General features: G+C 57.4%; 40 protein-coding genes (1 of these 40 running past the window's edge). 21 read left to right on the forward strand and 19 right to left on the reverse strand.

The genetic code is table 11. The features are described 5' to 3' along the window. Nucleotides 1-40 precede the first annotated feature (40 nt). Nucleotides 41-1,009, reverse strand: a complete 969-nt coding sequence (locus tag ACYVGU_RS19370; protein ID WP_460623411.1) for a site-specific integrase — start codon at nt 1,007-1,009, stop codon at nt 41-43. A gap of 1,468 nt (nt 1,010-2,477) precedes the next feature. On the opposite strand from ACYVGU_RS19370, the gene ACYVGU_RS19375 reads away from it, so the two are divergent. The 12 genes from ACYVGU_RS19375 to ACYVGU_RS19430 all read left to right on the forward strand — a co-directional run bounded on the left by ACYVGU_RS19375 (nt 2,478) and on the right by ACYVGU_RS19430 (nt 29,074). Continuing rightward, nucleotides 2,478-3,470 carry a DNA/RNA non-specific endonuclease gene (locus ACYVGU_RS19375; RefSeq protein WP_460623412.1) on the forward strand — a complete coding sequence of 331 codons (993 nt, stop codon included), beginning with the start codon at nt 2,478-2,480 and terminating at the stop codon, nt 3,468-3,470. Nucleotides 3,471-4,177: 707 nt separating this feature from the next. After that, nucleotides 4,178-5,572: a glycoside hydrolase family 25 protein gene (locus ACYVGU_RS19380; RefSeq protein ID WP_460623414.1), complete on the forward strand. Its 1,395-nt coding sequence runs from the start codon at nt 4,178-4,180 to the stop codon at nt 5,570-5,572. A gap of 101 nt (nt 5,573-5,673) precedes the next feature. After that, on the forward strand, nt 5,674-6,426 hold the full coding sequence (locus ACYVGU_RS19385; protein WP_460623415.1) for a hypothetical protein: 753 nt from the start codon (nt 5,674-5,676) through the stop codon (nt 6,424-6,426). 78 nt (nt 6,427-6,504) lie between these two features. Continuing rightward, entirely contained in the window at nt 6,505-7,926 is a 1,422-nt protein-coding gene (locus ACYVGU_RS19390; RefSeq protein WP_460623416.1) for a hypothetical protein, read from the forward strand. Further along, nucleotides 7,913-18,133, forward strand: a complete 10,221-nt coding sequence (locus ACYVGU_RS19395; RefSeq protein ID WP_460623418.1) for a D-Ala-D-Ala carboxypeptidase family metallohydrolase — start codon at nt 7,913-7,915, stop codon at nt 18,131-18,133. The genes ACYVGU_RS19390 and ACYVGU_RS19395 overlap by 14 nt, the downstream gene beginning before the upstream one ends. 75 nt (nt 18,134-18,208) lie before the next feature. Next, nucleotides 18,209-20,053, forward strand: a complete 1,845-nt coding sequence (locus tag ACYVGU_RS19400; protein ID WP_460623419.1) for a S8/S53 family peptidase — start codon at nt 18,209-18,211, stop codon at nt 20,051-20,053. A gap of 148 nt (nt 20,054-20,201) precedes the next feature. Further along, nucleotides 20,202-20,963 (forward strand): hypothetical protein, encoded by a 762-nt coding sequence (locus ACYVGU_RS19405; RefSeq protein WP_460623420.1) that lies wholly within the window; start codon nt 20,202-20,204, stop codon nt 20,961-20,963. Between the two features lie 277 nt (nt 20,964-21,240). Then, nucleotides 21,241-22,338 carry a hypothetical protein gene (locus ACYVGU_RS19410; RefSeq protein ID WP_460623421.1) on the forward strand — a complete coding sequence of 366 codons (1,098 nt, stop codon included), beginning with the start codon at nt 21,241-21,243 and terminating at the stop codon, nt 22,336-22,338. Beyond that, nucleotides 22,335-25,988, forward strand: a complete 3,654-nt coding sequence (locus tag ACYVGU_RS19415; RefSeq protein ID WP_460623423.1) for a trypsin-like peptidase domain-containing protein — start codon at nt 22,335-22,337, stop codon at nt 25,986-25,988. The genes ACYVGU_RS19410 and ACYVGU_RS19415 overlap by 4 nt, the downstream gene beginning before the upstream one ends. A gap of 5 nt (nt 25,989-25,993) precedes the next feature. Beyond that, the gene (locus ACYVGU_RS19420) at nt 25,994-27,070 is read left to right on the forward strand and encodes a trypsin-like serine peptidase (protein WP_460623425.1); all 1,077 of its coding nucleotides are present in this window, start codon (nt 25,994-25,996) and stop codon (nt 27,068-27,070) included. A 462-nt stretch (nt 27,071-27,532) separates the two neighbouring features. After that, nucleotides 27,533-28,699, forward strand: a complete 1,167-nt coding sequence (locus ACYVGU_RS19425) for a hypothetical protein (RefSeq protein WP_460623427.1) — start codon at nt 27,533-27,535, stop codon at nt 28,697-28,699. A 261-nt stretch (nt 28,700-28,960) separates the two neighbouring features. After that, entirely contained in the window at nt 28,961-29,074 is a 114-nt protein-coding gene (locus ACYVGU_RS19430; protein WP_460623428.1) for a transposase, read from the forward strand. A gap of 83 nt (nt 29,075-29,157) precedes the next feature. On the opposite strand, the gene ACYVGU_RS19435 is transcribed toward ACYVGU_RS19430, so the two are convergent. Next, a complete protein-coding gene (locus tag ACYVGU_RS19435; RefSeq protein WP_460623429.1) occupies nt 29,158-29,643 on the reverse strand; it encodes a hypothetical protein in 486 nt (161 codons plus the stop codon). 343 nt (nt 29,644-29,986) lie between these two features. Between ACYVGU_RS19435 and ACYVGU_RS19440 the strand changes: the two genes are divergently transcribed. Beyond that, nucleotides 29,987-30,157: a hypothetical protein gene (locus ACYVGU_RS19440; RefSeq protein WP_460623430.1), complete on the forward strand. Its 171-nt coding sequence runs from the start codon at nt 29,987-29,989 to the stop codon at nt 30,155-30,157. 583 nt (nt 30,158-30,740) lie between these two features. Here the strand turns inward: ACYVGU_RS19440 and traN are convergent. The 13 genes from traN to ACYVGU_RS19505 all read right to left on the reverse strand — a co-directional run bounded on the left by traN (nt 30,741) and on the right by ACYVGU_RS19505 (nt 41,764). After that, nucleotides 30,741-31,628, reverse strand: coding sequence for a conjugative transposon protein TraN (traN, locus tag ACYVGU_RS19445; protein WP_460623431.1), 888 nt, complete (start codon nt 31,626-31,628; stop codon nt 30,741-30,743). Beyond that, a complete protein-coding gene (traM, locus tag ACYVGU_RS19450) occupies nt 31,625-32,866 on the reverse strand; it encodes a conjugative transposon protein TraM (protein WP_460623432.1) in 1,242 nt (413 codons plus the stop codon). Before traM ends, traN begins: the two co-directional genes overlap by 4 nt. Before the next feature lie 34 nt (nt 32,867-32,900). Next, the gene (gene traK, locus ACYVGU_RS19455; protein ID WP_460623433.1) at nt 32,901-33,518 is read right to left on the reverse strand and encodes a conjugative transposon protein TraK; all 618 of its coding nucleotides are present in this window, start codon (nt 33,516-33,518) and stop codon (nt 32,901-32,903) included. Nucleotides 33,519-33,540: 22 nt separating this feature from the next. Next, nucleotides 33,541-34,590 (reverse strand): conjugative transposon protein TraJ, encoded by a 1,050-nt coding sequence (traJ, locus tag ACYVGU_RS19460; protein ID WP_460623434.1) that lies wholly within the window; start codon nt 34,588-34,590, stop codon nt 33,541-33,543. A 43-nt stretch (nt 34,591-34,633) separates the two neighbouring features. Then, complete coding sequence (locus tag ACYVGU_RS19465; RefSeq protein ID WP_460623435.1) at nt 34,634-35,281, reverse strand: hypothetical protein; 648 nt, start codon at nt 35,279-35,281, stop codon at nt 34,634-34,636. Then, on the reverse strand, nt 35,282-35,932 hold the full coding sequence (locus ACYVGU_RS19470; protein WP_460623436.1) for a hypothetical protein: 651 nt from the start codon (nt 35,930-35,932) through the stop codon (nt 35,282-35,284). It abuts the gene before it with no gap. A gap of 29 nt (nt 35,933-35,961) precedes the next feature. Next, a complete protein-coding gene (locus tag ACYVGU_RS19475) occupies nt 35,962-36,543 on the reverse strand; it encodes a hypothetical protein (protein WP_460623438.1) in 582 nt (193 codons plus the stop codon). Nucleotides 36,544-36,574: 31 nt separating this feature from the next. Beyond that, nucleotides 36,575-39,049 (reverse strand): TraG family conjugative transposon ATPase, encoded by a 2,475-nt coding sequence (locus tag ACYVGU_RS19480; RefSeq protein ID WP_460623439.1) that lies wholly within the window; start codon nt 39,047-39,049, stop codon nt 36,575-36,577. After that, the gene (locus ACYVGU_RS19485; RefSeq protein WP_460623440.1) at nt 39,046-39,363 is read right to left on the reverse strand and encodes a DUF4133 domain-containing protein; all 318 of its coding nucleotides are present in this window, start codon (nt 39,361-39,363) and stop codon (nt 39,046-39,048) included. Before ACYVGU_RS19485 ends, ACYVGU_RS19480 begins: the two co-directional genes overlap by 4 nt. 4 nt (nt 39,364-39,367) lie before the next feature. Next, nucleotides 39,368-39,643: a DUF4134 domain-containing protein gene (locus ACYVGU_RS19490; protein WP_460623503.1), complete on the reverse strand. Its 276-nt coding sequence runs from the start codon at nt 39,641-39,643 to the stop codon at nt 39,368-39,370. A 105-nt stretch (nt 39,644-39,748) separates the two neighbouring features. Continuing rightward, nucleotides 39,749-40,423, reverse strand: a complete 675-nt coding sequence (locus ACYVGU_RS19495) for a hypothetical protein (protein ID WP_460623442.1) — start codon at nt 40,421-40,423, stop codon at nt 39,749-39,751. Nucleotides 40,424-40,522: 99 nt separating this feature from the next. Continuing rightward, nucleotides 40,523-40,984 (reverse strand): DUF3408 domain-containing protein, encoded by a 462-nt coding sequence (locus tag ACYVGU_RS19500; RefSeq protein ID WP_460623443.1) that lies wholly within the window; start codon nt 40,982-40,984, stop codon nt 40,523-40,525. A 15-nt stretch (nt 40,985-40,999) separates the two neighbouring features. Beyond that, complete coding sequence (locus tag ACYVGU_RS19505; RefSeq protein WP_460623444.1) at nt 41,000-41,764, reverse strand: ParA family protein; 765 nt, start codon at nt 41,762-41,764, stop codon at nt 41,000-41,002. 622 nt (nt 41,765-42,386) lie between these two features. On the opposite strand from ACYVGU_RS19505, the gene ACYVGU_RS19510 reads away from it, so the two are divergent. From ACYVGU_RS19510 to ACYVGU_RS19545, 8 genes are all read left to right on the forward strand, one after another. Further along, nucleotides 42,387-42,719, forward strand: a complete 333-nt coding sequence (locus ACYVGU_RS19510; RefSeq protein WP_460623446.1) for a plasmid mobilization protein — start codon at nt 42,387-42,389, stop codon at nt 42,717-42,719. Then, nucleotides 42,716-43,657 (forward strand): relaxase family protein, encoded by a 942-nt coding sequence (locus ACYVGU_RS19515; protein ID WP_460623447.1) that lies wholly within the window; start codon nt 42,716-42,718, stop codon nt 43,655-43,657. The genes ACYVGU_RS19510 and ACYVGU_RS19515 overlap by 4 nt, the downstream gene beginning before the upstream one ends. A 35-nt stretch (nt 43,658-43,692) precedes the next feature. Beyond that, on the forward strand, nt 43,693-45,723 hold the full coding sequence (gene mobC, locus ACYVGU_RS19520; protein WP_460623448.1) for a conjugal transfer protein MobC: 2,031 nt from the start codon (nt 43,693-43,695) through the stop codon (nt 45,721-45,723). Continuing rightward, a complete protein-coding gene (locus ACYVGU_RS19525; RefSeq protein WP_460623449.1) occupies nt 45,720-46,085 on the forward strand; it encodes a hypothetical protein in 366 nt (121 codons plus the stop codon). The genes mobC and ACYVGU_RS19525 overlap by 4 nt, the downstream gene beginning before the upstream one ends. A 131-nt stretch (nt 46,086-46,216) precedes the next feature. Then, nucleotides 46,217-47,575, forward strand: a complete 1,359-nt coding sequence (locus ACYVGU_RS19530) for a topoisomerase C-terminal repeat-containing protein (RefSeq protein WP_460623450.1) — start codon at nt 46,217-46,219, stop codon at nt 47,573-47,575. 93 nt (nt 47,576-47,668) lie between these two features. Then, nucleotides 47,669-49,066 carry a hypothetical protein gene (locus ACYVGU_RS19535; protein ID WP_460623451.1) on the forward strand — a complete coding sequence of 466 codons (1,398 nt, stop codon included), beginning with the start codon at nt 47,669-47,671 and terminating at the stop codon, nt 49,064-49,066. Between the two features lie 447 nt (nt 49,067-49,513). Next, nucleotides 49,514-50,302, forward strand: a complete 789-nt coding sequence (locus tag ACYVGU_RS19540; protein ID WP_460623452.1) for a ParA family protein — start codon at nt 49,514-49,516, stop codon at nt 50,300-50,302. Next, nucleotides 50,299-50,661, forward strand: a complete 363-nt coding sequence (locus tag ACYVGU_RS19545; RefSeq protein WP_460623453.1) for a hypothetical protein — start codon at nt 50,299-50,301, stop codon at nt 50,659-50,661. Before ACYVGU_RS19540 ends, ACYVGU_RS19545 begins: the two co-directional genes overlap by 4 nt. Before the next feature lie 110 nt (nt 50,662-50,771). Here ACYVGU_RS19545 and ACYVGU_RS19550 read toward each other — a convergent pair whose 3' ends face one another. The 4 genes from ACYVGU_RS19550 to ACYVGU_RS19565 all read right to left on the reverse strand — a co-directional run. After that, the gene (locus ACYVGU_RS19550) at nt 50,772-52,040 is read right to left on the reverse strand and encodes a sugar MFS transporter (protein WP_460623454.1); all 1,269 of its coding nucleotides are present in this window, start codon (nt 52,038-52,040) and stop codon (nt 50,772-50,774) included. Nucleotides 52,041-52,369: 329 nt separating this feature from the next. Next, nucleotides 52,370-54,517: a glycoside hydrolase family 97 protein gene (locus ACYVGU_RS19555; protein WP_460623455.1), complete on the reverse strand. Its 2,148-nt coding sequence runs from the start codon at nt 54,515-54,517 to the stop codon at nt 52,370-52,372. 228 nt (nt 54,518-54,745) lie between these two features. Next, nucleotides 54,746-56,458, reverse strand: a complete 1,713-nt coding sequence (locus ACYVGU_RS19560) for a RagB/SusD family nutrient uptake outer membrane protein (protein ID WP_460623457.1) — start codon at nt 56,456-56,458, stop codon at nt 54,746-54,748. Nucleotides 56,459-56,476: 18 nt separating this feature from the next. Beyond that, nucleotides 56,477-57,671: the 3' portion of a SusC/RagA family TonB-linked outer membrane protein gene (locus ACYVGU_RS19565; protein ID WP_460623458.1), read on the reverse strand. Its footprint extends 2,108 nt past the window's final position; the window shows 1,195 of its 3,303 coding nt (coding positions 2,109-3,303); the start codon falls outside the window, past its right edge; the stop codon is at nt 56,477-56,479.

A 57,671-nucleotide genomic window follows, 5' to 3' on the forward strand; every position in this document is an offset into this window, starting at 1 on the left:
GGATTTCCAAGGTCGTATTTTGCCGTTCTAATTTGCCCGGCTAGAGCCCGAGCTCTTTGGCCGAGTTGTGCTGGCGCACGTTATCGATGCGGGTGTAGCGCCGGATCATGGCGCTCGTCTTGTGCTTGGTTTGGTTCATGACCTTGGAGTCGTCGGCCCCGTTGAGTTTGGACACCGTCACGAACGACGCCCGCAGCGAGTGCGCCGTGTACTGCGGACCCAGGTACTGCTGCACAATCAGGTTGGTGTACTTGGTGGTCATGCGCCGGGTGGTCACTTGGTTGTTCCGGCGCAGCGACACAAACACGGGGCCCTCGGTGCGACCCAGCATCCGTAGCCAGGCCTGCAGCGAGCGGATCGGACACAGCGCCGAATCGGGCGAATAGAAAATGGCTTTCTCTTCGGCCTGACCCAGCTGGTTGGTTTTGCTGTGGGGCAGCGTCACCACCAGGCCGTCGTCATCAAAGGCCAGGTCTTCGATGTTGAGCGCTTCGAGCTCCGAGCGGCGGAACGCGCCGGTGAACCCGAGCAGCAGCAAGGCCCGGTTGCGTAAGCCCGCGGGCACGGTGACATCGATGCTTCGGATGGTGCGCTTGAACGAGTCCAGCGAAAACGCGGGCGCCTGCTTTTGGCGCGTCTTTATTTCGCGGGCAATGCCTTTGAGCAGCACCTTGAGTTTCTTGTCCGTCGTGGGCGACTCCACGCCCGCCAGCTCGTGGGCTTTGGCGATGGCCGCCCCATGCCGCTCGATGGTCGCGTACTTCTTGCCCGCGTCGGCCAGCTCGGTCAGAAAGCCGACCAACGCTTCGACCGACGCGGGCAGCGCAGCGAGTTGGTGCAACGCACACCAGGTGGTGAAGCGCTTCCAGTCGCCGGCGTAGGCGCGCACGGTGTTGACCGCTCCGCGCAGGCCGGACTCGATGTAGCGCGAGGTGGATTCCACCAGGTGCGCGGGCACCTGAGCGGCCGGTGACGAGGTGACGACGGGCAGTTGACTTTCGGTAGCCATATATATAAGGAGTAGCGCGCCGAAAAACGAGGGTGAAAAGCGAAGTTACGCTAAGGACCGATAAGAGAACCTTATCAACCTCTGCCCTTAATTGAAAAAGATTGACGAGTTGTCAGAGGAGAAGCCAGACGCCCATATGCCGGCTGCCTAGGACCTTTTTATAAGGAAATATAAATTAATTATCACACCTAATGTAAGAAAAGTTAATCTACCCTGATTACAATTGCTCCGTTAACATAGTAAAGCCTTGTCATACCTAAAATATGCTTTTTTGAAAAGCCACCAAGAACCGTTGCTTACTCCTTATAATATGCTGCTCGTCGTGATACGTCAAGTCGTGCTTACAATCAGTCTCCGGTTGCACGATGGAGCAAATCCAAGCGATTAAACTTCGCTGTGACAATTGACTAATCCGGCGGCTCATCCAAATACTATCTTATGAGACATCGGTCTTGGATGCAAAGTATTTGAGAGCATTGCTACACATAGCTAGAATAAGTCACCGTTACTTCCCCCCACTCCCAAACGCCATGAGCTTAAACTTACTTGGCTACGACTAGTAGTAGGACGATTCTTTGAATTTCACCCCGTTTCACTTGGGTAGCTTGGCTCAAGAGGAATTGGCTTTGTTGACCGCGGTGGCGGAGGTAGCCAACGGGGTGGAATACGACGAGCGGAACAAGTGGGCTTGGCAAGTCGTGGCCCACCATGGGTTAATCACAACGGTATCGTTTCGCCAGCCCTTTTTGAGATATTGGCGCCAAGCCTCTGGAACCGGCAAGTGCAGGAGGTTGTAGCAGAAGGTGACCGGTGCTTGCCCCGCTGCCCCGCCGCTGCAGGGGGCGACCACTTGCACGTCGTATTTCGGAACGGCTTTGTGGCCATCGCCTTCGTATTCCAGAAGTAACGAGGGTACCCACCCTTGAACTGAACGCGATTTACCTGCCATTCTAGTTAGTAAATCGTGCGCTGCTTGGTCAAGTCGAATTGCTTTCCTCGCAGCACTGCTTAGGGCCTATCGTCCGTGGTTTCTTGGTGCCGCAACTCACCCTTAATGGCCGCCAATTGGGCCTTGTCCCGCTGGCAACGCGGCCTGTTTCCGTGGGACTGCGGGTGGGGGCCGGCCGCCACAAGACGGCGTAGCGCCGCTTGCCACCGGTGCTGGGAGTACTGCTCACAGGCTGGCGGATGGGTGGTTGCTGCTGGCCCCACCGCTGGACGCACGCACGATACGAGCGGTAGATGGAATGCCTCCCTGAGGCCGGAATGCGGGAGCCGCACCCGTTAGCGTAATAAATGACAAAACCAGTGCAGGCTGGTAGCCGCGATGATCTAAGCCCTTTAAGCGCTTGCATTTAATTATATTCTGATATTTTTTGTATCTATCAAATAATTTTTTATACTTTATAGGATAACAGTCGGATGTTAGTCCGCCAGTACTCTCCTTGACTCTTCTAATCCCACGTGTATGAATCCGAGCGATTTTACTATTCAGGTTACCGTCACCATTAATGGCCAGCAGGCCACTACGGCACACATTTCGGCCCCGGCAACAACAGCCCAACAACAGCCTCAAGCGTTGACTACCACCTTTGAAAATAGTCAACCTCTTACCTACTACGAAGGCTACAAGGGCTATAACGAGAACTTTTTAGGTGTCCCGGTGCGCCTACCGGTGCTAACCCCGGAACAACTCCACGACGCAGCTAAAAACAACTCCGCGCCGACAGGCACTGACCCGTCGGTGTTACCCTATACACATTTCAGCGTGGTCATGGCTCGGAGCCGGCAACTGGCCCTGTATACCGTGGTCAACATCGACGGCAGCCAGAGTCAGGAGTTGACCAGGGGTGGCTCGGACAAATGGTATTACGACTCGCGCATTGCCGAATCCGAGCAAATCGGCGAATTCCTCTATAAAAAGAACGAGTTAGACCGCGGCCATTTGGTCCGGCGCCTCGACCCGGTCTGGGGCCCGAATGCTGCCCAAGCCAATGACGACACCTTCCACTTTACCAACTGCTCCCCCCAGCACGAAGACTTCAATCAGGGCAAAGACCTCTGGCAAGGCTTGGAGAATTTTATTTTGGATAACGCGGAAGCTCGCGATCGCAAGATCACGGTCTTCACGGGCCCGGTGCTCGGAGAAAAGGATCCGATCTACAAAGGGGTGCGGTTGCCCTTGGCCTTTTGGAAGATTATAATCTATCAAAAGGCCGACGGGACCTTGGTCACGGCTGGTTATTTGCTCGAGCAGGGGGGGATGATTAAAAGCATGCCGGGCCTAGAAGTGCTCTTTGAGCCCGGCGCTTTTCGTGTTAAAATCAACTATCTCATCGAGCGCACCGGCATCGACTTCTCCTACCTAACCGATAAAGAATTGCCGCTCTCATCCAACGGTATGGAGGCCAGCCAAGAACGGATGGCCGTACAAGAGAATTACGCCAATGTGGTCCTGTAAACCGTTACGTATATGTCGACTCTTAGCTCCAAGGTAGAAGCCGCATTAAGCACGCATTCAAGCGGCCCACGATGAATGGGCGACTATGAATCGGCACCTGCAAGCAGGTTCCCTGTTGCCGGCTAATAGGCTGGGTCGACTGGAAAACCGGAACCTGCGGTTACTCTGCAATACCAACTTAAAGAACATCATTAGGCCAGAGCTCGAACAATAGCTAGCCAATCGGCCCCTTGTGGAATCCTCGACAGCTGCTCATCATGCATTAAAGGTTTTTGTCAACGGCAATGACTGCAAAACTGTGTGCTTGCCAAAGCGCGCAGGCAGCGCCCGCCAAACGCAGACGTGGCGCACCACTCAGAACAAGACGTTGAGAAAGAGCCGGTTATCAGCGCCGGTTCGGCCCACAGCACCCGCTTTTCCCGATGGATGCGGGGCCAAAGCCGACTACGCATCGTCACTGATTTCATCCAGATTGCTCACGAACACGAAGATAATTGTTCGTGCAACCTAGCGCGGTATAACCCGGACTGCCTTTTTCTCACTCCCGATAACCACCATCACTGAGTGAGAAGAGACAGGAGTCTGTTTAACAAATTTCCTGTTGAAAAAAGCCTAATTATTCAGTGCTGGCACTGTTGTGCAATGATGGTTTAAACGGTTTTTTCACCCAACAAACATTTCACACTTAACGCTTTGCATCTCGCATTATGCCCGCAGAAAACGTCGATACCAACGGACAAGATAATGTCCGTGTGGCCACCATGTGGGGACTGCTCACAAGCGCTATCAATTTTTTCCTGCCCAGCGAGAACGAAGTCACTAAAGACAACATTCGACGGTTTCTGCTCCACGTGGCCTGGCACGAGGGAGGTTTTCTGAAGCATCGGAAACAGAACCCGACCGGCCCGGGGCGGAGCTTTTTTCAGTTCGAGCCCCTGCGGGCAAAAGAGGCCGTGGCCTACGCTAAACAGCGGCAGAGGACCGATAATCTGCTAGCTGAACTGGCGCGGGTTGGCAACTGCTCGCTGGCCGCCCTAGAACAGGCGGGAGTCGAGATCGGACCCACCTGGCCGGCCGACAACTTGGTGCACGAACTGCTAGGGGGAGCGAAGGCCAACGATCTGTTTGCCATTTATTTGGCCCGCATTGCTTTTATGGCAATCCCGGCGCCCATCGGCAACAGCCCGGCCTTGCACGCTATCTACTGGGCCGACCACTGGAAAAGAAAATTCGACACGACGGGGGAAAATACGAGGGTCAAACTCCTCGTCCGGTTCGAACAAGAAGCTAAAGCGGCTGACCGCCTGTTGCCCGCGTTGCAGTTGTCGCTAGTAGAAAGCCCACACGCGACGGCGGCTTCCTTGCACGAGCAAGCGGTCTACTTGCGGTACTTGAGTCAGCAGTTCGAGGCCGCGGCCAAACTACGGACACCGGCGTCGGCAGTGGCTATCGTGGCAACCAATGACCTACCCCCGGGCTTTACCGGCATCATCGACACGTCGCACCACCACGCCATTGACATGGCCGCGGTGCAAAAGGCCGGGATTACGGCCGTTATCCACAAAGCAACGGAAGGGCTGACGTTCCAGGATAAACGCTACGAGCAGCGGCGACAGGAGGCCAAAGTGCAAGGCTTGCTTTGGGGGTGCTATCACTATTGCTCGGGCGCAGACCCGGTGCAACAGGCCGAATTTTTCCTCAGGTTCGCCAAGCCCGGGAAGCAAGATCTCATCGCGCTGGATTGGGAAGAAAGCACCTCGGGCCCGAACATGACCCAGGAGCAAGTCCGGCAATTCGTGACAACGATAAAAAAACGGACGGGTCGCTGGCCGCTGTTGTACGGGGGGCGGCTACTACGCGAAAGCGTGGGCAAAAAGCCTGATCCCATTCTGGCCAACTGCCCCCTCTGGTACAGCCGCTATACCAGCGAGCCCCTAGGCATTCCGCAACAAATCTGGCCGACCTATACCCTATGGCAATACACTGACGGGATCGTGGGGCCGGAACCCCGCAGGACCCCGGGCACGAGCGGGGCTGACCGGAATGTGTTTCAAGGCACCACTGCCGATCTTAAGCGGGTGTGGCCCTGGGCAAAGAGTTAGTAAACAGACATCTAGGCCTAAAGCCCAGTGCGCACCGCCTGAGGGCCCCTCGCACTGGCTCGAGTTGTACTCCTCCACTCCATTCAAGTACCCCAATGCTAATGGCTTTGTTCCCATTTAACCGTCAGGTTCGCACCTATGTCGTGTTCCTCGCCCTGCTGGCCCCTCTCGCTGCGTCAGCTGCCCCCGTCGTCCCGGTTACGGCCCCCCGAAGTTTAATGGGGCTGCAGTGGGTTATTGTCTTGGCCCCGCTATTGTTACACTTGCTAATGCTGTTTTGGGTGTGGCGCAGCAACATAACCTTGGAAGGGGCTTTAGCCGATAAAGAGACCATCAACAAAGAAGGTGAACGAGCCAAACAACTCCGTGCAACGGTGGTGCAGCAGACCTTTAACCGGCCGCTCGTTAACGCCCCGGTACAGCCGGGCCCCGATCCCGAGATGGTTACACTGGCGCAAAAAAACATAGACAACGAGTACGCGCTCCGGCACCAAGTGGCCGCGCAGGCGCTCATGCAGCCCTTGGCCAATACGACTACGCATGCTACACTTAATACCGGGGACCAAGTGACCGGGACCGATGGTGGCGACGGCGTTACCCCTACTCCTGCCGCGGGTGAGCCCGCAAAGCCCATCACCAGCGCCAGCCGCTTGATCGTGTTTATGTCCGGCTACGCCGGGGTCTCCATTGGCATCTCGTTGGTATCCTACGCTATATACCACGCCTTTGCTTACCCCAATAAGGCCATACCCTCCTTCGATGGCCTAGTGACAGTACTCCTGTCGCTCGGGATCGGGGTGCTACCCTACGGGTTTACCAAGCTAGCCGCGGCTACGGGAAGCAAAACTTCCTGATAGTCAGTCGGCTGGCCCCGGAAAGGGGCGGCAAAGACACAGTTGACTCCTTTTACCGCCCTCAACCACTTAGGACGCATGAGTATTTCGCGTTTCGTTGCCAGCCTGTACTTGTTGCTGGCCCTGCTCGGAGGCTGTAAGACGGCCCGTTACAGCATGGGTGACATCAGTGGGGCCGCAGCTAAAACACAGTCTTATCTGCTTCCCAAAGCGTACCTGCGGCGCATTCCCAGCCATGTTTTCTGGAACCAATTTAATAGCCGTGATCTGACCGGGATTTATGTCGTGCCGGTAACGGACTTCTATACTCCGTTACGGCGGTCCGTTGGTGGGAAAGGCGGCGTGGACCCTACCACCGCCTATCGCGGGTGGCTGGCGGAGAACGGGGCGAAGGCCCGGCTTTTCAAACGCTACAGCCTGAAGCAGCCCGAGGGAGGCATGTTTGGGGATTACGTCGCGGTACGGCGCCACCGCAACGATCTGCACGTAATACTTAACCTAGGTAAGCTCTACGGCCCGGACACCACCGACAAGCGCTTTTACGCCATGTTACATCAACTGCGGGAGGCGCTGGACGCGGCTCGTCAGCAGTCCGACTGGCCCAAGGGGCGTCACCCGCAGGAAGTGGTCAGAATAGTTTTCGAGCAAGCCCCACAGCCGGCGCACCTAAGCCTGACGGAATACGCCGGACCGTCCCTGGCGGGCCGAAATAGTACGCTCATCGTGCCGGATCTGCGTATGAAAGTTGGTTTTCACCTGCTCAGCCCCGCCGAAGTCGAAATCAGCGAGGAACCGGGTAAACAGATCCCGCCCGGCCAGGACAACTCACAGACCGTGTGGTTCTACTCCCCCCTGGGCATTATCGATACCACCGTTGTTCAGCTCAACCCGCGCAATGGCAGCCTGTATTTCGCGGACTGCGCTTACGATTTCAACTACCATAAATCGTTCCCCGAAGCGCGCAACAGCCACTTTATTTCGGAGCGCACGGGTATTAACTTCTTCAACAGCCTCTGCGAGCTGAACGTGGACACGGCGCAATACCTGAGTTTTCGCGCCGATACAGTGCCGGCGCTCATTAAGATGACCTACGACGACAGGGTCAAAGACGTGGAGTCGTGGTATTCCCTTTCCCCGAAAACAAGTTTCACTCGGGCTCAGAATTGGCAGGAGCTAACGGCCAATATGACGGATCCAAGCAGCCGCGTGAAGGCGCGGGCATTCTATATCTGGCCGGCCGTGGTCACGGCCGAGATTCGCTATTACCTGAACGGAAAAAAAGGCTATACCCGCCTCGGCAGCACCCTGTTGGACGTGTTAAGAAACGAGGGGGGTCTGGCGGATCTCCAGAGTGCCCGCCTGAAGCGGGTGCGGGTCGAACGCTCCTCGCCCGGTGGCTACACCCGCGTGCATTTTGGCAAGAACCAGGACTTGCACGCCGCCTTCAGACAGTTCTACCTAAAAGCTGGCGACAAAATCTACACGGATGAAAGCTTATAGAATCCCCGGTGCCCAGCACCTGTATGCGCCGCACGCAGTAGAAGAACAAACCGCCGTGCCGTATTTGTTTTGGCATTACAACGGGGGTGACGTGTTAGACGAGCTGCCGACGCTGTGGGCTCAAAACAAATTAGGTATTGTCTTGCTGCCGGCGCTTCACCCCGCGCAGGCAGTGCCGGCGTCCCTTAGCGCCGTCATCACCGCATTTGTCTTGGCTCCTCCCGTCACGGGGCAGCTGTCTTTTATCGTAGCGGTAGACGAGCAAGGCCGGCCCGGTGGCTACGTGTACGTGGACGCTGCCGGGGCGGGGAACCTGAATAAGCTACGAGGGGCAGCGCCCTTCCAGAGCTTTGGGTTTGCGCTCTCCCTTACGTCCTCGCAGAAGGTTGCTTTTTCCCCCGACCGCATTCTATTCGAGGATAACGAGACACGAATCCAGGGGCTGGGGTCCGGGTTTAACCTTGATTTAGCCGTTCGAGGCCCCGTTGCAATTGCCCTTACCGGGCCGCAGGCGGGTCGGATTGAGCTCCCGGTGACCGAAATACTGGCGTCCCCAACGCCCACGGACTTCATCGGCATTTTATTCCACTACCAACCGAAGCAGGGGAAAAAGCAGGCCGAGTACCTGCCGTTTGCGTTCTTTTCTCCTGGTGTTGCTGTGCCGGCAGGGTTTGTGCTCACGCTGCACGCGCACCCGTTTGGCAGTTCGCCCTACAGCGCGGCTACCCGCATCGTAATCGACTCGCCCGGAGAGTTTGCCACGGCCTTCACCCAAAGCAATGGCGCGCCCGTGCGCGTGCGCGTCCCGGCGCCGGGTCCGGGTATGCAGCCCCCAGAGTTTATCATTCAACAACTGCCGTCCAATTCGGACAACAGCGTTAAAAGCTATTTTGCGCCCCAAGGGGACTTTGCCCTGCTCGACAACAGCGGGCGAGACTGGCAGATTCTCCTCAGCCAGACGGGGAGCCAGTACCTGCGCATTCCGGGGAACGCGCAGGCCCGCTTGCGCTTTATCGTTGGCAACGCATCCTTCGTACCGGCTACCTACGCGGCGAGTAAAATAGCCACCGACTTCGACACCTCGCTGGCCCCGGCCGAGCGGTTAGGCGCGGCCCGACCGGGGTTGAAACCCGGGTCCACGAGTTGGGCGCAGGTTATCACGAGCGAGCCGCTGCTTTACATGAACGAGGCCGAGAAGCACCTGTTCTATGAGCCGGCGCCCGGCGGAGGGGACGCTGCCGCAAGCCTTAGTGACGAGCCCGCCGCAGCGCTAGTCGCTGTGGAAACCGGCGCGCTGCAGTTGGCCCAGCCCGCGGTCTTTCCCCTGCTGCCCCTAGCGGGCATGGCAGCGGGAGTGGCTACCGGGTGGGGCCCGAAGCTAGAAGAACTAATGGTCTCGCCGGCCCGCCACGCGCATATCGCCCGGCAGGCGAGCCCCCAGCCGGCGGCCATCGTGGCCTACGAGCCCGATCCGGTTTGCTCGTTCCGCGTCACGCCCCAAGGGTTCGTGATTGTTTACGCCCTGGAGCAGGGGCAGGAGCATTATTACTACCTGTTGTTTTCTGTCAGCGCCGACGACTATACGCTGGGGGCCGGGCAGCGGCTCTCGCAGCTGCGGGCACACATCGAGCAGTTCGTCTACATCCGCGAGCCCGATGCGGACTACCTCAGTTCCCTGTTGCGTGATCAGCTCATGCTCGTGACGAGCAGCAAGTTGCACTCCCTAGGCCAGCAGCTGCAAACGAAGCTGAGTATTCGCATCCTTGGTGAAGCGTATACCTTCGACTGGTTTGACCATGTGGCTCAAGCGGGCTACATGGTGCAGAAATACCACGACCAGCCCCTGAGCACATTGCTGGAACAAACCGGGCTCTGGAGCAACTACAACTCCTACCGCAACAAGGTAGACGAGTTGCAAAAGGGAGTGAAGGATTACCTGTTGAAAGAGCAGCTTAAGCCAGCGGTGAAGGAGCTCTTGCACGATATTCTTACGGCTCCCCACTGGCGGGGCGTGCTGGTAATGAACACGCAAGTAAAGCTACCTGAACCTATTAAGGTGCTGATGAAGAAAGAGACCGTCCCGCTAGCTTGCTTGGCGTTTGAAGGTAGCCAGGTACTGAATACCGTGAATAGCCTACAGGTGCGCAAGCCTTCCTTCACGGCGATGATTGCATATGAAGATCTGACCGGCTTTGCCCCGGCCGGACCCAAGCAAATCGCTGATTATAAGGTTAGCGAGCTTTATATTCTGTTCCGTAACACGGAAATCGCTGACTTTCGCTGCACGATCAAGCTTAAAATTCAAAGCTTGTTTCTTGAAAGATTAGCCGACGCCGACAAGGTCATTGAGTTGCGCGGCTCCTACAGCCGCGGTCCGGAGGGGGAACGCTACGTGTTTGCTGCCGACACTAGCTATGAGTTGAAATTTCCCGCCACATCGCTACTGCAAAAGATTCAGCTAAACCGGATCGAATACGGCGGCAGCAAGGGCCCGGACGGGCAGCAGCACTACCAGTTCACTATCGATGGCAAACTCTACTTTAACAGTAGCGCACTCGTGCCAGTCGACCTGCTCTCGATCGAAGAAATTGACTTTCGGAACCTGGCCCTGCGGTGGCCACTGGACCGTTTACCTGAGATCACCCTTGACCTGCCGCAGCTGGCGTTCAACTTCGACAGCGCCAAGCTGCGGCAGGCCGCCAATAGCCTACTCAGCGCTTTTCCCTTAAAATTCAAGCAGTTCCACTTTAGCCTCGCGCCCCTTTCTATCGCTAAGCTTGGCTTCGAGTCTTTTGCCCTGGGCGGCAAAGCCGGCGCCGACTTCACGTTCGGCTTCTCCTTTGAATTCAACCTGGGCGGGCTCGGCGGACTGGCCGACGGGCTAAAAGACCTCAAAGCCGATATTTTCCTTGGCTGGCAGCCCATAGCCGGAGCCTACCAGCTGGCCTACGGCATTCGGTTCCCCGACTTCGAGGGCCAGGATTTGCAGATTGGCATTCAAAGCTTTATCCGCATTATTCTGCGCGAGCTGACGCTTAAATTCGATGTCGGCCAGGTATTCTTCCATTCCCCCGACGTGCGGGTCGAGTTGCTTGGGCAGTCCTACCCGAAGTCGCAGGACAGCCGGATTGGGGCCCTGATTTTTCGGCCGAAGAAGACTGGCACGCAGGCCGCGAAGACGGCGTGGCTGCTAGGCTACACGAGTGCGAATGCCGAAGAAAAGCAGGATATTTTTATTGGGGCTGGTCAGCGGTTTCTGGAGAGCAGCCGCTTGGACCAGTTGGCTACCACGGATGCGGCCGTCGACGCGATGCAACAGCTGGTGAGCTCCATGCCCCCGGCGAAAGTCACGCCCGCCATCCTGCAACAATACAACGAAGAGCTAGACTGGCTGTTTGCCCTGCGGCTGCGCGGGGTTTTTTCGGTACTTGACGTGTCAGTGGCCTTGTACGATCCCCGCCTGTACGGGCTGTTTTTACGGCTGCCCACGATGGGTAATCTGAGCGTCGACATCATGTATAAAAAGCTGGGCTCCGGCATCGGGGAATGGTCCACGGACCTGACCCTGCCCGACAGCCTGCGCCATTGGGACTTCGGTGCGGTCGCGGTCACGATTCCTAGCTTGTTCGTGGCCCTGTATACCAACGGCGGATTCCGGGTCGATGCGGGCTTCCCCCGGGGGATGGACTACTCCCGCTCCTTCGTGGTGCAGGCATTCCCCTTTATCGGGTGGGGCGGCTTTTATTTTGCCATGACCCGGGGCAGGGTTCCCAATACGTTTTGCGAGCAGCAGTACCCGGCGGTGGCCGTGGGCTTTGCCTTGCGCGTTGGGCTGGGTCGGCAATTCAACCGGGGCATGCTCAAAGCCGGGCTGTCGGTCAGCGTGTTCGGCGTGCTGCAAGGGGCGGCCAATTTTGCCCCCGGCCAGTCGGTGCTCGAGCCGCACGAGTTGTACCTGTCCGGCCGGGTGGGCATTATCGCCGAGGTGTACGGCTACGTCGATTTCGGCCTGATCAAGGCCGCAATCCACATTGTGGCGCAGGTGTCGATGGGCTTCCACCTGCAAACCAACCAAGCCACGTTGCTTTTCATCGAGGCCGGCGTGCACGTGCGCATCAAGCTGGTAATCGGCAGCTTTAAAGTGTTTGGTAAACGCTACAAAATCACGGTTAGCCTGAGCTTCTCCACCACGCTGCGCTTCGACTGGCAACTGGGCCAGACCACCGGGTGCGGCCCGTCCGCTCAAGTCCTGGCTGCCGAGCCCCCGCGCTTTCAGGCGCTCAAGGCCACGGAGCTTCGGCCGGTGCTCGAGTTGATTTTCTATTTTGAATACACCCAAGCGGAGGGCGGCTTGCAGGCCCTGCCCATGCTGTGCCTGGCCGAGAAAAGCGCCGAAAACGCTGACGGCCGCCAGTACCCGCGCAGCTTCGCCGCGCTGGTCAGCTACCTCGAAGACCGCATCTGGCAGAGTGCCGATACCGCGCCGGATGGAGTAATCACCTACGCGGAATTACGCGGCTACGAGCAAAGGATTGCCCAGCAAGCGTACGCCGACATGCTGCCCGGGGAGCCGGTCGAAACGCTTTTCCAGTACCAGTTCGGCAAACTCGCCGAGCTGAAGGACGAAGAGCTGCAAGCTGGCGTGGGCTATCTCACCTCGTTTTTCCCGATGCTGCCCGGCGTGGTTCTCAAATCGGGGTTGTTCGCGGAGGATGGCGGTGAAATCGACTACGCCCGCGTCCAAGTCAGCGGGGACTACAAGCAGGTGTTGCAGCAGTACTTCGAGCAGCTGTTCGTGCACCGGGACACGATGGCCGTGGCCGCCAGCCTCACGGTGCCGCCGCCCGTGGCCCTGGCACAACTCATGCTGGAGGATTACGTGGAAATGCTGCTCAAAAGCCTGGTGGATTTGCACCTGGGCCGGGTGGAAGCGGCCTACCAGCGAGCGCACTCCCCCGATGGTCCCCCGGCGGTGCAACGGCTGAGCAGCCTCGCCGCGGCCGAGCAGGTGAAGGCCTACAACGACTTGAGTGCCCGCATTAACCGCTTCGTCCGACACGGCCTGAAACTGCCGGTCGATACCCATCTCCAGCGGCAAGAGCCGATTTTCCGCTACCTCAAGCAGCAATTCCCTGTGGTGGCCGGCTCCCCGGAGGTGGCCCTCTACTACGGCGGCACCCTACAAGTAAAGGTGCAGCCCGACTACTCGCCGGAACTCGGCCAGGCGCAGCTCACCGGGCCCTTGCACCGGCATGCGGGGCCGCGCCCCCGGTGGGCGCACCAGAACTACACGAGCGGCTTGCGCCTGACGGTGCTGCTACCGGCCGCGTTGGGCCATCAGCACGGATTCCTGCCGGTGGGCACGGCCGTGCGCAGCCGCCTCAGGCAGAGCCCGCAACCCGGCCAAGCTCCTATCCCCACGCCGGTGTTCCGACTTTGCCGGCACAACGACCAACAGGTCGGGTCCAGCCAGCCAGTCGGCTACCAGCTCGGTACGTTGCTCGAGTTTACGATTGCCCCGGCCACTACGGGCCCCGGAGCCGCTGGCGATTTTTACGCCCTGCGCGGGCTCACGGCCGAACAGCTGGTACCCCTGCTGGACGTGTTGCAGGCCCCGGCTACACTGCAGGAAGTGAGCCTCTACTACTCCCCGGCGGAGGAGCCCACGGCGGCGTATAAGCGCTACATGGGCAGCGGCGCTGGCATCCGCCTCTTTAAAATCAACCTAAGCACCGAAAGTGCCCCGCCGGTGGAAGAGAACGCCGCGCGGCTCCTGGACGAGCCGGGACGGGTCGCGGAAACGTTCGTGGCCGCGGCCAGCGAACCCCGGGCTTTTCTGGAAATCCTGTCCGCCGCCGGCATCATTAACCAAGAAGGCATTTTCCTGCAACTTCCCAGCCTGCCGGCCAGCGCCGGAGGCAGTTTGCGCATTGCGCTTTTCGTGCAAAGTCAGCCCGTGGCCATCAGCGGAGCCACCGCGACCGGGGCCCTGCACCCCTATCACACCCACCTATTGCCGGCTCAGGAGCTGCCAGACGGGATGGAATACTATTGGGAGACGTCGGACTGGCAAGAGTACGTTCCGCTACGGCCGCCCGCGGTGGTGGCCTTCGAGGTGCACCGTCCCGCCGTCGAGGAAGTGCCCGACCAAGAGGAGGACAAAGCAAAGATAGCCCGGCAGACGCTGGAAAATCTTTACAGCCTGCTCGACTTTAAACTGCTGAGCAAAGCGTCGGGTCAGCCCGGGTTTACGACGGTCGCCGAGCATAATACACTGCCGGTTTCCCCGGTTACAAAGGAAGGCCGGGAAGACACCTGGTGCTACGAGCAAGGCATTCGCGTGCCCACGCCGGGGGGGAACCGCTACGAGCGCATCGGTGATGCGTTCCAAGTGTCCTTTGGCTGGCGTGACGTGTACGGCAACTCGCTCGCCGGTTTGAGCTTCCAAGGCCCGGTGGAGACCCTGCAGTACGTGGATCTGCTGCTGGGGGCCGATGCCTGGCCCGGCACGGTGCCGGCCTACGCGATCGTGGCCGACAACCGCCTGGCCCTGACGCTGGCCCAAGGCCTGCATCCCGACATGTGGGCCACTGCTGGCGCGGGTCCCGCGGACAGCATCTTGGCCGTGTACCAGCTGGCCTTGGAGCAGTTGCAGGGCCCCGGCGTGACTGCCTCGGCCCGCGTGGAGCTGCGCACGAGCGAGGGCCAGCCCTTGGCCAACACCCGCATGGAGCTGCCGGCTGCGGCGCTGCTGCGCACGTATCTGCAGGGAGCTATCCAAGCTCTGGTGAGCGTCCGCGACCAACAATTCAGCAAACTTACTCTGACCGCGATGGAGGTGCGCCTCACCCAGCAGGGCTCGGGCTCGATTTCCGTGGTCTTCCGGGCCGCCGACGAGCGGCTGGCGTACTTGTCAGCGGCCCTCAAGCTGCAGGTGAATGGCAAGGATGCCGCCACCGACGCGTATAGCTTGGCCCACGGTACCGTGGTGGTGGACGCCAACAAAATGTTCGCGACGTACGGCAAGCCTGATCAGAAGTTCGTGGACGTGAAGCTTACCTTGGTAAGTCCGCAGGGCGTGCTACTGGCGCGGCAAGCCCTAGAGCTGAGCCTGAACGGGGCAGCGCTGGCCGGGCTGCAAAACCCGGCCTACCTGGCCGTGGGTCTGCAAATCGCACGCGCCCAAGAACTAATACCCCAGGAGCTGCGGGCCGAAACACTGGCCGCCACGCCGCGCGTAGTTGGGGCCGACGCCGTGCAGCAAGTGCGCACGGACGTGCTGCCGGCCTACGTGGTGGCTCCGGCCCAAGCCAACGAGCCGCATCAACCCGAACGCGTCTTCGCCAAGGCGGTGGAGCAGTACCTGGGAGGCAAATCGCTCCGCTTGGGCACTGGGCTCGACCTGGCCGGTCAGGCGCGCTACTGGCTGGTACCGCGGATCTGGACCGATCTGCGGCTTACCGGAAAGCCGGCGGCCTCGGACTACACGGTGTACGCGCCGCGGCCGGTGTTGAACCGGTTGTTTTCGATGAGCAAAGCGGTAGAGGTGCTGGGCACGAGCGCCGGGGCCCAGCCGGCCACGCGGCCGAACCTGGACCTGGACGTGTTGTTCCGGTGCGTTCTTGCGGGGCTCGATCAGCTGCTGCAGCACGAGCGACTGCCGGGCCTGGCCGCACCGCCGCTGGCGGGTAGCGGACCCACGGCCCTGGACGAATTGCTGATTGCCAAGCAAGCTGTGGCCCGGTGGTACCCCGCCAAGCGACTTACGACTTTGTACGAGGGCGCCCCCGTCACGAAACTGGCGGAGGCGCAGGCGGGATTGCGGCAGGAAATGCTGCGCAAAAGCACGCACGCTTACTTGCAGGACTTGCTACTCAGTTACCGTCTCAGGCAGCCGGCGCGGCTACCCGGCCAGCTTTGCCGCTTGCACCTGGAGGTGGAGCCGCAGCCAGCGACCTCCGCTGGGGCCACGGAAATCAGCATCGCCCCGCTGAAGGTGGAACTCACCGGCGACGCCCCGCTGCCGGAACTGCTGCTCAAAGTGAACTACACCCGCAACGATTTCGCGCCGGACGCGGACGCGCTGATCAGCTTCCGCGAGAGCCTGCTCCCGACCTACCTGGAACACAGCATCCGGAAAACGGACGCGCTCGGCGCCTACGAGTCTTCGCGGTGGATTAAGCTCCACTTGGCGGACCCAGAGAGTGCCCGGCTCGAGTTACGAGCCGACCAGGTGCAAATCGTGCAGCGCCAGTACCCGAGTTTGCCCGCCGTGAGCAGCCACGGGTGCCTGCCGGCTGCCCTTGAGAGCGGTGGAACCTGGGCCCAACAGCTGCGTAGCAGCCGGCGCTGGCGCTACCAGCTCGAACTTTTGGGCCCCTCGATTGGGCAAGACAAAGGGCGCGTAGCCCTGTACCTGGGCGCCCAGCCCGGGACGGGGCACCTGCTGGCTGAGGACTGGAACGAGGCCGAGCGCATTGTCGCGGCCGCCGAGCTCTGGGGCGCCCTAGAGCCGCGCTTGCAAGGCCCCCCCGATGCGACCACCCTGGCGCTCGTCGTGCAGTTCGCCCGCCACCTGCAAGCTCTGGCCGACGCGCCCCCGATTCCGGAGGCCGCTCTCCCCCCGGCGCAGGCGCTGGCAGGCTACCAACAAACCGTGCACTGGGACTACCGACTCGTCCCGGTAAAAGGCAAAATCCAAAGCCTGCACCTGCGCCCCGCGGGTCCCGCCGATGCGGCCGTGCTCCAGAGCATGGCCGACCCGGCCCAGACCGACAGCGTGGAAATCGTGTATGCCGCAGTCGACCCCCAGGATCCGGCTAAGACCATCGAACTGCGGGTACGGTATCCGTACCTGCGCACGGAAGCAGGCGAATGGATCTTTGGGCCCGCCGCCGGGCAGGCAGCCGTCGAGCTAACGGCCCTGCGACGCGTCTCGTTCCGGACGCCGCCGCTGGATCTGCTGCGCGTGCCCGATGCCGAAACGGGAATCTACGTGACCCGCAACGAGAGCCTGCTCCAGGGCAAGAAAATTGCGAAGGAGTTCGTCTACACGACCGAGGAGTTTCGCAGTGCCCGGCCCCTGCGGCCCTTCGTCGAGCACGCCCTGCCGTTGGTGTACCCCGCCGGCACGGGCCTGGCCGCAAAGCCTTCCTGCCACGCGCTGCTGCACGAGACCTTTGCGGCGCTGCTCGAAACGGCCTCCCCGCTGGCCGGGGCCCGTGCTGTGGTAGCCTCGTGCGAGTGCTATTACCTCTACATGCTCCCTTACCAGGCAGACTGGCGGCAGGCTACCCGCCGGGGGCTGTTTTTAAAGGAAGGGATTCCGGGCAGCGAGGCCGGGCTCCGTCAGGCGCTCCCGGAGCTGAGTCACAAACTTAGCGCTTGGGCCCAGGAGTTCGAGCCCGTTGCGGAAGGGGCCCTCGGGATGGCGATCACGCTGAGCCTCGACTCGGGCCCGCTGCTGCTGCATCTGCCCTACGTGGTGCTGCCCCTGAGCGCCTTTGCCTTCGAGCCCGCAGTCCAGCTCGTGGCCCTAACGGCCCCGGCCGGCGAATCGTTGCTGCCAGCGGCCCAGCTACAAGAGGTGCTCAGCCGCCTCGAAACGATTGAGCAACTGCTGCTGGCCTTGACCCCGGAGCCCGACGATTTGCACGACCAAGAGGAGCCCACCGAGGATACGCCGGCGGAGCCGCAACCGGGCCCGCCGGTGGCCGGCTCACCAGCCCAGGAATTCGAACGCTTCATCGATAACTTAAAGCTGGCGCATTTCCGGGGTCGGGAATTCACGCCGTACTGGAGCCGCATCAGCGGGGGGGTGAAGAATTCCCTGCCGCCCAAAGAACTGTGGCCGAACATTGTGCCCACTCTGGTCGTGCTCAACGCGCTCCGCGCGCAGTTGCAAGCCCCGGTCCTGCTAACCAGCACGTACCGCTCGCCGGCCTACAACCGAGCTGTGGGGGGCGAGCCGAAGTCTTTTCACCAAACGTTCCAGGCCATCGACTTCACCTGTACCGTTGGCTCGCCGTGCCGCTGGGCTGGGCTGTTGCGGCAGCTGCGCAATACCGCGTTCACGAATCCGCTCACCGGTAAACCCTTCACGTTTCAAGGGGGCATTGGCATTTACCGGCGTAAAAATTTCGTGCACCTCGATACCCGCGGCTACCGGGCCGATTGGTACGGCAAGGGCGACCAACCCTGCCCATAACACAACCGCGGCCGGCCCGCTGCCAGAACTCATTAATCGTTTTTGTCACTGATACTCTAACCATTCCCGTCCGCCATGCCAACTCCTACTCACCTCATCACGCACGAGACCGCCTATTACGTCGTGGGCCCGCAGCAAGGCTCTCCCCCGGATGGCAGCCTAACCGCGGGTACACCCGTGGTGATGCTCGACGAGCACTCCAACTATTGCCGCGTGCAACTACCCGATGGAAACGCGGTTTTTGTCGAAAGTGGTGCGCTGCAGCCGGTTGCAGGTGACCCGGCTGCTCCCGAGGGTGGGTATCCGGAGGCTATCGAGCTCAGCTACGGCGGCAAACCCTTGCAGCTTACAAAAAGCCCGCGGCTCGTGGGTCTAAAATTGCAGAGTTCAAGCGCGCTGAAACTTGGGTCCGGCGCGGAGGTAAGCCTAGCGTCCACGCCCGAAACCCTGGGGGGCTTTACCTTAGTGGATACGGGGCAGGCCGCGCCGCAGATGGAGACGCAGCTGGATGCGCTCCGTGCCGGTGGCCAAGTGACCCAGGGAACGCACGTGTATCACACCTCTGATGACGGCGTCCCCTTCGTGCCAACGGGTCAGATTTACATTGAATTCCACGCCAGCGCCAGTACCGAGCAGTGCCAGCAGTTGCTCGATGCGCAACATCTAACTATTATCGAGGCCAGGGGCGAGCGCACCGTGCTTGTGCAAACCACCAAGTCGTCCCCAAACCCTATCAAGGCGGCCGCGACCCTGCAGCAAAGCCCGCTGGTGGCCGTGGCCGAGCCGGACCTTGCCACGCCAAGTAAGATTTTGCGGTTGCAGCTACCGGCTGACGAGCGCCTCGTGGACCAGTGGCATTTGCGTAACAGCGGCCTGCACTTCGGCACCGCCCTAGGTTTCAAGAAGGGGGCCGATGCACGGGTGATTGACGCCTGGGAACAAAGCCAATCACTGGGGGACATCGGGGTAATCGTGGCCATTATTGACGACGGCTTCGATTTAGCGCACCCGGATTTGAGCGGGGACGGCAAAATCGTGGCTCCGATGGATTTTATGCGCCGCACGACTAGCCCTCTGCCCGACCTGATCGCCGGCAACTGGCACGGCACAGCTTGCGCGGGCGTGGCGGTAGGAAGCGCCAACGGCGTGGGTATTCTCGGGGCAGCCCCCCAGGCGCGGCTCATGCCCGTGCGCTGGGGGGCCGACCTGTCCGACGCGCAGCTCGAAAGCTGGTTTAATTACGTGGCAGCGATGGGCGCGTGGGTTGTTAGTTGCAGTTGGAAGGCCAAAGCCGCAGTGTTCCCCCTCTCCACCCGGGCCCGGACAGCCATCGCGAATTGTGCCCGTCAAGGGCGCAGTGGCATGGGAACGGTCGTGTGCTTTGCGGCCGGCAATGAGAACACCGACATCGATGATGCCACCGGCGCGACCATGAACGGGTTCGCGACGCATCCGGATGTGATGGCCATCGCGGCGTCAACCAGCCGGGACGAGCGCTCGGACTACTCAAATTTCGGCGCCCTGATCAGTGTGTGTGCCCCCTCCAGCGGCGCCGGCGGGTGGCGCATCACCACAGCTGATGTGCAGGGCAAGTACACCAAGAGTGGCGTTGTGGTGGAGGCAGGCTACTCGCCGGGGGCCTACACCAACGATTTCGGCGGCACCTCCAGTGCGTGCCCATTGGTGGCCGGCATTTGTGCGTGGCTATTTTCCCTGCATCCCAGCGTCACGGCCCAGCAAGTGCGGCAGGCTATCGAGTCGACAGCGCGGAAAATTGGCAATCCGACCGATTATAACGCCCGGGGCCACTCGCCGAAATTCGGCTACGGATGCGTGGATGCTGCCTCGGCGGCGACAGCCCTGAAAGCGAGTGCTACAGCCGAGGCGACAAGTATCGCGGCCGGGAAATCAGCCTCCTAGGGCTTTGAAGGCGTGCGGTCGGGTGTGTTCCACTGCCGCAGCAGCCCACTCTCACGGCAGCAGGGAGTCGGCCTGCTCGAGTATGTGGTGGATGCCTTCAGCGCGCGTCCGGTTCTTGTTCCAGTCACTTTATATTCCGTGTTGCTCTATGGATTCGGCCAGCAAAGGTTTAACGGCCCTGATTACGGGGCTGGCCAGTGTCATGATCGGGGTTGGGTTTTGGACTGTCCATACTTTTCTGGACTTGCATAACCGGAATTACGAACGGCTTAAGGACACAAAACCAGTCGTCGACCTGTGTAAGAACTGTTTAAAAGACGGGTATACGACCGCAATACCCTTCTTTCTGCTGGGAATCGGCATGCTCTTATTAGTGCTGTTGCTGCCGCGTCTGAGATCGTTCAAAGCAGCCGGAATGGAGCTCGTGCTGATAGAGCTGCAGGCAGGGGTTAAGGGCCTCAAAGAAGCTAGTAATCAGCTACAGCAACAATCAGTTGGTGAAGAGGTGCTTCCAGAGCCCGCCTTTGAAGTTGCTGGTGGACTAAACACCCAGTCAAAGGATAAAAGAGACGGCCGATCGGATCCACAAAAAGGCAAGTGGGGTGGGCATCCATCTGCGAACGGCCGCGAACTGAGCGCGGAATTTCTTAAGGGCACTCACCCCGGGGAGTACCAAGTGAAGCTAATGGTCATGGCAACTAACGACAAGCCCCTGCACGAGGCGGTACGGTTTCATCTGCCACCCACGTTTCGCAATCCGGACCCCGTGATTGCCGCCGTCAACAATGCGGCGCAACTCTATCTTAGCAGTGTATCGCGCCCTTTTACCATTGGCGCCGAGACTGACGGCGGAACTACCCGGCTGGAGCTTGATCTGACGCCATTATTCCATAAATTTCTGCCTCCTTAAATGCTGTGCCAAGGCCTGCCATGTCAGGGGCGGCAACGGGAAAGTGTAGGGGGCCTCCCAACTGCTTAGCAAATGGCACCCTGCGCTCCACCAGTCGCGAATAGCTGACCCGCGCTGTTTACTTGACTTTTGATTACAATTGAGGCCGCAGCGCGCCCTGCGGTGGCCCCTGTTGGGTAGTCAGTAAAGACTTGGTTTTGCGCGAAATCACACAAGCCGGCTGACAAGCCCATTGCCTGGCAGCCAGTAGAAGTACCCTGTATCATCGTAGCTACCTATGCCTCACCCCTTCTTTGACGCGACTTCGTATCCAATGGCCCGTCAGGATGCCAGGGAATTCGCTGCGGTCTTAACTCAAGTCTATCAGGGAGCGGGACAGATCTCGCTGTTGTACAATTCCTGTAAGGATGGTTTGCGACCGTTGGCCGTGGAGGGTCTCAGCCCTGATGTTATATGGAATGATGCCCTACAAAAACTGGCTGCGGCCGGCGCGCTCCGTCAATTATGCGATCTGGTCCTACAGAAGGTTACTAACCCGGTGGCCCAGGCGAAAATAGTAGCTGTCATAAATGCGCCGTCGCCCACCGAAGAGCTGTTTATTACCGATGACATTTTTTTGCTTGATCGCAAGGTGCTGCGCAGCCAGCTGGACCGACTGATACCCGAGCAGAACAGTCTTAAGGTTGTGTTGGTGCTGGGTGAATCGGGTAGTGGAAAAACGCACAGCCGCTACCTGTTTTCGCACCTCGCCCGCAATCAGGGCGCCGAGCCAGTTTACATTCGGGAGGGAATGGTGGCGACCGTTGAGGATGTTATGAAGGCCCTGGTTAGTCCTCTGGGAGTAGCGGCGCTGCAACAGTTACCCACCCGGAGCCAAGCCCACACCACGGAAGATGCCTGGTACGCTGACGTGTGCCGTTTTCTGCAGGCGACGGCCATGACCCAAGCCAAGCAGCTCTGGATTGCTGTCGATGATTTGGGCGTAGACAGCAGCGGTGCGCCACTGTTGGATCGTCAGATCCGACAGTTTTTTGACCACTTCGTGATCCAGATGCAGAACCCGGCCTTCAGCAAATATTTTCGTTTGATGCTGATCAATTATCCCGATGGACCAGTGCCCGTCAAATGGGATACTGCAACATGGACCAGAGATAAGCTGACCGGCTCGGACGTCAGCGAGCACGACGTGGCTTTTGTGTTAGCCGCGTGGTCAAAGCGGCATCAGGTGACGATGCTTGAAGATCAAATTCAAACGCTCTCGGCGCAGGTGGTAGCGTATGCGCAGACGGCAAACGCGGCAGGGCGCTCCCGGATCGATCGGATTGCGCAAGCACTTCAACAAACGATGCAGCAATTGTTGGTTACAAAGCTATGAGTGTGAGAGCAAGCGCTATTTTAGATGTTGAGGACTTTGTGGCGGGACTGCAGGGCACCGCGCGGGGAATTGTCCGACTGCAAAGCAGTGCGGGGATAATCTCGGCATGGTTGATTACGGATGATTTAATTGTCGTTCCGAGCTTTTACCTCGCCAATTCCACGGCCGACACCGCCTATCATTGCTACTACCATGCGCGGCAGCTAGAGAGCATAAAGGCAACAGTGGTTCGGAAAGAGAAGGAAAGCGTAGATGGCGGCCCGGGCCTGGTAACGTTAATGCGCCTTGACACACCGCTTCAGGGGGCAGCATTATCCTTAGCCACGGAATCCCCGCTACCGGGTGATCAGGTAATGATCGTGCAACACCCTGAAGGTATCCGGTCCCCCAAGCTCAGCATTGGCAACGTGGTGCAGGCGGAGGGGCAGCAACTGCAGTACGACGCGGCTACTCAGCCAGGATCATCGGGCAGCCCTGTGGTCAACGCGCAGTGGCAGGTAATTGCCATCCATGAAAGCAAGAAAGGAACGCAGGGCAATGAAGAGCTCAACCAAGGCAGCCTACTGACCGCGCTGCTGGTAAGTATGCGCGATTCTTCGGCGTGGTTGGAAATAGCGCGCTTGCATAAGCTGGTAGATGTGGCAGCAGCATCCCAGGCGTTAGCATCCCAGGCGTTGCTGATCGATACGCTTGCTCCAGATCCAGGCCCTTCAACGGCGTTTGATAAGGCATTGCTACAAGCGGCCGTGTTATGGCAGTTTGATCCGGGCAAGTTTACCGGTCCGGAGCGATTAGCGCTTAAGCCCTTCATTGTCGACCCGGAGGCCGCGCAGTGGACGTTGCGCACGAGTGAGCGCCAGCGTATTCTGAATTCGGCCCCCCTTTCAGTTCTTCGCGAGGCCAGAGGCGACAGTTTCATTGACCACCCCGGACAGGCGACTATCGACCGCATTTTGCGGGAGCCGTCCTGCAAGCTGTCGACTTTGCCGGAGGCAGAACTGCCGTACTGGATCCAAGTAGTGCGCTGGTTCGAACGGAAAGACCTGACCCTGCCCACGCCCAAAGAAATTGATGAAGAACTCGAACGGCGGCGCGTGCGCAGTCGGTTGACCACGATTACCGGCCCGGCCTTCCAGGGGCGAGGCGTTGAACTAGCCCAATTGCATAGCTGGTATCAGGCGGCGGACCGGGGACCCATGGTGCTGACAGGAATCGGGGGTTCGGGCAAATCCTCGTTGCTGGCTCGCTTTGCGCTTGACCTTGCACCTGATACTCTATTGCTCTGGCTAGATTTTGATCGCCCCGACCTAGCACCCAATGATGCAGAATCAGTACTATCGATTTTCAGCCAGCAAGTCTACATCCAGCGAAACGCTTTTGCGGGGCCGCCCCAGCATCAGCCCTTCGTTGTGCAAAAAACGGCCACTGAGTTTGCGCAGGCCCTGACTGCTGTCCTTGGGCCCGATGAGCCGGTACTGGTGATCCTAGATGGATTTGAAGTGGCGCAACATTTCTTGGACCACAACGAGATCTGGAAGCTACTCGATGTAGTACTAGCTATTGCGCCAACCCTGCGCGTAGTCGTAAGCGGACGGGCTCCGGTAGCAAACCTTACTTTACGGGGGCATAAGGCTCAAACTATGTTGTTGAAGGGTATGGCCACGGCGGATGCCGTTCGGTGGCTAACGAGCAACGGAGTCACGGATGCCGAACAGGTGGAACAGATTGTAAAAATTTCTGAGTGCGTTCCGCTGTTCCTCAAGCTGGCTGTTCAGCTGGTAGAAAAAGGCGACAAGATTGACTTGCCCAAAGAGTTACCCCAAGCCCTGATCAAAGGGTTTCTCTACCAGCGCGTGCTGGATCGAGTGATCGATGCACGGTTGCGGGACATTGCGCGCCACGCGCTGGTTTTACGCTACCTCACGGAGGACGTAGTTGCCGGGGTTCTGGGTCATCTACTGCCGGCAGGGTTGACAAGCACCGAAGTCTTTGCGCTGCTCCTGCAGGAGTTGAGCCTAGTTAGCGAAGAGCCCCAAACCAAGGGGTTTGCCCTGTCCCTGCCCAGTCATCAAAAAGCCCTTTACATTCGCTCGGATGTGCGCGCTGCCACGTTGCGGTTGTTGGAGATGGATGACCAGGCCCGGGTGCGGGACATCGACCGGCGAGCGGCAATGTGGTACAGCCAGCAGCCGCAAAATCAGGTCGAGAATTCGGCGGAGCTCGTTTACCACCGGTTGCGGCTGAATGACCTTGCGGGAGCAAGCCAGGCCTGGCAAGAAAACTGCGCGCGACTGCTGCAAGATGCCGTGGCGGAATTTGAGCCACTTAACACGATGGCCCACCAGTGGCTCAAGGACCGCTTACTGCAGGCTTCCACGCCGTTGGAAACACACCTAGCGTGGGAAAATCAACTGCTCGAGCAACTACCCGACATGATTGCTCACGGCAATATCGCTCAGGCTGTCCGCTATCTTAACGAGCGGCCTGAGCGGAGAGCCGACAGCCGGCTGAAACTGTATGACGCATGGTTAATGTGGCGTACAAACAACAACGCCCCCCTAGCCCGTGAAGTCCTCGGTAGTGTTTCAAAAATTCAGAGCCAAGATGAGCGCGATCGAGCTGTTCTGGCCGCCTACCTCGCGGTGCAGAGCGGCGGACGGGGCGAGGCCAGACGGTTGCTTCGGCGACTGGACCGGAAGTATTTGTGGCAAAGTAGCCCAGAAGGTAAAATAGATTTACTGGCCGTGCAGGCCGCCCAAGTACGCTTGGCCACGGACTTGGAGACGGAACTGGACTTGGCCCACATGCTGGACAACATCCCCTCCTTAGTGGGAAAAGCAGTGCACTACCTGACCGCCTTGGATGTGATACTGCCTAGTTTGGTTAGAAAAATGGGCAGTGCCTCGCCCCTCGAGTCCTTTGGATCCAGCATCCAACTGCCTTTAGAGCCGCAGCCTGACCAGGATCTACTGCAGCAATTAGATTCCATGCGTGAGCTCATGAATCCGCATGCGTTAAAACTGAGTGTTAAACGGTTGAGCGGTCGAGCGGGTCTTGAGCTGCCCAGGATTCTACCTATCGGGAAGAGCGCCAAACGCACGCTTACCCTCCTAGAACTTGTGAAGCGGCTGGCCGCACTCAGCCAGCGGCGCTGGCAACTAGGCACCGCAAATTTACTGCAGAAGGCGACTTGGGACGAATTGTTCCGTTTTGACGCCCCCCCCACTGGTATGGCGCTGTCGGTGGTGAGTACATTGACGGCATTCCGAGGGCAACCTCTCACGTCCAATGTAGCGGGCAATATGATGCCTGACCTCGACAACTTGGTTGACTGGTACATGAAGCGCACGGGTCGTGCCACGACGATAGCCGCTCCCCGCCGCCGTGTCGACTTTGCCCTGAAGGTGCTAGAACACGAAATCAAAGAAACCAAGGGCGGATGGGTAGATCTAAGCTGGCTGGAGAAGGTAGCGGAGTCAGAAAAGAAAGGCGAAGACTTCTACCAGTTTGAGGAAAACTTATTCCTCAACCAGCTACAGAAAGCAAATAATCCCGTCGCACTTGCGCTTGGCTTATACTTGACCGGACCGGATCCGCTGGAGATGCTCTGCCGCAAAGCGTTACACTTACCTGATCACCTAGCCCTGTAAGCACTATGTCCATCTTAGATGCGTTTCCTTATCCCTGGCACTCGCGCGAAGCCCGGGATTTGCACACTAAACTGACGCAAACATATCCGGATGTGCGCCGGGCGCTTGCCCTGGCACGCGAGGTAAACATCGATACCTTGGCGATTATTGCCGATTCATCGCCGGCCATGCTCTGGCGTGATTTGCTTGACCAATCGGCATCAGAAGGGAATCTGCGGGCTTTTGTGCAGCACCTGTACGACATCCTGCCAGTCAACAGCCCGACCCGCCCTTTTCTGAGAAGTTTGCTCAATAATGTGCAGCCGGTGCTTGATGCGGAGCCCAGTACTGGAGTGGACCCCAGCCCATTCCTTCGGCAGGACGACTCCATTTCTGAGCCGGAGGCGCTGTTGTACTACGACGACCTGACCATCGAGGTTGGCAAAATTCCGCAGCTCATCACAACCCTCACCTCCTTGGCTGCCCTGGCACCAGCCGTGTGCCGTTTGCTCGTGACGATTCAAGGCTTGCCATATTTCGGCACTGGTTTCCGCATTGGCGAGAAGCTGCTGCTTACCAACTGGCACGTGCTGCACGACCAGTACACGGGGGCTCCCGCCTCAGCGGTCACCGCCCAATTCCGGTACGAAGACGACGGGCAAGGCGGCGAGTTGGCTCCTGCCCCCATCAGTTGCGACGTACACACAATCCGTTCAAGCAAGGAGGACGATTGGGCTGTGATTCAAACTAGCCAGCCCTTGCTGGCTTCTTGGCCAATCATTTGCCTGAGCACCAATGTGCAGCCGGTACCCGGCAACGCCACGTACATCGTGCAGCATCCCGGCGGGAGTCGCAAAAGACTGGGCTACGTGCGCAACTTGGTTTCCTTTGTAGACGATCGGGTCGTACAGTACCTAACCGACACGCAGGGAGGCTCCTCCGGCTCCCCTGTATTTGATGCGGCTGGACGGGTGATTGCGTTACACCACATGGGGGGGCAGCCTCAACAGGTTGCAGGAAGAGCACCAATAAAGAAAAACGAAGGAATACACATTTCCAGGATACTGGCCGGATTTGCCCAACAGGGTATTGTTGTGCCGTAAGTCTTTCGCCGGCCTTGCAGGTGATCAGGGTGCCGTAGAGGCCTATCCCAAGCTGGTGTTTGCCGCGAAAAAAAGCACGTACCCGCAACGGCACTGGGGGCGAGTGCGTGAAGCCGGCGAAATGGTCGCTGGCTTTGTACATGGGAGCGAAGCAGCAGCGGCGGTAATCTTTTGATATTCCGGCGGAGTGGCAAGCACGCGTTGTTAGGGCCCTGGATTAGCTCGGCTAGCGCTTTTGCCGTGGCGCCGTTACCCGGACCGCGGCCCAAAAAGCAAAGCAACAGCCTTGATAGGGTCAGTTCGTAGCGCGGCTTGTGTCGCGTAATGTCCCCCACCTCGTTCAGGGTGACATAAAAAAACTGCCGACTCACGACAGAGAGTCATTACCGGCCGATCAACGGGACGAAGCGATTGAGCTTTCCCCAAGCACTCACTCAATGAGCCGCCCATTCATTCTTTAGCATGAAAGCCTTCCTAACACTCAGCTTTTTCCTGCCCGTCTTTGCGTTTGGGCAAGCCCCCCTACCCGACCTTGCCACAGCCCTAGGCGTTGCGTACCCAGACTTCGATCTAGCCAAGCACGTTGTGATTGAGAAAGGATTTGACCAATCAAATATGAGCGAGATAGCCATAGATGCGAAAATAGAAAGTATTGTTAAAAGCCAATCAGCCAAGCCATTACTGGAAGTTAGCGTACCTTACAACACGAAAAAGTTAGTATACCTAGGCCGGATTCACCCCGTTAAAACGAATCTATTTAGCGAAGATCAATTTTACTTCAAGTACTTGGATCAGGCGATCGCGGATGAGCAAGCGCACGTATATAAGTACGAGAATTTGTACATCGCCACCCGAAATAATACCCTGTTGGACCGGTACCTAGTGTACTATACAATTCGAGCTATTTTGCTCATAAAGCATCGATTGCCGAGCGTACAGACTGCCTTATTCGAAAAAACCGCGGAGCTGCCTACGAATTTCCTAGCTGCTTCACGCAGCGCGACTTATATTAATATGACAAAGAACTACTTTGTCACTTTTGACGGCACGCTACCGCTGCCGTCAAATAATGCTTACTTCGGACCTCTGCAGGTCGGGTTCATCTACCCCACATATGGTAAGGAGCTTTATCCGAATACGCAGGTCATGTACTTTAACAGAAACACCGTCCTTAATGCCGGTTCTGCAGGCCCTGTGCCGATTTATCCGGCAGTTACGGATCCAGCTGAGAAGTTTCATACCTATATGAAGGATGGCTTCATCCACTCGTTTGTGCACGAACGACTCCATGACTGGGTTTTTCAATTCACGAATCTTAACAGCTTAGCTGATTTTTTGCGCAACAAGAGTCAATCGTCTGGTCTGGTAAGTAACTACTATCCCCTTGAGGAAGCCGTTGTTAATAACACCACCAATTCGCTCTTCGAAGCATACCCCAACAACGGCGGCTTGTCCGGTGAAGTGTTGCGATTCTACCAAAAAGAGTTTGCACTCAGTATTAATGCCTTTAAGGTGGCGGGGGCCTACGATCAACTCAGGGCCGAACTGGTACGATTTGCTCCTAATGCCACTCAGGACGCGCAGTTATTTATTATTGACTTGAAAAGTAAGGCAAATACCCCCCGTTGATGAAAATCAGGCTGGACCTTGGCTAGCACCACCGTTTTCTTGGGGGGTAGAACATTCCTTTTTCCTGTACGGTTTCTTGCAGTCCAAGTGTGGAAGGGTTACTTGGTTGCACGAACAATTATCTTTGTGTTCGTGAGCAATCTGGATGAAATCAGTGACGATGCGTAGTCGGCTTTGGCCCCGCATCCATCGGGAAAAGCGGGTGCTGTGGGCCGAACCGGCGCTGATAACCGGCTCTTTCTCAACGTCTTGTTCTGAGTGGTGCGCCACGTCTGCGTTTGGCGGGCGCTGCCTGCGCGCTTTGGCAAGCACGACACTTTTCGCAAACGCAGTCGGCACTGGGCGCGAAAAGGCATTTGGCAACGCTTGTTCTAGGCCGTGCAGGAGCCCGACCTAGACTGGGTATGCTCGACTCGAAAACTATTATCGTAACGGGGAACCCGCAATGAGGTTGGTGTCTACCTCTTCAGTATATCATCCATAAAATATACTGTGAAGTAGAGTGGCTGGCCACCTTCCAACTCCATATAATATATGGCCTTACCATTGGTTATGACACCTCCCTTGGTAATGTCCACGTACTGTTTGCCCTCGTAATTCCATTTTACAATTCTGTTGTTTTCAACTAGATAGCTATTGGATCCACAGGCATTACCGGTCGTTGTGTTCATAATGGTATTGTGCCAGCCATCAGATATTGACTGTGGGTAAGTTCCAGCACTTTCATACATCTCTTTGGTCTGCGAAATGCACTCTTTTACTTGGCTGTCATAAGCCACTTGACCTGCTGCCCTCTGTTCTAGAGCCGTGTTAGAATTGTGTTGGTTGGTGTTAGACCTAGTCTGTACCTTTTGCTCTGGCAGGGTGCTATATCTGTTAAGTTGTGCATTAGCCTGACTAGTAATAGCTAGAAATAGAATAAAGAGTAAAAGGCTGTTTTTCATTGTCATTTAGTTTAGTACCAAATATAGGTAGTCATTCTTTGTCTTAAAGTAACAGCTACTTTAATATGGTTAGCCGTGCAGCGTGTAAATCCAACTTAGTGCAACAAGCTCCTCTTTATGGCCGGCCTCTTTATCAACCCAGCCGATGGCCTGCTGTATAACAATGTCCGTGCAACCAGTGAGACGCATCTTGACCGCCTCAAAGTCGACTTATCAATTAAGCGCCTGATGTTCGGGCACAAGTGGGCTTGGCTGATCCCCGACAGCCTATGCAACCCACTGTTGGTCCGGCCTACGCCATCCCCTCTCCCGCTCAAATTCGACGAGTAGCACTTACGGGGCTATGTACCGATACTTATTCCAAGACGTGTATCCGTGGGCCGGTGAAACCCGTCAGGACCGAGGGTTTCAGTGCTACAAGCCTGCGGCCAATGTGCAGACCGACCATATGATGACCTATGCCAACCACCGGCGCGTTGGCTCCGACTTGGGCGCCATCAGCGCGCAGCCTTAGACCGAGAACAAACTAATGGACTATCCAAACCACAGTTTGTGGAACGGGCTGCCTACTACCTCGACCACTTTAACCACGTTTATGCCTTCCGGGAAGGCAGTGACCGTACGATGCAGGCAGTAGTTCAACAGCCACTAAAACGTACATTTTCTGTGACACCATCATCAAACCTTCGCTCAGGCAGTCGGAAGAGTACTTTTTAGACTTAGCGTAGAATTATTTCCACTTACTAAAAGATGAAATAACGCCATAATTGAAAGGAGTAGACAGCACAGGAATCGAAAAGGTTTATCGACTTAATGGTACCGTCGCCTAGATACGGCCCGACCTATTACGGAGAAGAGCCAGAGCACCAGAGAGAGGTTGACTACCTGGCTGCCCCAATTAGGCGCGCAAGGGCTATAGAGAAAAATAGGCACGAGTAGGATAAGTAGGAAAGCACGCATAAAACCAACTTATAAATTCTATTAGTTTATTATACGGATTTGCCTAGAACCCGGCAGTGCACCACACTGAACATCAATACAAAGGGGGCGCTTACCAATCCGGTAAGCGCCCCCTTTGTATTGCCACTGGCCTAGGCCTACTGGGTCAGCTTACGGGCCTCAAGTATGTCGGCATTGCTCACGTTGAACGATAGATGGCGGCCGCCACCGCGCTCGAACATCTCGACCACCAGATTCTTATCGTCGGGTATGGTGAACTTGCGCAGCACGTACACACGCTCCAGTTCACCCGGGCCGGCAATCTTGGACTGACCCGCATTGAACACGTAGAGCGGTGCCACTTCGGTTTCCTGCTCGGCCGTGCGCTTGGTCTTCTTTTTATCACGAATGTAGAATTTTACGAAGTCTACATCATAGTTGATGTTGGTTTTGTTCTGCATCCACAGAGGTAAGAAGAAGGTGTCGCCCTGAGTATATATACCCTGCAGGGCCAGCGTCACATCGTTCCTGTTCTCCTTCAGGTGCACCCTGCGCTTCTCCTTGAGGGCCGCGCGGGAGTAGTTTTCCATCTCCGTCTGCGTCAGGTTGCCGTTGGCCAGGCGCGCCAGCGGCTGCGATGCCGAGTCCTCCGTATTGCCTTCCGCCAGGTTGTAGTTCACCACCCTGGGGTTGGCCTCATAGTCCACCAGAAACGAGTACAGGCGGCCATCCGCCGTTACCACCGTCATGTTGGTTTGAGGGAAACCGGTTACGTTGGCTTTCACTTTGACGATGTTTTCCGCCCCCTTCACCTTGTCGGCAATAATGCCTACGTTGCCCAGATCCACGTAGGTCACGGCCTGCGGAAAGATCAGGTGGGTTGTTTTCTGGAAGCCTACGCCTAAATGATACGAGCCGATAAAGTTATGCTGCTGGAGCTGCATCGGGGCGGCACCCGCCTGAGCCGTTGTTTGGGCCAGAGCAGGGGCAGCGGATACGGACAGGGCCACGAAAGCCAGACGCGTAAACAGTGGGTAGAGTCTCATTTGAGGAGCAGTTGATAGTTGGCTTTTAGATGAATCTTAACCTGCCTGATTTTTTTGCCGGTCAGGGCCTTGCCCGTTTGCAGGGCCACGCCGGCGGCCTGCGTAGCCAGGTTGGGCGACATGGCCAGCAGCTCCGCACTGCTGGTCCCGCTGGCCAGGCCCTGTTTGGCGGCGTCCCGCTCGACGGAGCCGGGAATGTTCAGGCCCTCATTGCCGTCCAGATCAAAGGCCTTCAGGCTGATGGGGAACACATTGTTTTCGTACTGCACGTTGGCTGCCTTAATCGTCAGGCGGTTGCCGGAAATGCCACAGGTGCCGTAGATAAAGCTATTGCGCGGAATCAGTTGGCCTTGAATTTCCACATCGGAAAGCAGGCGCAGCTTGACAGTGGAGCCCTGGCTTACCACCTGGTCGGAATGGACTACAGCCGGCACGGCATTCATGCCTGTAGCACTAGGTCTGGTGGGCTCGCCGATGCTATGAAAGCTGTTGGTTTCGGGGCCTTTCGCGGCCTTGCGTTTTGTACTACGCGCCACGTTGCCATTATTCAGACGGCTCACCACGGACGGGGTTTCGGCCGTAACCACACTCACTCCTTTCTTCACTGGGGCCGGCTTGGGGGCCACCGCTGGAGATGCCGCCCCACCTGGAGTATTAAGGGCCGTCAGTCGCTGCTCATACTGTTGGCGCAGTACATCCAGCTCCTGTAGGCTTTGATCCAGCTGATCATCCTTTACACTGCGCGCCTGCGCGGCAGCATAGCTCGCTCCTCCCCCGCTACTACCTGATGAAGGTGGCTCAGGTGCCGCCTGCTGCTGCTGGAGACGCTGCATGCGGCTTTGCACAGCCGCCACATTAGGATCCTGATTAGGGTCGAAGGGCTGCTGGGTTTGCCCCGGATGCACCGCGTAGTTGATGCCCGCTGTAGCTGCCGAGTCCACGGCCGGAGTAGTGTCGGCCTCCGGAGCGGGGGCAAAGGAAAGGTTGTTGCGGCGGGTGCTATCCTGGGGCGCCTTGTAGGCATCGAGCTTGCTTTCGTACAGGGCGTTGTTGCCCGCCGCCGGCAGCGACATATTGATACCACTCTGGTTGGCGTCAGCGGTAGCCGCGGCGGGTGTACCCTCGCCCCCTCCGGCCAGAAAAAACAGAATAGCCAGCGTAGGAGCCACGAAAACGGGCAGCATGGTCATCAGCTTGCGCCGGTTGATAAACTCCTGGGTGTGCTTGATCGTGCTCATATCTAGACAGCTTTGGAGGTGGGAAGGCCCGCGGCTAGCGCCGGTCGGTGCGCAGGTCCTTGTTTTGCAGTACCCGCCAGCGCTCCATGATAAAGCCGTGCGGGTTGTTGGTGGAGCGGGACACGTCGCGCAGGTAACATTCCGAAATAAGGTTGCGCGTCGTGACCGACGAGGCCCGGATGATCTGCTCGTGGGCGTAGCACTTGGCGTAGTAGGGATAAGAAGCCGCCCTGATCACTACGCTGTCGACCTTGATATCCTGGCTGATGTTAGCTTGAATCAGGTCGTTGTAGTAGCCACTCTCCTTCAGGTTGTCGTAGGCCCGGCGCGCACTCTGATCCGCCAGAAACAGGGCCTGGCTAATGTTGTACTCAATGGCCTTCGCGTCTGGATCCAGCGAGAAGAAGTACTCATGGAAGCGCTTGACGTGGTCCTGGGCTTCTACCGGCCGGTTCTCCTTTACATTATGAGAAACTGCCAGCAGCAGGTTGCCTTGATCCAGCACGTAGATGCGGCCCTGGGCCTCGCGCGCGGTGCGCTGCGAAGCATAGACGGCATAGCCGGCCACGCCCAGGCAGAGCAGCATGAAGAGCAGGGCCAGCGTTTTGGTCTGCTGATAGGCCGAATCAATATTCTTCAGGGAGCGGAACATAAGCTATCGGTCGTAAGGGTGATTAAGCCGCCGTGTTGTTAAAGCCGTTGCCGCCCCCGAGCAGGGACTTGCCCGCGGCGAGGGTGCGCCCGGCCACCTGCCCCGCCACGCCCCCAGCGGCGGCGCCGGCCGTGCTGGCCGCGTTCCCGCCGACGTTGGTCGCGAACCGGAGCACGTTGCTCATGCCGCTGGCAGCGACAATCCAGTTCGAGACGGTAGGCACAGTGAAGTAGCCGCAGATGGCAATCACGAGGAAGATCAGGTAGCCATAATCGGCCGTATCAAGGTCCCCACCTGATCGGATCTGCTCGATGTCCAGGTTGAGCATGAGCACCTGAATTTTGGCGATAATGCCGCCGTAGATGTTGGCCACCGGCAACCACAGAAACACGTTGATGTAGCGGGCAATCCAGTTGGTGAGCGTGCCCTCGAAGCCCGGCCAGATGGCAAAGCCGAAGCTGATGGGCCCGATGATGCTCAGGATGATCAGGAAGAAGGTGCGGATGGTGTTGATTACCAGGGCCGCCGAGTCGTGGGCCAGCTCCAGCACATCCTTCAGCCACTCCCGAAAGTTCTTCTTGACATCGTAGGCCATCCGGTCGAAGTAGAGCGAGGCTTTGCCGCCGAAGTCCAACGCGTCCTTGCTCTCCAGTTCCTTTTCAAAGTTCTCATCCGACTGGAAGGGAGCATTCTCCGGACGCGCCGCCAGCAACTCCCGCTTGCGCTCCTGCAGCTGAATAATGTTCTGATTCTGGGTATCGACGATAGAGGCCGTTGCCGATGTGATACCGCCCAGCACCCCATTGAAGAGGCCGAGCATAGCGGGGAAGAAGGTAATAGCCAGGCCGATGGCAAAGGGGCGCAGCAGGGGGAACACATCAATAGGCTCGGCAGCCGCCATGTTACGCCACACCTTGCCCGCTATATAAACCAGCGCGCCCAAACCACCCAGCGCCCGGCCCAGGTTGATCATATCCGAGCACAGGGGAAGCATCTCATCGTAAAGCGTATTGAGCAGTTCCTGCAGGGAGCGAAACGGCACGGATACTTGAAGGAGGAAGGCCAGGAGCATAAGGGAGTAAGTAGGTAGTTGAATAATTATTTTTAGTATCCAGTTAATTCTGTAGGCCGTACAGCGTGCGTAGGGTTTGCTGGCTGCGGGCCTCCCGCGTCTGCTCGGCGGCCATCGCCTGATTGCGGGCCGTGAAGTATGACACCAGCTGATATTGATGGGTCACCTTATCGGATATGCGGTTGATAAACTTCAGCCGCTGGGCGTCGGTCATTTCGGCGGCCTGTGGGGTCAGGATGATGGACAGGTCATCGAGCAGGGCCACGTTCTCCGCCAGCAACACCGTGTAGCCTTTCACCATGCCCTGAATCTGCCCCGGCGTCAGGTAGGGGTTGCGGCGCAGCTGGGTGATGTTCTGCGTGTAGAGGGCCAAAGTCTTATCCTGATAGCTCCAGATCGTCTTTACCCGCTCGTAGCCCCGCACGACCGTGCTGATCTTCCGCAGGCTGGCGTACCACTCCTCATGCATCGCGGCTGTCTGATCAGTCAGGGCCTTGGTTATAGCCTGCGCGCTGGTTCCTTTCTGGACGATAGTATTCCCCAGGGCGCGCAGCGTGGTGAGCATACCCTGGTGGCCAGCCTGCTTGCTGGCCTGACCTTCGGCAATGGGGGCCGAAATAATCAGCTGGGCCCGGGCCGACAGGCTCAGCAGCAGGAGACCCACGGACAGAAGTAGGATGCGCTTTTTCATCTACTGGAGCCCGTAGAGCTTTTTAATGGTGGCCAGGTCCCTTGCTTCACGGGCCTGCTGCAGGGAGATGGCCATGTTGCGTCGGGTGAAGTAGGAAACGAGCTCATATTGATGCGTTACCTTGTCGTCGAGGGCATCAATCAGCTCCATGCGTTCGGCATCCGTCATCTTCGCCTTCAGCGGGGAAATGACGGCCGTCAGATCATCCAGGTAGCCGGCGCTTTCTTTGATCAGCACGGTGTAGCCGCGCACCATGCCATCGACCTGCGCCGGCGTCAGGTGGCTATCGGCCCGGAACTTGCCGATGTAGTTGGAGTAGATGGTGATGATGGCCGCCTGCCGCTCGAAGATGTGCTGCACGCGCCGGTAGGTGCGGATCGTGCTACTGATCTGCAGCAGCCCGTCGTACCAACTTTTGTGCAGCAGCATGTTCTTCTCCGTAAACTGCTTGGTGAGAACCTGCTCCACCACCCCATCATTGACGAGGGTATTGGCTTTTGTGCTGAGCGCTTTCAAGGTCGCCTGCAGGCCGGTTTGCACGAAGTTGGTTCCCTCCAGCACCGGCGCCGAAACGATAGCCTGGGCGTGGCTCAGGCGCGGCATAGTGGCTAAGAGCCAGCCTGCGGAAAGTAGTACCGGTATCTTCTTCATAACCTTACAGAATAAGTGGAGGATGAGGGCTAGTCGTGGCCCCAGGTGCTGCGCATCAGTTTCTTGTTGGTTTCCTGCTGCTGGAGCTGGGCCAAGCCTGCCGCCGTGCGCTTGGTGAAGTACTTCACCAGGGCCAGTTGTTTGGTTTGCTTGTCGGCCAGCTCTGAGACGTAGTGCAGCTGGTCAGCCTCGCTCATGGTGGTTTTGCCGTTGGCCAGCGCCGAGAGCTCCCCCACGTTGGCCGTGCTTTCATCCACTAGCTTTTTATACCCGGACCGGATGCCCTGGGCCTGATTCACGGTCACGGCCGGCTGCTCGATCAGCTTGGGCTCATTGGCGGCCACCTCCTGCAGTATCTCGGCGTGGGCCTGATAGATGCGTTCCGTCTTGGGGTTGAGCTTAATCGTGTTAGGCACTTCGCTTTGGTACCACGAGTGCACGACGGATAAGTAGTTGGTGGTCGCGGCCTTGTCCGGCACCTGGGCCATGATGCGCTGCACGGCGGCCGCTACGCGGGCCTCGGCATCATCGGCCAGTTTCTGAGAGGCGGCATCCGGGCCGCAATTGGTAAACAGGCTGGCCAGGGCCAACGCCCATACAAGTCTTTTCATCTGGCAACGGGAGCTAAGTGAATGGAATAGACTAAGCGGGCACGCCTTCACACAGGTCGCTGGCATAGGAGCGGATGGCGGAGCTGATGTCCATGCCCTGCTCAACCTTCTTGAACAGCTGCATTTTCTCGGTTTCCTCGGTGGTGTAAGTCACGTACTCCTCCAGGGAGACTTCTACCCCGTACACCTTCGACACCCGGCCGCCCAGGCTGATAAAGACCTCTTTGTATTTCGGGCCGGGTCGCAAATTCAGATTGATGCTGAGCACCTGCGCTTTCTCTTTTTCATTCAGGCCCAGCAACTTTTGAATGTCCTCGAAGCGGTTCAGAAACTTGTTCTGATCCAGCAGGATCTTACAGTCCGAGTTGTTGAGAATGGTATCCTTCACAATCGGGTTGTTAATGATATCATCCACCTCCTGGGTGACGACGACCGCCTCGCCGAAGAACTTGCGGACGGTTTTGAACAGGTACTTGATGTACTCAGCCATACCCTCTTTGGCGATGGCTTTCCAGGCTTCCTCAATCAGGATCATCTTCCGGATGCCCTTCAGCGTGCGCATCTTGGCAATGAAGGTATCCATGATGATGAGCGTCACCACCGGGAACAGGATGGGGTGATCTTTGATGTTGTCGAGCTCGAAGACTATAAACGACTCCTGCACCAGGTTCAGGTCACGCTCCGAGTTGAGCAGATAGTCATACTCCCCACCCCGATAGAACGGCCCCAGCACGTAGAGGAAGTTCTGCATATCGAAGTCCTGCTCCCGCACGCTCAAGCTGGCTAGGTGCGCCTTAAATGGCCCCTGCAGAAACTCATAAAAGGTGTTGAAGCTGGCCTTCACGTCGCGCCGCGTCTCCAGCATGAGGTAGTATTGGGTGATAGCCGTCGAGAGCGACACGTACTCCGACTGGCTGACCTTCTCATCTTCCCGTTTCCAGAGCGTCACCAGCAGCGTTTTGAGGCTTTCGCGCTTTTCCACGTCGGGTTTTCCGACTACATAAAAGGGGTTGAAGCTGATCGGGTTGTTTTCCTCATAGGTGAAGTATACCCCACCCTTCAGCTCACACAAGCCCTTGTAGGAGTTGCCGGTATCGACCAGCAGCACGTGCGTGCCCTGCTCGTGGTACTGGCGCACCATGCCATTGGTGAAGAAGGACTTGCCCGAGCCGGACGGCCCCAGGATAAACTTATTCCGGTTGGTGGTCACGTTGCGGCGCATCGGCTCATCCGAAATATCCACGTGCACGGGCTTGCCGGTGATGCGGTCGGAAAGCTTGATACCGAAGGGGGAGCTGGAATTGCGGTAGTTGGTTTCCACGTTCCACAGGCAGCAGGCCTGGTCCTCGAAGGTGTAGAAGCTTTCCTCACTGGGGAAGTCGCCGGCGTTGCCCGGAATGCCCGCCCAGAACAGGGCCCCGATATCCACCGTGTTTTCCCGGGGGCGGCAGTTCATCTTGGCAATCTGGCCACTGGTCAGGTCGCGCAGCTCCTTTAGCTCCTGCTCCTGTTCGGTCCACACCAGCACGTTCGCATGCGCCCGTACCGATAGCTTCTGCAGGGAGTGGGCATCGTTCAGATACCGGTCGTAGAAATCCTTGTTGATGGAGTTCTGCCGCGAGTAGAGCGAGAGCGCATTGAGGTTGTCGCGCTTTTTCTCAAAGGTTTTTAGCGTCTTGGCGTGGTCGTCAAGAAACAGGTACTGGTTGTAGATGTGGTTGCAGCCCAGCAGCAGTCCCACCGGCGCCGCGAAGCCCACGGCGAAGTGAGTTTTGTCGGTGCTGAGCTTGTCGTACTTCACATCGGTATCGAGGGCCAGGGGCAGATCATCCAGATTGCCCAGTGAGTAGCATTGGCAATGCTTGCTGCCCACCTTTAGACCATTGCGCAAATCCAGATCCACCATGGGAGCCGCATCGCTCATGCTCAGGGCCAGGTACTTTTCCAGCAGCCCGGTGGTGGATTCGGTGCCGGCCAGATCATCGTTGGTGAGCCGGGTACAGGGTATACCGGAATCCTCCAGCAGCCGCACAAACTGGCTTACTGCGTTGAAAAAGCTGGTCATGGCCTTTTCATCCATCATTTCCTTGGGAACGATCTTGGAGCGGGAAAGCAGCGTGGCCAAGCTGTTCCAGTTCTCCCGGGAGGTGGGCGTCTTGGTCAGCAGCAGGTAGCAGGAATGATTGAGGAAGGGGCGCTCGAAAAAGTGGCGCTCGTAGGCGTGGGACAGCATCGTACGCTCCTGCTCGTGGCCCGGAGCGTACCGGTCTTCCACAAACCAATCCTGCTTGTGAATGATGGTATGGTTGGGCAGCAGCCGAATAGCCTTCACAAAGGCCGAGTGCAGCGCCTCATAGTCGCTGGCCGAGAGGGTGAAGATTTCCGGCAACTCCAGTCGGAAGGCCACCGTGATGTCGGCATTCTTGCTGATCAGACAGTCCGACTCCACCTTGTAGATGGGTTGCTTGGTCTCCAGCGTAGCCGAGGGTAGCAGCAGATTGCTCATAAGTGCTTCAGGTCTTTGAACAGGCGGGCATTGCGGTTCACGATCAAGCGGGGCTGCCGCTGCCGGGCTCGCAGCTTCATGGCCCCATGCTCCCCGTACCTGGCGTTGAGCTGAAACACGCGGGTAGTCCAGGCAAAGCCCAAACCCAGCGCCAGCGCCACGGCCAAGTAGGTGTTCACGCCGGCGACGTAGATCCCGATAAAGAAAAGGAACACGCCACCCAGCCCACCCAGTAGGTAGAAGATGTACTGTCCGAGCAACCCTTTGAATTCGACGGGCTTGTTGATGCCCTTGTTCAATGGGTACTGGCTCATGGCCTTACAGGAAGAAGGCCCGTAGGACGGTGGCCACCACCACGAGGAAGATGCAGCTGCCAAACCAGCTCGTGGCCGTCTTCTGCGTATCCTGATCCCCCGAATTCCACTTGCTGTACACCTTGACCGCGCCCACCAGGCCAACGACTGCGCCGATGGCATACACGAGCTTCGTAGCTGGGTCAAAGTAGCTGGTCACTTCGGAGGTGGCCTGCTCGATGCCCGCGGCCCCGCTGCCCTGCGCCCAGGTGGCAGTAGCAGCGGCCAGAACCAGTACCATCGTCAGCAACGCAACGGGCTGACGCCGGCGCGCTACCCGCGCCCTACGGAGATAAGGGATTTTAGACATGGAATATATAGTGTGAAGGTGAATGGTGAATAACGTTTAGCTGGCAACGGCTTCCGGCTCGGAAATCCCCTGGTAAAGGGCCGAGGTGGTGCGCTGCGCTTCCTTCGTGCGTGCCTTGAAAAAGGCGACCAGCAAGTCGGTGTTTTCCAGGGCTGGTACCGCTTCGACTACCTCCTGCTCGGTAAGTTTTCCCTCCGCTGCGCACTCGAAATAGTTACTGAGCTGATCAACTCCTACTGTGTGATCCAGGTCAACCTCTTCCTCTTGGCCTGCTGCGCCCGTCTCAGGTTGGTTTGTAGTCTCTAAGCTAGTGATTTCATCATTATTTGCTTGAACAGAAATGATTATATCATTATTTTCTTCTTCCCCCTCTGCGGAAACTTCTTCATTTGGGTGTGCTGACTGACCCTCATTTTCTTCCCGAGGTTCCTGCTCAGCCTGCTCCTCTCCTGCCGGATCAGCTGCCGGGCCGGTCTCTGCTTCTGACGGAGGCGCGCTGGGCAGGACGGCGGCCAGCGTGGTGATTAGGGGCCCACGAGCTGGAAGGCCTGGCGAAGGCCCCGGCGGTGGTGGTACGGTCCCTTTGCCTTGCTTTCGCACCCAGGCCACCAGTTCGGCCCGGTAGTAGAAGAGGGCCACGTACGCATAATACAAGACGAGCAGGACCGCCATCCAGGAAAGGAACTGCGACCACGAGATCATTTGAAGCATATCGCTGGTGGTAGAGGTGGGAAAAACAAGCCAAGGCAGTAGCCTGCACCCCGTTTTTGGCGGGGGGTGGCGAAAGGTCACAGCAGGCGGCAGGAGAGGCTAGTAGGGAAGCTGCTTTTTGTTAAGCTTCTCTCTCTCACTCAGTACCGCACGGATGTCGGCACTGAAGGTTTTAAAGTGATGAGCGGATAGATTGATCATGAGGTCGGATAGCGGAATACCACACGTCTGCGCAATGTTGATCAGCGCGGCGTGGGTATCCTCATCGATATATACCGCCTTGCCTTTCTTCGCCCGGACGGGCTGCAGGAAGGTTTGGGTATAATCGACCTTGCCAGCGGGGGCCGCGGCCTGCTCTCTTCTTCCCGCCTGTTCTTTTTCGGGAGCAGGTGCGGGCAACGGGGCCGCTATGAGAGCCGCAGCCGCTTCAGGTTGCGCCGGGAGTGGTAGTGTGGTGGTTTCTACTGATTCCGCTTCGGTGGACGGAGCGGGCCGTTTCCGAACGAATTCCATCACGGTATTCAGATTGGTAGCGTTATCGGGTTTTGTCGGTGTAGTCATGACGACAGGAGGAGATTAGTGGGTGGTAGCTTCACTGGTGGTGGCCTCCCCTATCGGACGCGGAACCGCGTCGTTGAAGATGATGTCGGCCATTTCCTGAATCAGTCCACTGATGCCAAGGCGCATGTATTCTTTCCCTAAGGGGAACATGGTGGAGCGCATCGCGTCCTTTTTGTAGTTGACGCTTTGCTCCAGGCGGGTTTGCATAAAAGGAATGCCCTGCTGGGCGAAGTGCCCTTCCGTCACGTGGTAGAAATCCTGCTTCTCACTCTTGACGTGCTTGTTCCAGAAAGCATAATATCCCTTTAACCGGCTGCCGGGCTGCCCCTTGATAAACTTATCCAGCACCGAGGCGAATGGCAGGGTAGCTTCTACGCTTAGCCGGTCCGCCTCCATGGGGATGAAGATGTGGTCGATATGCTTCCAGAGCTCGATGATGCCTGGGACATTGATGGTACCGGGGGTATCGATAAAGACAAGGTCGAACTGACCCTCCATCTCATTGGCCACGTCCAGCGCTTCTTGTACCTCGCAGGCTACGATAGGGTAAGCTGGTCGGTCGTGAACCTGGAAGTCGGCCGTGCGATCTGCGTTGGCCTGCAGGAGCTCCAGCTCTTTGTTGCGCAGGCCTTCCAGCGAGTGCTGCGGATAGTCACAGTCGATGACGGCAACTTCCTGCCTGGCCAGGAAATGGAAGGCGGAAGCAGCCAGGATGTTGATGGTCGTTTTACCAACCCCACCCTTCTGGGATGATATGGAAACGTATCTGGTCGTGCTCATACCGAAACGGGTGGTTGAGGGGTGGAAAAAATGGGTGCGACTCGGATGCTGATCCGCAGAAATTTGGGTTTGTTTTTCACCTAAATACGGAATTAAAAGTAAAAGTGACTATCTAAGTATCAAACAATATAAAAATGAAATCATCATTTTTCATTCTGCGCCGAGGATTTGCTGTTGAGTTAGTTAACGCTGGAATTGCTTGTTCATTTCTTCAACTTCATAAAGCTTTGACTTTGCAATCAGACACTCTTATATCCAAGCATTCACCTGCCTACTTACCGCTCTACCCAATGACTTATATAAGGCTTTGCTTATGTCGTTATTTAAATAGTTATATAATTAACTAATTAGACCTATATCAAGACAGCTTATCACTTATTCAACTAACTGCTTAAGTATCGAAAGCAAACCGATTTCCGCCCCCCGGTAGTAGCCAGCACTTTCCTGCGCCGCTGGCTTCATTCTAGGCCCCCCCTAGCATTTCTGCTGTAGCCCCTGTAGTTGTTCAGCGAGCCATGACTTTGTGCGCACAAACCAAGAGTTTGCCTGCTCAAAGTCACCAGAGAACTTGACGCAAGCTAGTTCTCTGGGCTCGCCGAGGTAAGCCCACCCGGAAACCAACATGGAACAGAAGCCATCGCCCGAAACTGCCGCTGAACAGGTGGCAGCCGGGGAGAAAGACAACCACATCAACCTGCGCATCAGCACGGCTGATAAGCAGGAAATTGAGAAGAAAGCGGCCCGCGCAGGGCTGAAGACCGGAGACTATGTGCGCCGCGCAGCGCTGGGCAAACAGATCGTCGAGAAGGTGCCCGCCGAGCTGCGGCAGGCCCTGGCCGCGATAGGCAATAACCTGAATCATCTGGTGCGATTAGCCAATGCCGGCCAGCTGAATGGGGCTAATACGGCGGTGCTGAATGAGCTTATGACCCGCCTTTTACAGACACTGAAATGATTGCAAAAACTTCTATCGGCTCTGACTTCACTGGCGCGTTGGAGTATGGGGCCGGCCTGCGGTCGGACCGGACCAACAAACAATCCGAGTTATTGAGTGTGTCAAATGTGGGCAGCGTGGATGCCCACGGCATCGCGGCCGAGATGCGGGCGGTAGCCGAGCTGAGTGGGCGGATCCAAAAGCCGGTCTGGCATACGTCCTTATCCTGGGCGCCCGGGGAGCAGGTAAGCCGGGAACAGAAGCTACGAGCGGCGGCCCTGTACTGCGAACTGATGGGAGCCAGCCTGGACCGGCACCAGGTAGCGGTCTATGAGCATAAGGATAAGGCCCACCCGCACATCCACGTCTACATCAACCGAGTGCCCACCGATGGTGGCCCCGCCCTGGATACCGCCCAGAACTATGCTCGCAACGTGAAGGCCACGCAGCAGATCCGCGAGCAGCTGGGGCTACAGCCCCTGCCGGATTGGCCAATCGGCACTAGGAGCCACATCCCGGAGCGGGAAGCCGCCCGGCAGTTTGTAAACCAGACCCTCACGGAGGCCCTGCGCACGGGCCGCGCCCGCTCGCTGAAGCAGTTAGCGGTGTACCTGCAGGGCCAGGGAATAGAAGCGGCTTTTAAGCAGGATAGCCAGGGCCTGTTGGTCGGCACCAGCTTCCGGTATCAGGACCACAACATCAAGGGCACCGAGGCCGGCTATAAAGCCAAGCAGCTGCGGGACTACTTCAACTGGCTTAGCACCACCACGCCCGCGCAGGTGGTAGCAGCACCCGCCTTGACCAGCGGCTCTTTCGGCAGCGCTCACCCCGAAACACATCCGGCCCCGCCCTCCCTGCTCGATGCGCCCGGGCTGGGCCTGCTCAATGGCCGCGGGGCAGATGATGCCGAGCGCAATGAAAACGTGTTGCGGCGCCGGCGGCGTCGCCTCAAACTATAAAGCAGTTACTATTCCCCTATCTAATCTAAGAGGCCATGGAAGACGAAAGAGCAATGCGCAAGATCATGGACTTTATGCGGCTGATCAGCCTCGGGTTAGTCCTGGTGCACCTGTACTACTACTGCTACGGTTACTTTGCCGAGCAGCACTTGACTGCCGAGTGGGTAAGTGGCCTGCTGACGCGCTTCAGCACCAAGACCGCGGTATTCTCGGCTCCCTTCGTTACCAAGCTCGCGGCGGCCGTGTTTCTGGCCTTGTCCTGCCTAGGCACGAGGGGGCAGAAAACGGAGGGGCAAACCGGGAAGCCCATTGTGGTCTACCTGCTGCTGGGCTTGGTCGTGTTTTTCGGCAATGGCTTTCTGCTGGAGCTGCCTTATTCGGCGATGGTGCTTACCGTGCTCTACGCCGGCAGCACGGCCGCAGGCTTTTTGCTGCTGCTGAAGGCGGGCAACCTGCTGGGCCGCCTGCTGAAGGTAAATATGCTCCGTGACATCTTCAACTCGGAAAATGAGACGTTCCCTCAGGAGGAGCGGAAGATGGAAAACGAGTACTCGGTGAACCTTCCCACCTCGTATCAGCTGCGCCAGAAGCGGCGCACCGGTTGGATTAACATCGTCAATCCCTTCCGAGGCACCGTCGTATATGGCACTCCCGGCTCAGGTAAGTCCTTTGCCGTTATCAATCAGTTCATCAAGCAGCACCTGGCCAAGGGCTTCGCGATGTATGTCTACGACTACAAGTTTGATGACCTGAGTAAGATCGTGTACAACGAGCTGCTCAAGAACCGGGACAAGTACGAGCACCCGGTGCGCTTCTACGTGATCAACTTCGACAACCCGCGCAAGAGCCACCGCTGCAACCCCCTGCTGCCGTCCATGATGACGGACATTGTGGATGCCTACGAGTCGGCCGCGACGATCATGCTCAACCTCAACAAAAAGTGGATTGAGAAGCAGGGGGATTTCTTTGTCGAGTCGCCCATCAATTTTGTAGCAGCCATTATCTGGTTTTTGCGTCTCTACCAAAATGGCAAGTACTGCACGTTCCCCCACCTGATCGAATTCCTGGGGCGCTGCTACGAAGAAATGTTTCCCATCCTGGGCTCCTATCCTGAAATAGAGAACTATGTACGGCCGTTCGTCTCCGCATTCGAGGGCGACGCCATGGAGCAGCTGGAAGGCCAGATTGCCAGCGCCCGCATTCCCCTGAGCCGGCTGGCCTCCCCGCAGCTGTACTGGGTGATGAGCGGGAACGACTTCACCCTGGATATCAATAACCCAGCGGAGCCCAAGGTCCTGTGCGTGGGCAACAACCCCGAGCGGGAAGTAATCTATGGGGCCGCGTTGGGACTCTACAATGCCCGTCTGGTGAAGCTGGTCAATAAGAAAGGCAAGTTGAAGTCGTCCCTGATCATTGACGAGCTGCCTACTATCTACTTCAAAGGCCTGGATAAGCTGATTGCCACGGCCCGTAGCAACCGGGTTTCGACGTGTTTAGGGGTACAGGATAAATCCCAACTTGACCGCGACTATGGCAAGGCAGAGTCGACCGTTATCCAGAATACCATTGGCAACGTGATTGCCGGGCAGGTAACGGGAGAAAGTGCCGAGGCCTTATCCAAGCGCTTTGGTCGCATCCTGCAGAAGCGGCAGTCGCTCAGCATCAACAGCCGGGATACGAGCAGCAGCATCTCTACCCAGCTGGAAAGCATGATACCGGCCAGCCGCATCGCGGGGCTAAGTCAGGGTAGTTTCGTCGGGGCAGTAGCCGACAACTTTGGAGAAGAAATAAACCTGAAGGTTTTTCACGCCCGAATCCTCGTGGACGTAGCAAAAACCAAGCAGGAAGAGTCAACTTACGAGGACATTCCCGATATAACCAGCTTCCTAGATCCGGCCACTGGTCAGGACCGCACGAGCGAAGTGATTCAGGAAAATTACAAACGCATCAAGGCCGACATTGCGGCCATTGTCACCAGCGAGCTAGCCCGCATTGCGGCTGATTCCAGTTTAAAACACCTGATCCGGGCCAAAAAACCCTCCCCCCAACCCACACACACACCATGAGCAAAACCACCATCGGAAAGCGGCTTGCCAGGCTCCGCGATGAACTAGCCGTTACGGGCGAAGACCCGTGGACCCAGGCGCGCGTAGCGCAGGAAGCCGGCCTTACCCAAAACATGGTAGCTCGGCTAGAGCAGTCAGGCGCCGGCAGCATTGAGGCGTTTGTAGCCCTGATTCTTTTCTACTACCAACGGGGCTACAACATCAACTGGATCCTGCTGCCGGATAATTCGATGGTGTCTAAGCTGGCCCTCAACGACAGCATCAAAAGCGTGGACGCCAAGGTCGTCGCCGCCGACCTGACCACGCTCAAACAGGATCTGAGCCGACAGGTAGAAAGCCTGATTGAAAAGCTTACCAGCTAAGGCTAAAAATGAGCAAAGGCTATTTGGCACGACCTACAATCAGTACTTCATATAGGAAATAGGATTAACTACATTAAAGCAATGGTAGCCCCGGATGGGGTAGGTTTTCCACTTCTCACCCAACCAGTAGCATGATGGACACCCGCAAACCACTAGGCGATTCGCCGCAACCGCAGCCCTCGCCGCTATCTACCGGCAGCCCTAAGTCCCCGCAGAAGCCCGCCAGCCAGGGCGAGATTAACCCCGACGAGTTGCGGGATGAGTTTATCCGCCATGCGCAGCCGGTGGCCGATGCGCTGCGAAAAAGCGGCCAGACCGTTGAGGCTACCCAGCTGGAGGATGCCGCCAGGATTATCGGATACTCCGTCGGCACCCCACCCGCCCAGCAACAACCGCTGGGCAACAGCCTGCAGGGGGCACCGGTAAGCGAGGTGCTGAAGAATATTTACCTCGCCATCGAGCAGAACCCTGCGCTGAAGAACATGCCGGAAGCCCAAAGCCTTCGGCGCGCCGGGGAGAAGTTGGATAAAGCAGGTTTGCTGAGCATCACGGTGCGCAACGGCGTAGTGGTAAGCTTCGTGAGCAACTTTGCCGATAACTTCAGCAGAGCGCAGAAAACCGATACTGCGAGGCCTACTAAAGCTTCGGAGGGGCCGCAGTCGCGGCTAGTGCCACCTCCTGCTCGCGATTCGCCCACGGGAACTACTTCACCGGCGCCGGCCGCTATGGTGCCATCAGAGACGCCAAAGTCTGCCAGCCCAGCTCCTGCCTTATCCCACCCTGCTCCCCCGACGAAGCAGGCTACGCGAATAGCTCAGGGCAAGGGCTTCACCCTCGCGGACTTGCCCCTGGAGCAGTTGGCGAAGATGGGCGTAACGGTGGAGCGCCTGCAACAGAGCGGCCAGCTTCAGAAGCTCTTGGCCGGCGAGAAAACTGACCTGATCCAAGGCCTGGTAATTCGCACTGGCCAGGGAGAGCAAGTACCGTTCGCTTCCAAGCTGTTTCTCCATCGGGAGGCCCTAGGCGGAACACCCAAGCTACGGTTTGACTTGCCAAAGCACCAGCTGGAAATACCGGAGCAGGTAATGGGCAAGGAGCTTACCCCAGCGATGCGGCAGGAGCTCCAAACCAGGGGGCGGCTTCCCTTGATGGAGGGCTTTACGGATGGCCAAGGGCAGCCGTTTACGGCGTATCTGGCCGTCGATAAGGACTTGAACCGCGTCGTAGCCGTACGACGCGAAGCCATTGCCCTGCCCCAAGAACTACTCGGCGTACTCCTGAGCCCGGAGCAGCTGCGGCAGCTAGCCGAGGGCCGACCGGCCACTGTCCAGGGCATGCGCAACAGCAAGAATCAGTTGTTTGATGCTACCGTGCAGCTGGACCCGGTAAAGCGGCAGCTCACCTTTGCCGATGCCCGCCCCAGCCAGGCTCCGCGCATCGAGCAGCAGCCGGAGGTAGCCCCTGCCCCGCGGCCCCGCATTCGCCTCTAGTCGTATAGTCCCCTAGGATCAGCTTCTGGAATACGGAAGCTGATCTTTCTTTTTCCGCCTCTCCGCCTTACCACACCTGCAACATCATGTCCCATGCATCCACGCCGCGAACCTGACCTTACGTTCAGCCAGATAAAAAAAGATATCAACCTGGTTGCTCTGCTGCTTACTTTGGGCTACCAGCCTAATAAGGCCGAAAATGGTCCCTCAGCAGATAAGGGAAGGTATCATGTGTTCGACTACCACGGAAACCCGCGGCTTGATCAGGTGATTGTATTTCGGGCACCCAACGGGGATTATCGATACTTCAACCCGGCCCACGACAAGGACAAGGGCACGGTGATAGACTTCCTGAAGTTTCGGGTAGCGAATCCGCGCATCAGCAGCATTACGTCAACTCCTGGCAAGAGCGTTTGGGTTAACGTACTTGAAAATGCAAAACAGTTTCTAAACCGGCCCGCCGACCAGCGCCCCAATACTCCGGCCCTGCAACAGGCCATGGCACCGGTGCAAAAGGGGGACGCTTACCTACCCGACTTCCTGCAAAAGACTACCCCGCTAACGGATATGCGCTACCTGCTCAGTCGAGGGCTGAGGCAGGAGTTACTGACCAATGACTGTTTTCGCGGCCGCATCCTGAACCATGTTCACGAGGGCAAGACAAAGCAGGGACAGGCCTGCCGCTTTGTGAATACCGCCTTTCCCCAGATTTATCAGGATAAGATTGTCGGGCTGGAAATTGAAGCCAACAAGTTCAAGGGGCAGGCCGCTGATTCGCTTAAATCTGCTGCGCTGTGGCTCTCCAATAGCGGAGTGAAGACGCACACGCTCATCGTGACGGAAAGCGCCGTAGACTGCCTCTCGCACTATCAGTTGAAGCAGCCCGAGCATACGATGTATGCTTCCACGTCCGGCAACTTGACCGACAACAAGATCTTCGAGATCAAAAGACTGGTGCAGGACCATAACCTGCGCACCGTAAAGCTCGGATTTGATGATACCCTAGAAGGCCACCTCTGTGACACCCAGATGCTGAGTGGGCTGGCTATGCGCAACAACCCCATGGCCATTGAGCGGAATATGCCCGGCTTGCTGACGGTAGGCATCTACTCTGATCAGCCGAGCTACTTCAACCAACTCCACACGGCGGCTCGCCAGTACAATCAGCAAGTCAGCGACGGATATCAGTCGCTGGCCGGTACCAGCGCGCAAGGCAGTGTTACGCTGAACACCGAACTAATCTCCGTTACAAAGGCGGCAGAGAAGTGCTATCAGTTCCATATACCCAAGCGTATAGAGGCGTTGGCTTATTTCAATCAGGCGCTGGTGCGGTCCTTAACGATGATGGTGAGGGTAGAAATAGACAAGCCTAAGTCTCACGGTTGGAACGGCCAGCTAAAGAGGTATTACCAGCAAAAGATAGGGGCAGCAAGGCAACAGGCAAGTGATACAGCAGCCTCAAGGACCCCCAGTCGAGGCCTGCGTAGGTAAAAGGAGCCAACTGCTGTAAAGGGCAGCTGAACGACAAAGGGCGCTAAGTGACAAAGGTTGTTATTCCGAATTGTTTTTTGAGGGAAAGTAGAATTGCACTGAAAGTAGAAGTACCACTAGCCTAGCTCCTCCCCACTGAACCCTGCTTGGATTACCCTGGCGGTAATAGTTTATGCTTCCAACATCATTTTAACAATTTCTACAATGTCTACAATTGTTAACATTGTAGACATTGTAGACATTGTAGACATTGTAGACATTGTAGACATTGTAGACATTGTAGACATTGTAGACATTGTAGACATTGTTAAAATGCTAGTAATTATTATTATGACAACAATGTATACAACTATATAAATTACACTAATTGTATAAATGATCTTAACTATATAAATGATAATAGTTTTAATAATTGTACCAATTTAAATCGTGGTAGCTATTGTTACAATGCTTGCCATTGTAGAAATTGCCGGCATGAAGACCATTGTATTCGCAAACCATAAGGGCGGTACGGGTAAGACCACCTCGTGCCTGAACGTGGCCTATGCTCTGCGCGAGCGGGGGCACACGGTATTGCTGGTGGACTGTGACCGACAGACCAATCTGACCCAGAGCTTTGCCCACAAGCCGGCGGCCGGGCATCATTTGGGTGCCGTGCTGCTAGGCCAAGCCAGTCTCTCGGACATTGTGCTAGAGGTAGGGGAGGGGCTCTACCTGGTGCCTAGTTCGCCGGAATTAGGGGAGGCAGAGGAGCGCATCAGCCAGCAGGCCGGGGCGGAGTTTATCCTGAAAGAACTGCTGGAGGGAGTGGAAGACATCGACTACTGCCTGATCGACACGCCCGGCGGTCTGGGTAAGCTCACCTACGCAGCCCTGACTGCGGCCGACGTTGTATTCATCCCCGCCCAACCGGAATACTATGGAATTGAGGGCTTGGTGGGCCTGCTGGATGTGTGCCACCAAGTGCAGCGCCGGCTCAACAAGGGTCTCAAGATCGGTGGGCTGTTCTTCACCCAGTATAATCGGAGTGACCGCCGCCGGGCCCAGCGCGACATGGTGCAGTTGCTGGAGGGCCACGAGCTATTCGGCCCCCTCGTGCTGCGCAATACCATCCGTTCCAATGTCAGCTTGGTGGAAGCCCAGATTGAAAAGGAAAACCTGTATAAGTGGGCACCCGAGTCCGCCGGTGCCCAGGACTACCAGCATCTCACCACTGAATTACTAGCCCGGCTATGAGCGAGCAAAAGAAACCGTCATTTGGTAGCAAAAAACCGACGTTTGGCGATAAAGTGCTTGAATCTATCACCGACCGCCTGGAGCCAGTAGTGCCGGAGCCCACCACCATGGGCCCCGCCCCGTCGACTGCGGAGAACGAGCCCACATGGGTTCCCTACAGCACAGCCGTTACCCAGGCTACCTACCTGGCCCTGAAGCGGGCCGAGTACTGGGTGCCCGGCTTCAGCATGAAGGAAGCGGCCGAAACGGCGCTGAACCAGTACCTGGCCACTCTGGAAGGAGCTGACCGGCCAATTCCTGGTGAGGAGCGCCTGCTTGCCAACAACAAGAAGCTGCAAGGCTACCAGCCCCCGCAATAGTTATAAAAAGTAATACCGATTGTAAGCTTGACTTATCGCGAGTAAGTTCCGAGCAGATAGGGCCTGATAAGCCTCCTCTCTGTTTATCAGGCCTTATATTATATCTAATGCTAATAGGTCGTGGGTTTGTGGCCTTTAAGCCCATACCACATGATGTAGACGTAGCAGAGCACGGGCAGCCCAAAGGCCCAGCGCAGGGAGCTGGCGTCGGCCACCAGGCCAAACAGCAACGGAATAATGGCGCCGCCCACGATGCCCACGTTCAGCAACCCGGATGCTTCCTCCGTGTGGCGCCCAAGTCCCGCCACGGCCAGCGTGAAGATGGTCGCAAACATGATGGAGTTCATCAGGCCCACGGCCAGCAAACTCCACATGGCCACCGGGCCCGTGGTTAACACCGAAATCAGCACCAGCACCACGGCCCCAACGGCATTGAAGGCCAGCAGGCGACCGGGGTTGAACTTGCCCAGCAGGTAGGCGCCCAGAAAGCGGCCCACCATGGCCCCGCCCCAATAGTAGGCAACCTTATCACCGGCCACCTTGGGGGTTAGACTCATCACATCGGGCAGGTGCAGGTAGGAGACAATGTGCGAGCCAATGGCCACTTCCCCTCCCACGTAGGCAAAAATGCCGATCACGCCGAAGATCAGATGCCGGTAGTGGTAGGCCCGCCGGGTGGCGTCCGCCTCGTTATGGGCGTGGGCAATGGTGGGCAGTTTGAGCATGCCCAGCAGGACACTGATCACAATCAAGACCGCGCCAATGCACAGGTAGGGAATCTGCACGGCCTTGACATCAATGGCCGCCGCGGAAGCGGGCGTATCCAGGTCGGGCAGATTAGACAAAATCAGGGCGGAGCCCAACAGGGGGGCCACAGTGGTGCCCAGGGAGTTAAAGGCCTGGGTAAGCGTCAGGCGGGCCGGGGCCGATTCCGGCCGGCCCAGGATCGCCACGTAGGGGTTACCGGCCACCTGCAGCAGCACGACGCCGGTGGCCAGCACAAACAAGGCCCCCAGAAACAGGCCGTAGCTGCGGCTGTCCGCCGCGGGAAAGAACAGAAAGGCCCCCAGGGCCGCAATCAGAAAGCCGGCCAGCATGCCGCCCTTGTAGCCGATGCGCTGCACTAGCTTGCCGGCCGGGATGCCCATCACGAAGTAGGCCCCGAAAAAACAAAGGTTGATCAGGTTGGCCTGGGTGTAGCTCAGCTGGAAGATGGCCTTGAGGTAGGGAATCAGAATGTCATTCAGACAGGTGATAAAGCCCATCATAAAGAAAAGCACCGTCAGCGAAGCCAGCGCGGAGGTGTAGCGGGGTGTTTCGCTGCCCGCTGACGTGGGCGCCGCGGTCGAGTGGGGGAGAGAGGAAATAGGAGCAGCCATGGAATGGTAGAATAAACGAGCGGAAGTAACTGACAGGAGGGGTTCACATATCGAAGCAAGGCTGGCTCCAGCAGTACAAAAAAGAAAGCAGGCGGCCCCTAAAACCACCTGCTTCCCATCTAAACCACGCCAGAGAATTCCCACAACCTCTGACTTGGCCATCCATGAAGCTAGCTAGCAGCTTCACTTTTCTGTAAAATGCTGTAAAACGGTCCTGCCGCCCTAAGCAAGTGTCTGGGTGCGTTTAGTGCTTAAGCATATTCATACTGCACTTTTATTAGCCGCACATAGTCCAGAATGGCCTGAGCGAGCCACTTAACGACCCAAGGCTACTTCGCAGGCTTCAGGCTGATGGCGTAGCCGCCCCCGGGGGCACAGTACTGGCTTAGCTTGGTTTTGCTATTCACCGTCATCGTGCGGATGGCGTAGGCCTGCGGGTTTTTCTCGTAGTGGGCGTCCTTCGCGTCGGCGTAGATGGTGGCCACGTACTTTTTGCCGGGCTCCAGGAAGCTCAGCGAGATTTTCGAGGTCCGGCCGTTTTCATCGTTGGTGCTACCCACAAACCAGCTGCTCTGGCCCTTGGCTTTGCGGGCGTACGTGATGTAGTCGCCGGGCTCAGCTTCCAGCACTTTAGTGTCATCCCAATCCACGGCCACATCCTTGATGAACTGGAAGGCATCAAGGTGCTTGTTGTAGGTTTCGGGCAAGTCGGCAGCCATTTGCAGCGGCGAATACATCGTCACGTAGAGGGCCAGCTGCCGGGCCAGGGTGGTGTGCACAAACGAGGTGTTGCTTGGATTATAGGCGCTGACCTTGGTTTGGAAGATGCCGGGCGTGTAGTCCATCGGTCCGCCAATCAGGCGGGTGAAGGGCAGAATGGTGGTATGATCGGCGTTGTTGCCGCCAAACGACTCGTACTCGGTGCCGCGGGCGGCTTCGTTGCCAATCAAGTTGGGAAATGTACGCGCCAGGCCCGTCGGGCGCACGGCTTCGTGGCCGTTTACCATGATTTTGTGCTCCGCCGCCTTTTCCAGCACGTACTGGTAGTGGTTGTTTACCCACTGGTCGTAATGATGGTGGCCCAGGGGCACGATGTCGCCCACGTAGCCGGTTTTCACGGCGGTGTAGCCGTACTTGTTCATGAACTGGAAGGCCGAGTCGAGGTGGCGCTCGTAGTTGCGTACCGAGCCGGAGGTTTCGTGGTGCATCATCATTTTCACGCCTTTGCTCTGGGAGTAGCGCTGCAGCTCCGCCACATCAAAATCCGGGTAGGGCGTCACGAAGTCAAACACGTAGTCTTTGTGCTTGCCAAACCAGTCTTCCCAGCCGGTATTCCAGCCTTCTACCAACACCGCATCAAAGCCATGCTTAGCGGCGAAGTCGATGTACTCCTTCACGTGGGCGGTGTTGGCGCCGTGCGTGCCGTTGGGCTTCACTTTCGTGTAGTCAATCGAGTCGAGCTTGATGTTTTCCTGGTTGGTGTACGACCACGTGCTTTTGCCCGTAATCATTTCCCACCACACGCCCACGTACTTCACCGGCTTAATCCACGACACGTCCTTGAACTTGGTAGGCTCGTTTAGGTTCAGCACCAGCTTCGAGAGCAGAATATCGGCGGCTTTGTCGCTGACGATTACCGTGCGCCAGGGCGAGTTAGCCGGGGTCTGGATCAGGCCTTTGTCACCCACGGCGTCGGGCGTAAGGTGAGACTCCAGCACGAAGCTCTTGTCGTCAAGGTTCAGGTGCATGGCCGAGTAATCAATCAGCGCCGCCTCATGAATATTAATGTACAGTCCGTCCTGGCTTTTGAGCATCAGCGGGGTTTGCACGCCAGTTGGCGAGAAAGTCGTCTGCGAGGCGTTACCCGTGACGGCCGACTTCATCAGCCCGCGTACCTCCGAAAGCTTGGACGTAACGGTGCTGTACTCCTGCGTGTCGTAGTCGCCGGGCAGCCAGAACGCTTTGTGGTCGCTGGCGAGGGCAAACTGCGTTTTCTCCTCCTTGATGGTAAAGTAGTCGAGCTTGGGCTGGCGCGGAAACTCATAGCGGAAACCCAGGCCATCGTCGAAGAGGCGGAAGCGCAGGCGCACCACACGGCTGGTTTGGGTTTGCGTAAGCGTGAGGGCTAGTTCGTTGTAGTGGTTGCGAATGGTTTTCACCTCGCCCCACACGGGCTGCCAGCTTTCATCGGCGGTACGGCGCTCGGCGCTGGTCTGGGTAAAGCCGCTGGTGAGGCTGGTGGTGCCTTTCAGCTCCAGGCCCAGCTGGCTGGTCTTGAGTACGTCGCGGCCTTTGTAGGTAAGCTGATAGGTTGGCACGCCTCCCTCCTGCACCAGCACGCGCAGCCGCAGCTGCTTGTTCGGGGATTCAAGATCCTCAGCTCTTACAGCTTGCCCGAGCAGGCAAAACCAGGAAAAAAGGACTAGCGCGGCGTTACTGCGCGAAAGAAAGCTGGTGATTCGAAAGGGAAGTGACATGAAGTAAGCAAACGTGAATGCAAGCCCAACTGCGGTTGGCTTGGAACACATAATGGAAATAAAACGGGAAATAGGATTGCTCACGGTGCCCCCGCAACCGAGTGCGTAGCAACGCAAGTTTCCAGAAATCAGGAAGCCATCCGCCCGCGATGTGGGGCAGGCCACTGAGAAGATACTAGTGCAGCTCCTACGTCGGGACCCTGCCGGCAAGCAGGATCCCCACGGAGTTTAGTATCCCGGGTTCTGCTTTAGCTGCGGGGACACATTCAGCACGTTGAAACCAATGGGATAGATCTTGGTGTGATCATCCGCATCAGGCTGCTTGTCCCACCACATGCCGGTATTAAACTTGTCGAAACGAATCAGATCAATCCGGCGACGGCCTTCGGCTACGAACTCCCGGCCCCACTCATCCAGCAGCTCCTGCTCGGTGAGGGTGCTGCCGCTGGCCTCGTAGAGGCTCGGGGAGCCAGCGGGGAAGTAGCGCCGGCGCACCGTATTGAGCAGCTCTGCCGCCCGGGCTTTATCCCCGGCGCGGAACTTGCACTCGGCTAGGGAATAGTAGATTTCGGCTAGCCGCACTTCCGCATAATCGGATTCGAGCTTGTGCACGTCCTCCGTGCGATACAACGGGTATTTAGTGACGTAAACCCCCGAGTTCTGATCGGCGTGGTTCATGTCTGACGTTTTATCGGCCAGCACCTGGTTGGGCTTCGTGTACTTAAACAAGCCCACTTGGTCGCGGATATACAACTGATACCCCCTCGTGCTCATGACGGTATCCTGGTTGTTGTTGTAGGGCAGATAACCGTAGAGAAACATGCCCTCCCGGGTGCTGCCACCCAGGTTTTTGTATTTTTTCAGGCGCACATCGTCCGTATAGCGCTGGAACTTAACAAAGGGTTTGCCCAAGGCAAAGGAATACTCCTTGTTGTCCACGTCGCGGCCCGGCTGCAGGGCAAATCGGGGGTTGCCACCGCCGTTGTCCGAATACTCCAGGTACTGCTGGGGAGCATTGAAAGGGGTCATCCACAAGTACATACCGCCGTCATAGTGCCAGTGCGAGCGACCAAACGTACCGGGAAAGGCAAATATAGTTTCCGATGACTGGTCGTTGTTCCAGTCGAACGGGCCATCCCATTGCGCATCAATACCATACGATCCGTACTTGCCGTCAATGATATCCTCACAGATCTTAGCACAATCGGCATAGCGGTCCTGCCCAACGTACACCTTGGCATTCAGGTAGAGGCGGGCCAGCAAAGCCATTGCTCCGGCTTTAGTCCAGCGGCCCTGGAACTGGGACGTGCCATCATCGCCTTTCGCCAGCAAATCGGGTAGGGACTCCAGCAGCTCCTTTTCCAGGAAGGCAAAGGTTTCCTGAGGCGTAGACTGACTGATGCCTTTGGTTTCTCCCTTCACCTTCGTGACGAGTTCAATGTTGCGATACAGATCAAACAACCGCAGATGGTACCAGGCCCGCATGGTGCGCAGCTCGGCAATTAACTGCCTTTGCTCTTCCACCGTCATGCTGTACTTGGTCGGATCAATTCGCTGAATATCCTCCAGCGAGTTAGTGGCCAGAGTTATGCCCTGGTAGTTCAGGTTCCAGCCGTCGTTGATGTAGCCCTCCTGGGGAGTCCAGGTATGGTTGTGAGCCCGAATATACTGGCCACCATCAAACCAGTCTCCTTCGCGGTTAGGGGTCATCAGCTGGTCGCCGGACAGCTCCTGTAGGATGAACGGGGCGCCCTGCACGGTATAATAACCGTGCTCAAAGGTGCGCAGGAAAGTCCGGTACACATCCTGCTTGGTTTGGATGAAGTTTTCGGACGTAATCTGGTCGTACAAAGTCTCATCCAGGTCGGTGCAGCCACCAGTGAGCAGGGCGGCGCTGAGCAGGATACCCGTAACGGAGGAAAGATATTTGTGGGATTTCATGGGTAGTAACGAAGAAGATTACAGGCCGAACTGAACGCCGAGCAGGAGCTGGGTGGTGGCAGGATAGTAGTCGCGGGTGCCTCTGACGCCAGGATAAAGCCCATTCACGGGATTCATGTCAGGATCTCCCCCCTTGAAACGTGTGAACGTCACTAGGTTGCGGGCCGCTGCGTACACCCGCATGGAGCGGGCATACTTGGAGTTGAACTTCAGGTTGTAGCCCACGCTCACGTTGTCCAGCTTCACAAAGCCACCATCCTCCAGAAAGTAGTCGGAGAGAATAACCGAGGTAGCTGGGTTGTTAAGCAGGGCGTACTTGCTGTCACTGTAGGCCGAGGCCAGCACGTTGGCTTCCGCCTGCGTGGAGGGCGTACCGAGATAAAACGCCCGGGTATTGAAGACCTTAAAGCCCAGACTGCCGCGCAGGAAGATAGAAGCGTCAAAGTTTTTATACCCAAAGGTATTGGTCAGGCTAAGGGTGTATTTGGGCAAGCCATTGCCTACTACTTGACGGTCGTCCGTATTGGCCTTGTCCGCGTCGATTATTTCCCCTTTTTGGTTGTATACCTGCAGCTTACCAAAGGGGCTCACGCCAGCCGACTTCAGCATGTAGAATGTGCCGATGCGCTGGCCTTCCTGCAGACGCTGGGCGGAGCCGGGCGTGCCGGGACCGGGCATATACACGGCATCGACAAAGGTTTGTCCCTGGTAGACGTCGTTGGAGAACGACACGAACTTGTTGTTATTCGTCGCTCCGGCAAAGGCCAGCGAGTACGTGAAGTCCGGCGTTTTCACGACGGGGGCACTGAGCTGCACTTCCACGCCCGAGTTTTCCATCGTGCCGACGTTGGCGAACGTGGAACCCTGAATGTTTGGGGGCACCTGCACGGCGTAGGATCCGAGCAGGTCGGTATTGCGGCGAGTGTAGTAATTAACGCTACCTGAAAGCTTGTTGTCAAACACGCTAAAGTCCACGCCGTAGTTCAAGTTTTCGGCCCGCTCCCAGCGCAAGTCATAGTTGGTGTTCTGGTTGGGTCCCCATACTTGAAAGTAGGTACCATTGAGGGGGTAGTATCCCGCCCCGCTGTATACATCCAGGGAGCGGTAGCTGCCAAAATCCTGGTTACCCGTCACTCCATAGTCCGCGCGCAGCTTCAGGTCATTTACCCAGCTCAGCCCCTGCATAAATCCTTCTTCCTTGATGCGCCACCCC

It is taken from the genome of Hymenobacter tenuis (assembly GCF_054780495.1).

Coding starts and splice junctions, on each gene's coding strand:
- ACYVGU_RS19540 (WP_460623452.1), top strand. CDS start 49,514: ATGCTTGCCATTGTAGAAATTGCCGGCATGAAGACCATTGTATTCGCA.
- ACYVGU_RS19560 (WP_460623457.1), bottom strand. CDS start 56,458: ATGAAATCCCACAAATATCTTTCCTCCGTTACGGGTATCCTGCTCAGC.
- ACYVGU_RS19535 (WP_460623451.1), top strand. CDS start 47,669: ATGCATCCACGCCGCGAACCTGACCTTACGTTCAGCCAGATAAAAAAA.
- ACYVGU_RS19550 (WP_460623454.1), bottom strand. CDS start 52,040: ATGGCTGCTCCTATTTCCTCTCTCCCCCACTCGACCGCGGCGCCCACG.
- ACYVGU_RS19435 (WP_460623429.1), bottom strand. CDS start 29,643: ATGAAAAACAGCCTTTTACTCTTTATTCTATTTCTAGCTATTACTAGT.
- ACYVGU_RS19380 (WP_460623414.1), top strand. CDS start 4,178: ATGCCCGCAGAAAACGTCGATACCAACGGACAAGATAATGTCCGTGTG.
- ACYVGU_RS19485 (WP_460623440.1), bottom strand. CDS start 39,363: ATGAGCCAGTACCCATTGAACAAGGGCATCAACAAGCCCGTCGAATTC.
- ACYVGU_RS19475 (WP_460623438.1), bottom strand. CDS start 36,543: ATGAAAAGACTTGTATGGGCGTTGGCCCTGGCCAGCCTGTTTACCAAT.
- traN (WP_460623431.1), bottom strand. CDS start 31,628: ATGAGACTCTACCCACTGTTTACGCGTCTGGCTTTCGTGGCCCTGTCC.
- ACYVGU_RS19395 (WP_460623418.1), top strand. CDS start 7,913: ATGAAAGCTTATAGAATCCCCGGTGCCCAGCACCTGTATGCGCCGCAC.
- ACYVGU_RS19480 (WP_460623439.1), bottom strand. CDS start 39,049: ATGAGCAATCTGCTGCTACCCTCGGCTACGCTGGAGACCAAGCAACCC.
- ACYVGU_RS19465 (WP_460623435.1), bottom strand. CDS start 35,281: ATGAAAAAGCGCATCCTACTTCTGTCCGTGGGTCTCCTGCTGCTGAGC.
- ACYVGU_RS19420 (WP_460623425.1), top strand. CDS start 25,994: ATGTCCATCTTAGATGCGTTTCCTTATCCCTGGCACTCGCGCGAAGCC.
- ACYVGU_RS19425 (WP_460623427.1), top strand. CDS start 27,533: ATGAAAGCCTTCCTAACACTCAGCTTTTTCCTGCCCGTCTTTGCGTTT.
- ACYVGU_RS19525 (WP_460623449.1), top strand. CDS start 45,720: ATGAGCAAAACCACCATCGGAAAGCGGCTTGCCAGGCTCCGCGATGAA.
- ACYVGU_RS19500 (WP_460623443.1), bottom strand. CDS start 40,984: ATGACTACACCGACAAAACCCGATAACGCTACCAATCTGAATACCGTG.
- traK (WP_460623433.1), bottom strand. CDS start 33,518: ATGTTCCGCTCCCTGAAGAATATTGATTCGGCCTATCAGCAGACCAAA.
- ACYVGU_RS19545 (WP_460623453.1), top strand. CDS start 50,299: ATGAGCGAGCAAAAGAAACCGTCATTTGGTAGCAAAAAACCGACGTTT.
- ACYVGU_RS19510 (WP_460623446.1), top strand. CDS start 42,387: ATGGAACAGAAGCCATCGCCCGAAACTGCCGCTGAACAGGTGGCAGCC.
- ACYVGU_RS19505 (WP_460623444.1), bottom strand. CDS start 41,764: ATGAGCACGACCAGATACGTTTCCATATCATCCCAGAAGGGTGGGGTT.
- ACYVGU_RS19490 (WP_460623503.1), bottom strand. CDS start 39,643: ATGGTACTGGTTCTGGCCGCTGCTACTGCCACCTGGGCGCAGGGCAGC.
- ACYVGU_RS19530 (WP_460623450.1), top strand. CDS start 46,217: ATGATGGACACCCGCAAACCACTAGGCGATTCGCCGCAACCGCAGCCC.
- ACYVGU_RS19470 (WP_460623436.1), bottom strand. CDS start 35,932: ATGAAGAAGATACCGGTACTACTTTCCGCAGGCTGGCTCTTAGCCACT.
- ACYVGU_RS19440 (WP_460623430.1), top strand. CDS start 29,987: ATGTACCGATACTTATTCCAAGACGTGTATCCGTGGGCCGGTGAAACC.
- traM (WP_460623432.1), bottom strand. CDS start 32,866: ATGAGCACGATCAAGCACACCCAGGAGTTTATCAACCGGCGCAAGCTG.
- ACYVGU_RS19400 (WP_460623419.1), top strand. CDS start 18,209: ATGCCAACTCCTACTCACCTCATCACGCACGAGACCGCCTATTACGTC.
- ACYVGU_RS19415 (WP_460623423.1), top strand. CDS start 22,335: ATGAGTGTGAGAGCAAGCGCTATTTTAGATGTTGAGGACTTTGTGGCG.
- ACYVGU_RS19370 (WP_460623411.1), bottom strand. CDS start 1,009: ATGGCTACCGAAAGTCAACTGCCCGTCGTCACCTCGTCACCGGCCGCT.
- mobC (WP_460623448.1), top strand. CDS start 43,693: ATGGAAGACGAAAGAGCAATGCGCAAGATCATGGACTTTATGCGGCTG.
- ACYVGU_RS19385 (WP_460623415.1), top strand. CDS start 5,674: ATGGCTTTGTTCCCATTTAACCGTCAGGTTCGCACCTATGTCGTGTTC.
- ACYVGU_RS19405 (WP_460623420.1), top strand. CDS start 20,202: ATGGATTCGGCCAGCAAAGGTTTAACGGCCCTGATTACGGGGCTGGCC.
- ACYVGU_RS19555 (WP_460623455.1), bottom strand. CDS start 54,517: ATGTCACTTCCCTTTCGAATCACCAGCTTTCTTTCGCGCAGTAACGCC.
- ACYVGU_RS19515 (WP_460623447.1), top strand. CDS start 42,716: ATGATTGCAAAAACTTCTATCGGCTCTGACTTCACTGGCGCGTTGGAG.
- ACYVGU_RS19390 (WP_460623416.1), top strand. CDS start 6,505: ATGAGTATTTCGCGTTTCGTTGCCAGCCTGTACTTGTTGCTGGCCCTG.
- traJ (WP_460623434.1), bottom strand. CDS start 34,590: ATGCTCCTGGCCTTCCTCCTTCAAGTATCCGTGCCGTTTCGCTCCCTG.
- ACYVGU_RS19410 (WP_460623421.1), top strand. CDS start 21,241: ATGCCTCACCCCTTCTTTGACGCGACTTCGTATCCAATGGCCCGTCAG.
- ACYVGU_RS19495 (WP_460623442.1), bottom strand. CDS start 40,423: ATGCTTCAAATGATCTCGTGGTCGCAGTTCCTTTCCTGGATGGCGGTC.
- ACYVGU_RS19375 (WP_460623412.1), top strand. CDS start 2,478: ATGAATCCGAGCGATTTTACTATTCAGGTTACCGTCACCATTAATGGC.